At 53.7% G+C, this 57,671-nt stretch carries 54 protein-coding genes and 3 tRNA genes (2 of these 57 cut by a window edge); 3 read left to right on the top strand and 54 right to left on the bottom strand.

Annotation, left to right across the window (positions count from 1 at the left end):
- The 8 genes in view from ET418_RS12535 to prsT are tightly spaced (at most 47 nt apart) and all read right to left on the bottom strand, a layout consistent with a single transcriptional unit that may run on beyond the window.
- Positions 1-245: the 5' end (the start) of an XrtA system polysaccharide deacetylase gene (locus tag ET418_RS12535; RefSeq protein WP_275937957.1), read on the bottom strand. It extends 670 nt beyond the left edge of the window; 245 of the gene's 915 nt are visible here — the first part of the coding sequence; it begins with the start codon at positions 243-245; its stop codon lies beyond the left edge, outside the window.
- Positions 242-1,495, bottom strand: coding sequence for a TIGR03016 family PEP-CTERM system-associated outer membrane protein (locus ET418_RS12530; protein WP_149307981.1), 1,254 nt, complete (start codon positions 1,493-1,495; stop codon positions 242-244). Before ET418_RS12530 ends, ET418_RS12535 begins: the two co-directional genes overlap by 4 nt.
- On the bottom strand, positions 1,492-2,679 hold the full coding sequence (locus ET418_RS12525; RefSeq protein ID WP_149307979.1) for an XrtA/PEP-CTERM system-associated ATPase: 1,188 nt from the start codon (positions 2,677-2,679) through the stop codon (positions 1,492-1,494). The genes ET418_RS12530 and ET418_RS12525 overlap by 4 nt, the downstream gene beginning before the upstream one ends.
- 16 nt (positions 2,680-2,695) lie before the next feature.
- A complete protein-coding gene (locus ET418_RS12520) occupies positions 2,696-3,538 on the bottom strand; it encodes an XrtA-associated tyrosine autokinase (protein ID WP_149307977.1) in 843 nt (280 codons plus the stop codon).
- 47 nt (positions 3,539-3,585) lie between these two features.
- Complete coding sequence (locus tag ET418_RS12515) at positions 3,586-5,082, bottom strand: XrtA system polysaccharide chain length determinant (protein ID WP_149307975.1); 1,497 nt, start codon at positions 5,080-5,082, stop codon at positions 3,586-3,588.
- A gap of 41 nt (positions 5,083-5,123) precedes the next feature.
- The gene (locus ET418_RS12510; RefSeq protein WP_149307973.1) at positions 5,124-5,933 is read right to left on the bottom strand and encodes a polysaccharide biosynthesis/export family protein; all 810 of its coding nucleotides are present in this window, start codon (positions 5,931-5,933) and stop codon (positions 5,124-5,126) included.
- Between the two features lie 34 nt (positions 5,934-5,967).
- Entirely contained in the window at positions 5,968-7,365 is a 1,398-nt protein-coding gene (locus tag ET418_RS12505; RefSeq protein ID WP_149307971.1) for a TIGR03013 family XrtA/PEP-CTERM system glycosyltransferase, read from the bottom strand.
- A gap of 7 nt (positions 7,366-7,372) precedes the next feature.
- The gene (gene prsT / locus ET418_RS12500; RefSeq protein WP_149307969.1) at positions 7,373-10,018 is read right to left on the bottom strand and encodes an XrtA/PEP-CTERM system TPR-repeat protein PrsT; all 2,646 of its coding nucleotides are present in this window, start codon (positions 10,016-10,018) and stop codon (positions 7,373-7,375) included.
- 739 nt (positions 10,019-10,757) lie between these two features.
- On the opposite strand from prsT, the gene ET418_RS12495 reads away from it, so the two are divergent.
- Both ET418_RS12495 and ET418_RS12490 read left to right on the top strand, forming a co-directional pair.
- A complete protein-coding gene (locus tag ET418_RS12495; RefSeq protein WP_149307967.1) occupies positions 10,758-11,111 on the top strand; it encodes a PilZ domain-containing protein in 354 nt (117 codons plus the stop codon).
- Between the two features lie 95 nt (positions 11,112-11,206).
- Positions 11,207-12,076: an ATP-grasp domain-containing protein gene (locus ET418_RS12490; protein WP_149307965.1), complete on the top strand. Its 870-nt coding sequence runs from the start codon at positions 11,207-11,209 to the stop codon at positions 12,074-12,076.
- A gap of 165 nt (positions 12,077-12,241) precedes the next feature.
- Here the strand turns inward: ET418_RS12490 and ET418_RS12485 are convergent, their stop codons facing one another.
- The 21 genes from ET418_RS12485 to ET418_RS12385 form a co-directional block, all read right to left on the bottom strand.
- Entirely contained in the window at positions 12,242-13,243 is a 1,002-nt protein-coding gene (locus tag ET418_RS12485; protein WP_149307963.1) for a hypothetical protein, read from the bottom strand.
- Positions 13,244-13,325: 82 nt separating this feature from the next.
- Complete coding sequence (locus ET418_RS12480) at positions 13,326-14,258, bottom strand: glycosyltransferase family 2 protein (protein WP_188055517.1); 933 nt, start codon at positions 14,256-14,258, stop codon at positions 13,326-13,328.
- Positions 14,259-14,503: 245 nt separating this feature from the next.
- Positions 14,504-15,292: a glycosyltransferase gene (locus tag ET418_RS12475; RefSeq protein ID WP_188055515.1), complete on the bottom strand. Its 789-nt coding sequence runs from the start codon at positions 15,290-15,292 to the stop codon at positions 14,504-14,506.
- Entirely contained in the window at positions 15,274-16,011 is a 738-nt protein-coding gene (locus tag ET418_RS12470; RefSeq protein WP_149307957.1) for a class I SAM-dependent methyltransferase, read from the bottom strand. The genes ET418_RS12475 and ET418_RS12470 overlap by 19 nt, the downstream gene beginning before the upstream one ends.
- Before the next feature lie 67 nt (positions 16,012-16,078).
- Positions 16,079-16,456: a PilZ domain-containing protein gene (locus tag ET418_RS12465; RefSeq protein WP_149307955.1), complete on the bottom strand. Its 378-nt coding sequence runs from the start codon at positions 16,454-16,456 to the stop codon at positions 16,079-16,081.
- A 120-nt stretch (positions 16,457-16,576) separates the two neighbouring features.
- On the bottom strand, positions 16,577-18,388 hold the full coding sequence (locus tag ET418_RS12460; RefSeq protein ID WP_149307953.1) for a coiled-coil domain-containing protein: 1,812 nt from the start codon (positions 18,386-18,388) through the stop codon (positions 16,577-16,579).
- A 208-nt stretch (positions 18,389-18,596) separates the two neighbouring features.
- Positions 18,597-20,249 (bottom strand): hypothetical protein, encoded by a 1,653-nt coding sequence (locus ET418_RS12455; RefSeq protein WP_149307951.1) that lies wholly within the window; start codon positions 20,247-20,249, stop codon positions 18,597-18,599.
- Positions 20,246-21,793 (bottom strand): ArnT family glycosyltransferase, encoded by a 1,548-nt coding sequence (locus tag ET418_RS12450; protein WP_149307949.1) that lies wholly within the window; start codon positions 21,791-21,793, stop codon positions 20,246-20,248. Before ET418_RS12450 ends, ET418_RS12455 begins: the two co-directional genes overlap by 4 nt.
- Before the next feature lie 21 nt (positions 21,794-21,814).
- Positions 21,815-22,156: a DUF192 domain-containing protein gene (locus ET418_RS12445; RefSeq protein WP_149307947.1), complete on the bottom strand. Its 342-nt coding sequence runs from the start codon at positions 22,154-22,156 to the stop codon at positions 21,815-21,817.
- Positions 22,157-22,774: an outer membrane beta-barrel protein gene (locus tag ET418_RS12440; RefSeq protein WP_149307945.1), complete on the bottom strand. Its 618-nt coding sequence runs from the start codon at positions 22,772-22,774 to the stop codon at positions 22,157-22,159.
- Positions 22,775-22,794: 20 nt separating this feature from the next.
- On the bottom strand, positions 22,795-24,054 hold the full coding sequence (locus ET418_RS12435; RefSeq protein WP_149307943.1) for a hypothetical protein: 1,260 nt from the start codon (positions 24,052-24,054) through the stop codon (positions 22,795-22,797).
- A 253-nt stretch (positions 24,055-24,307) separates the two neighbouring features.
- Positions 24,308-25,222 (bottom strand): type II secretion system F family protein, encoded by a 915-nt coding sequence (locus ET418_RS12430; protein ID WP_149307941.1) that lies wholly within the window; start codon positions 25,220-25,222, stop codon positions 24,308-24,310.
- Positions 25,223-25,231: 9 nt separating this feature from the next.
- On the bottom strand, positions 25,232-26,194 hold the full coding sequence (locus tag ET418_RS12425; RefSeq protein ID WP_149307939.1) for a type II secretion system F family protein: 963 nt from the start codon (positions 26,192-26,194) through the stop codon (positions 25,232-25,234).
- A gap of 12 nt (positions 26,195-26,206) precedes the next feature.
- Entirely contained in the window at positions 26,207-27,520 is a 1,314-nt protein-coding gene (locus tag ET418_RS12420) for a TadA family conjugal transfer-associated ATPase (RefSeq protein WP_149307937.1), read from the bottom strand.
- Positions 27,521-27,539: 19 nt separating this feature from the next.
- A complete protein-coding gene (locus tag ET418_RS12415; RefSeq protein WP_149307935.1) occupies positions 27,540-28,670 on the bottom strand; it encodes a CpaE/TadZ family protein in 1,131 nt (376 codons plus the stop codon).
- A gap of 28 nt (positions 28,671-28,698) precedes the next feature.
- Entirely contained in the window at positions 28,699-29,886 is a 1,188-nt protein-coding gene (locus ET418_RS12410; RefSeq protein ID WP_149307933.1) for a pilus assembly protein TadG-related protein, read from the bottom strand.
- Positions 29,865-31,286, bottom strand: coding sequence for a type II and III secretion system protein family protein (locus tag ET418_RS12405; RefSeq protein WP_246153052.1), 1,422 nt, complete (start codon positions 31,284-31,286; stop codon positions 29,865-29,867). The genes ET418_RS12410 and ET418_RS12405 overlap by 22 nt, the downstream gene beginning before the upstream one ends.
- A 67-nt stretch (positions 31,287-31,353) precedes the next feature.
- Positions 31,354-32,274, bottom strand: coding sequence for a Flp pilus assembly protein CpaB (gene cpaB, locus ET418_RS12400; protein ID WP_149307930.1), 921 nt, complete (start codon positions 32,272-32,274; stop codon positions 31,354-31,356).
- 24 nt (positions 32,275-32,298) lie between these two features.
- Entirely contained in the window at positions 32,299-32,769 is a 471-nt protein-coding gene (locus ET418_RS12395) for a TadE/TadG family type IV pilus assembly protein (RefSeq protein WP_218043392.1), read from the bottom strand.
- A gap of 48 nt (positions 32,770-32,817) precedes the next feature.
- Positions 32,818-33,006: a Flp family type IVb pilin gene (locus tag ET418_RS12390; RefSeq protein ID WP_218043391.1), complete on the bottom strand. Its 189-nt coding sequence runs from the start codon at positions 33,004-33,006 to the stop codon at positions 32,818-32,820.
- A 147-nt stretch (positions 33,007-33,153) separates the two neighbouring features.
- Entirely contained in the window at positions 33,154-33,342 is a 189-nt protein-coding gene (locus ET418_RS12385) for a Flp family type IVb pilin (RefSeq protein WP_149307928.1), read from the bottom strand.
- 435 nt (positions 33,343-33,777) lie between these two features.
- Between ET418_RS12385 and ET418_RS12380 the strand changes: the two genes are divergently transcribed.
- Entirely contained in the window at positions 33,778-35,178 is a 1,401-nt protein-coding gene (locus tag ET418_RS12380; RefSeq protein WP_246153051.1) for an ATPase, read from the top strand.
- A gap of 91 nt (positions 35,179-35,269) precedes the next feature.
- Here the strand turns inward: ET418_RS12380 and ET418_RS12375 are convergent, their stop codons facing one another.
- The 25 genes from ET418_RS12375 to ET418_RS12255 all read right to left on the bottom strand — a co-directional run.
- Positions 35,270-36,169, bottom strand: coding sequence for an ABC transporter permease (locus ET418_RS12375; protein WP_149307926.1), 900 nt, complete (start codon positions 36,167-36,169; stop codon positions 35,270-35,272).
- Positions 36,170-36,207: 38 nt separating this feature from the next.
- Positions 36,208-36,987, bottom strand: coding sequence for an ABC transporter ATP-binding protein (locus ET418_RS12370; RefSeq protein WP_149307924.1), 780 nt, complete (start codon positions 36,985-36,987; stop codon positions 36,208-36,210).
- A gap of 2 nt (positions 36,988-36,989) precedes the next feature.
- Positions 36,990-38,003 carry an ABC transporter substrate-binding protein gene (locus ET418_RS12365; RefSeq protein ID WP_149307922.1) on the bottom strand — a complete coding sequence of 338 codons (1,014 nt, stop codon included), beginning with the start codon at positions 38,001-38,003 and terminating at the stop codon, positions 36,990-36,992.
- A gap of 73 nt (positions 38,004-38,076) precedes the next feature.
- The gene (locus tag ET418_RS12360; protein WP_149307921.1) at positions 38,077-38,559 is read right to left on the bottom strand and encodes a pyridoxamine 5'-phosphate oxidase family protein; all 483 of its coding nucleotides are present in this window, start codon (positions 38,557-38,559) and stop codon (positions 38,077-38,079) included.
- A 3-nt stretch (positions 38,560-38,562) separates the two neighbouring features.
- Entirely contained in the window at positions 38,563-39,831 is a 1,269-nt protein-coding gene (locus ET418_RS12355) for a radical SAM protein (protein ID WP_149307920.1), read from the bottom strand.
- Positions 39,832-40,262: 431 nt separating this feature from the next.
- Positions 40,263-40,339: transfer RNA gene (locus tag ET418_RS12350), tRNA-Pro, on the bottom strand.
- 5 nt (positions 40,340-40,344) lie between these two features.
- On the bottom strand, positions 40,345-40,698 hold the full coding sequence (locus tag ET418_RS12345; RefSeq protein WP_149307919.1) for a MerR family transcriptional regulator: 354 nt from the start codon (positions 40,696-40,698) through the stop codon (positions 40,345-40,347).
- Between the two features lie 12 nt (positions 40,699-40,710).
- Positions 40,711-41,004, bottom strand: a complete 294-nt coding sequence (locus ET418_RS12340; RefSeq protein ID WP_149307918.1) for an integration host factor subunit alpha — start codon at positions 41,002-41,004, stop codon at positions 40,711-40,713.
- An 84-nt stretch (positions 41,005-41,088) separates the two neighbouring features.
- Positions 41,089-43,494, bottom strand: a complete 2,406-nt coding sequence (pheT, locus tag ET418_RS12335) for a phenylalanine--tRNA ligase subunit beta (protein ID WP_149307917.1) — start codon at positions 43,492-43,494, stop codon at positions 41,089-41,091.
- A gap of 189 nt (positions 43,495-43,683) precedes the next feature.
- Entirely contained in the window at positions 43,684-44,700 is a 1,017-nt protein-coding gene (pheS, locus tag ET418_RS12330; RefSeq protein WP_149307916.1) for a phenylalanine--tRNA ligase subunit alpha, read from the bottom strand.
- Positions 44,701-44,914: 214 nt separating this feature from the next.
- A complete protein-coding gene (gene rplT, locus ET418_RS12325; RefSeq protein ID WP_149307915.1) occupies positions 44,915-45,268 on the bottom strand; it encodes a 50S ribosomal protein L20 in 354 nt (117 codons plus the stop codon).
- A gap of 196 nt (positions 45,269-45,464) precedes the next feature.
- The gene (rpmI, locus tag ET418_RS12320) at positions 45,465-45,662 is read right to left on the bottom strand and encodes a 50S ribosomal protein L35 (RefSeq protein WP_149307914.1); all 198 of its coding nucleotides are present in this window, start codon (positions 45,660-45,662) and stop codon (positions 45,465-45,467) included.
- A gap of 45 nt (positions 45,663-45,707) precedes the next feature.
- Positions 45,708-46,226 carry a translation initiation factor IF-3 gene (gene infC, locus ET418_RS12315; protein ID WP_149307913.1) on the bottom strand — a complete coding sequence of 173 codons (519 nt, stop codon included), beginning with the start codon at positions 46,224-46,226 and terminating at the stop codon, positions 45,708-45,710.
- Positions 46,227-46,242: 16 nt separating this feature from the next.
- Positions 46,243-48,153 (bottom strand): threonine--tRNA ligase, encoded by a 1,911-nt coding sequence (thrS, locus tag ET418_RS12310; RefSeq protein WP_149307912.1) that lies wholly within the window; start codon positions 48,151-48,153, stop codon positions 46,243-46,245.
- A gap of 106 nt (positions 48,154-48,259) precedes the next feature.
- A tRNA-Val gene (locus tag ET418_RS12305) sits at positions 48,260-48,334 on the bottom strand.
- Positions 48,335-48,486: 152 nt separating this feature from the next.
- Positions 48,487-49,830, bottom strand: a complete 1,344-nt coding sequence (locus tag ET418_RS12300; protein ID WP_149307911.1) for a choice-of-anchor D domain-containing protein — start codon at positions 49,828-49,830, stop codon at positions 48,487-48,489.
- Between the two features lie 723 nt (positions 49,831-50,553).
- A complete protein-coding gene (gene rlmD, locus ET418_RS12295; RefSeq protein ID WP_246153050.1) occupies positions 50,554-52,032 on the bottom strand; it encodes a 23S rRNA (uracil(1939)-C(5))-methyltransferase RlmD in 1,479 nt (492 codons plus the stop codon).
- Positions 52,029-52,631: an XTP/dITP diphosphatase gene (locus ET418_RS12290; protein WP_149307909.1), complete on the bottom strand. Its 603-nt coding sequence runs from the start codon at positions 52,629-52,631 to the stop codon at positions 52,029-52,031. The genes rlmD and ET418_RS12290 overlap by 4 nt, the downstream gene beginning before the upstream one ends.
- The gene (gene rph, locus ET418_RS12285; RefSeq protein WP_149307908.1) at positions 52,628-53,347 is read right to left on the bottom strand and encodes a ribonuclease PH; all 720 of its coding nucleotides are present in this window, start codon (positions 53,345-53,347) and stop codon (positions 52,628-52,630) included. The genes ET418_RS12290 and rph overlap by 4 nt, the downstream gene beginning before the upstream one ends.
- 124 nt (positions 53,348-53,471) lie before the next feature.
- Positions 53,472-53,627 carry a hypothetical protein gene (locus ET418_RS12280; RefSeq protein ID WP_149210655.1) on the bottom strand — a complete coding sequence of 52 codons (156 nt, stop codon included), beginning with the start codon at positions 53,625-53,627 and terminating at the stop codon, positions 53,472-53,474.
- Between the two features lie 129 nt (positions 53,628-53,756).
- Positions 53,757-54,302, bottom strand: coding sequence for a ComEA family DNA-binding protein (locus ET418_RS12275; RefSeq protein WP_149307907.1), 546 nt, complete (start codon positions 54,300-54,302; stop codon positions 53,757-53,759).
- 99 nt (positions 54,303-54,401) lie between these two features.
- Complete coding sequence (gene cimA, locus ET418_RS12270) at positions 54,402-55,976, bottom strand: citramalate synthase (protein WP_149307906.1); 1,575 nt, start codon at positions 55,974-55,976, stop codon at positions 54,402-54,404.
- A 184-nt stretch (positions 55,977-56,160) separates the two neighbouring features.
- Positions 56,161-56,247: transfer RNA gene (locus tag ET418_RS12265), tRNA-Leu, on the bottom strand.
- Positions 56,248-56,273: 26 nt separating this feature from the next.
- Complete coding sequence (locus ET418_RS12260) at positions 56,274-56,552, bottom strand: integration host factor subunit beta (protein ID WP_149210658.1); 279 nt, start codon at positions 56,550-56,552, stop codon at positions 56,274-56,276.
- A 33-nt stretch (positions 56,553-56,585) separates the two neighbouring features.
- On the bottom strand, positions 56,586-57,671 hold the 3' portion of the coding sequence (locus ET418_RS12255) for a 30S ribosomal protein S1 (RefSeq protein ID WP_149307905.1). It continues 648 nt past the right edge of the window; 1,086 of the gene's 1,734 nt are visible here — the last part of the coding sequence; its start codon lies beyond the right edge, outside the window — the gene reads right to left on this strand; its stop codon occupies positions 56,586-56,588.

The raw sequence follows: 57,671 nt of genomic DNA, 5'->3' as shown, positions 1-57,671 counted from the left end.
TGACAGGCGATCTCATGTCTTCTTGCCTGAATTTCCTTAATTAATTGAGGTGTGCGTTCCGCAATCCACCCCAGCACAAAAAATGTGGCGGTAACGCCGAATTCGTCGAGCATATCCAGTATGCGGCGAGTATTATCTTCAACCCGCAATGGGTAGGCGGCCCACTCATTGCGTTTCACACAGCGCTCAAATGCCGACACTTGAAAATAATCTTCCACATCGATGGTCAGGGCATTAAGAATCAAAAAGTCTTCCTCACTTCGACAATTCCACGGTTAATCTCTTTGGCGTCGGCCGCTCTGTCCACAGCATTACGATAGGTTTCAAAGGAATACGTAACACCAAGGCTGATGTCATAATTGAAAGCATAGGTCAAGCCGCTTGTGGCAATGAAATGGTAGGGGAAATCGCCGGAATTGATCTGATAGAAATGTTCCGCTGTTGCGTTAAGGCTGACCGTTAGGCTCGGTATGATTTCGTGACGTCCATAGCCGGAGAAGGAAAGTTTGCGCTGACTACGAATATCCGTTTGCGTATTGACATACTCGGAATAGGTGCTTGACAACCCAAAAGCCCCGCGGGTCAATACTTTGTCGATCTTCCCGATGTAGTCGGTTTCTTTGGTCGAAACAGACTGCGGATCTTCGGTAGTTTGAGCCTTTGTTTCCACTGTTACCGTGGCGACTTCGAAGTCATGCGTAATGCCGGCATCCCAAAAATAATACGCAACATCATTGGCCTTGTCGAAGATCTGCCAGCTTCTGCCCAGTTTGCCGAAAACAAAAGACTTGTCGGCATATTGATATTTGAAGCCACCATAAACGTCATGCCTGTCGAAACGGCTGAGTGACGTTTTACTGCGCGTAAATGCATACCCGGAAGTAAGACTCAGTTTGGGCGTCAATTCATAACTAAAATCGGCAAGGGCGCCATGTTCGAACTTGTCGATGCTGGTTGCATCCCAATAACGGGTATCGGAATAGCGATAACCGGTCCTGAGCGTACTTTTTTCTCCCATTTTCCAAAGCAGATACGGCGAAACGACAGCGATATTCTGGTCGGTCTGATTGAGAAAGAGGCTGCTTTGGGTGGTCACGTCACGGGTAACGTTAACGGATACCCGGCGGTAGGTTTCATTGAGATCGAGATAGAAAAAATTATCTACAAGCGCGATGTTCCCCTTCACCATGGCGTCGTGATTAAACTCGGCATCACGGCTGTGCCGCGCATAGTTGCGGTAATCGAGCGTATAGGCCGTATCCCAATTCCAGAAGGGGGTCAGGTAATGAAGCGACGCTCCCGGCTGGACACGGGTAATATAGTCGGTTCTCTTGCTGGCCGCGACCTCGTAGATGTTATCGTTGATCTCTTCACTTACCGCAAGCGATGGCTTAAACACCGTCTCAGCGGCGCAGGCCTGCCGGGCACCCCCCGTTACAAGGCCTGCTACGATCAGTGAGCATATCATCCAAGCCTGCCGGAAACAGTTCATCATTTTCTCCTGCCGAAGGTATCGCCGCCAAAAACCCTGCGGACAAACCCCACATTCGTGGGTTCATGAGACATTTCCAGGGCACTATCGTCTTTATGGGGCGGGACGATTTCATCCAGTTTTCTGATAAGGCTGAATATCTGCGAATCGGCCTTTGCCATATGTGAGGAGACGCTATTCTGAAGTTGCGTGAAGCGATCCTGAAACTCAGTGATGACTGTTTGCACCGGGCTGCCGTTTGTCCCCTCAAGCGCATCGATCCGCCGGGCAATATCGTTCAACAGGGCGCGCATATCATTGTTCTCCAACAGGTGCGATGCAGCGCCGGCATCAGCCGACAATCCTTCCGGGGGGGTAACGGCCCCGCTTGACCAAAAATGGTTGTCGAAATCAAGATCCCCGATAACTTCGCGCACCATCTCGACGGGAATCACCTTCATTTCTTCGGCAAATGCCGAAAGCATCAGAAAATCGCAGATAATGTTTATTAAGCGGGGAATTCCCCTGCTATAGCGGAAGATAATGTCCAACGACTCAAAAGGGAACTCCACAGCGAGGGCATTGCCTGCAACTTCCAGGCGATGCATTATGTACCGCTCGGTTTCCTGACGGTTTAGCGATTGTAAATGGCAATTTATGCTGATCCGCTGCCGCAATTGGCGTAGCTCGGGGGTAGATAGGATAGTCCTCAGCTCGGGTTGTCCAACTAAAATAATCTGCAGGAGCTTGCTGTCGGATGTCTCCAGATTGGAGAGCATCCTGACCTCTTCCAGAAGCTCCGGAGCGAGATTTTGGGCTTCATCTATGATCAGGATCGGCTGATTGCCGCGCGCATACTGGTCAACCAGGAAATCATTCAGATCCCGGATCAGGGTAACCTTATCCTTCCCCTGGGTCTGAAGGCCGAAATCGTCATTGATCATTGCCAACAGTTGTTCAGAGGTGACGCGGGTATTAAAAACCTTGGCCAGGACCAACTGCTCATAGCGCTTATTGAGCAGATTTCTAATTATTGTGGTTTTGCCTGAACCGACCTCTCCGGTAAGAAGAATGAAACCTGCTCGCTCTCTGATTCCGTAGTCCAGAAACGTCAACGCCTTTTTGTGCGACTTGCTCAGGTAGATAAAACTTGGGTCGGGAACCAAGTCAAATGGTTTCATGCGTAAATTGAAAAATGTTTCGTACATACGTGCTCCGCTTTTGTTATGTAGCTTTGTGGGAATAGTCGCGATAATATGAGTAGCGTTCGTCATGCCGGTCAAGTATGGCGTCGTTATATACCATTCCCAGTAGTTCGCACCCCTTGAGAGCTTCAACAGCTTCTTTGATGTTTTCGTGGGAAGCAAGCCGCTCTTTTACGACAAACAGTACCCCGTCCATCTGGTGGGCTAAGGAGCGTGTTTCCGCAAAGAGGAGAATGGGCGGCGTGTCAAATATGAGATACCGGTCGGGATAGCGGTATTTCATCTCTTCGATCAACTCTTTCATTTTCTGTGACGTGAACAACTCAACCGGATTGCTGACAGCATGGCCAGCCGGTATTATGGAGAGCTTGCCAATACCTGTGGCGATGATCGTATCTCCGATGTCCGCTCCATTGAGGAGGACGTCCGAGAGTCCTTGTCCGCTATCAATATTGAGGTAACGCTGGACAGAAGGACTGCGCAGATCCGCATCCACCAACAGGACGGTGTGATCGAACTCCTGGGCCAGACTGATAGCAAGGTTGAGAGCGGTGAGCGTCTTCCCTTCGTGTGGTACCGCGCTTGTCACCATAATAGTGTTCTTGAAAAAATCCTCGCCTTTGGTCATTTTTACCAGTACGGATTTCAGTTTTCGGTACTCTTCCGCCGTAGGTGAATGCGGATCGTTCAGATTGACGAGATACGGGTTGTCAGGTCGTATTTTGTGGGCTACGGGCGGGATTGGAGGAGGCTGAGCCGGAATGGCCCTGAAAACGCGCTTTTGTGGATGTCCCTCGGAAGGCGGGGCAACACCATCCCGAAGCTGTGCCGCCTTTTCCATGGCCTTTTCAATTCTGCTCATATGTTAACCCTTTCGTGATACATCAGGTGTATCGACAGATGTCCTTCTTACCGCAAATGCCCCTTGACGTCCTGAACAAGATTAGCCGGAGAAACGTAGGTGATCATTTTATCGACGTAGTTTAGTCCCAGCAGCTCCATTGCCGGAAAACAGAGCAGAAAAAGAAAATATACGCCGGCAACGGTAAACAGCCGCGTCGCGCGCCTGTGCTGTATGGCCGCCTCGCGCGGATTCAGTATATGAGGAATAACCGCCAAAATTGGCACACCGAATTCCTTGACAAAATTGGCATCTTTTACTGATGCGTCCATTTGTTCAAGAAGCAGCAGAACGCCAAAACTGCCGGCCAAACCACCGACGATTCCGAACAACATAATGGAAAGGCGATTCGGGCTTATGGGCGTCGCGGGGAGGACGGCAGGGTCGACAATACGAAACGTTGTTGATTTGTCCTGCACCTCCATCTGCTTTGAGACCTCGGACTGCCCGTGACGCGCGAACAGCTGGTCGTAGATATTTTTCTGGTTATTCCTTTCCAGTTCCAACTTATCGAGTTCAGCCTTTGCCGAAGGAATGTTCCTGAGCAGTGCCTGATTCGAAGCGATATTGCGACGCAGCCCATCTTCCGATATCTTGATGGCCGCGATCTCCGAATCGACTTTTGCCAGCTCGTTGGAGTCAAACGCTTGCCCGCCACCCGAAGCCTTCATCTGCTCCTTGATTGACTCGATTTCCGCTTTTACCGTGAGTACCCCGGGATAGCTATCGGTATATTGAGCCTGCAGTTCATGCAACTGTTTCTGCAGCGCAGACAGCTTCGAGCGCAACGGGTCGCTGGTCGTTTTCGTTACCTGGCGCATTCCCTCCAACTGCCGACGCCTCATTTCCAGATCAATGAGTTTCTGCTGCGAAGCATTAATATCCTGAAAAAGTTTTCCCTCATCAATCGAGATGGCCGTTCCCTTCGCCCGCTTATAAGCGTTTACTTCATCCTGCGCCTTGTCCAATTTTGTTTTGAAAGCGGATATTTGTTCAGAAAGAAACTTGGTAGCGTCATACGATTCACCGCGTTTTGATGAAGTATTCTCTTCGATATAAAGGCGGACCAATGTATTGACGACATCCTGGGCCAATCGTGGGTTACGGTCTTTATATGAAATTATGAACAAATCCTTGTCTTTTACTTGTACTACGATATTTTTCTGGAGTTTTTTTACGAGTTCTTCCGTTTCGGTATTACTATTTGGTGCCAGGTTCATATCAACACTATCAGCGGTCTTGGCAAGCAGCGTGCGGCTGGTGATTGCATAGGTAAGAACTTTTATCGTGTCTTCCATGGATGGTGAAACAGTAAGACCTTTGACAAGCTCACTGATCACATTTTTTTCTATAAAAACAGTGCTTTTTGCTTCATATATTTTGGGGAGCGCAAAACTTACGATAGTGACTACCGTCATAATCAGCAAAGCCAGCGTCACAAATAATTCTTTACGTCTGATCAAAAGCTGCCGATACTTTTTGAAATCAAGTTCAGAAGACTGCATATGCACCTCACAAGCAAAATTTTACGTGAACCGGCCGCTACTTAAAAAAGGCTTTCCTTGACAAGGACGTAATCACCCGCCTCCAACACCAGATTCTGGGACAGGTCGCCTTGTTTAAAAAGTTTTTTAGCCTTAACTTCCAGGGATTGTTCCTTTTGCCCGACCTTTCTCCTGATTACGATATCATCCTGGTCCGCGAACTTGGTGAAACCTCCCGCTTCGAGTATCGCCTCCATGACCCTCATGCCCTCCCGGTACTCAACGGCCTTTGGGGTGAGGACGGCGCCGAGGATATAGACATTCTTATCCAGCAGGAGCGGAATGAACAATGAATCGCCAGACTCAAGCAGTATATCATTCTCCGACTCTCCCTTGATAAACAGCTTATAGAAATCCTCTTTCACTCTTTTCCCGTTCCTCAACAAATATGCTCTCCGGAGATCGGCTGTCTTGACCTCGCCAAGCGTGCATAACAATTGCAGGAGCGTTGTCCGCCGTTGGAGATCATAGACCCCCGACTTGATCCCACCGCCATAAATATACACTTTGCTGTTGGTAATATCTCTAACGGTAACCGTAACAATAGGATTCTTCACCAGTTCCCTGAGTCGTGTTCCCAAGGACACCTGCAACTCCTTGGGGGTCGCGCCGCTGGCAGCCACATCCCCCAGGCCCGGAACGGTAATCTTGCCGTCCGGGCGTACTTTCACGGAGAACGTCAGTTCTTTTACCCCCCATACGGAAATATCCAGGCCATCACCTTCGCCGATCACATAGTCCGCCGCACCGGATGCCAAGGGGGTCATCAAGAAAAGCATACCTATACATGCCGCCATCAGATTTATTCTCATAAAGTCCTCACGAAACAGGGATATTGGCAGGGCGTTATTGCCCGCCACGGCCAAAAAGCACAACCTTGATGGTTTCGAAAAAGATCAACGTGTCCAGGAACGGGCTAATATTTTTGATATAGAACAGGTCATAGCGTAATTTTTCAATGGCATCTTCTATTGTCGAACCGTAAGGATATCGCACCTGTGCCCATCCCGTCAGTCCGGGCTTTATGAAGTGACGCTTAGAATAGTACGGGATCACCTGTTTCAATTTTTCAACAAATTCAGGTCGTTCCGGACGCGGCCCCACAAAACTCATATCCCCTTTCAAAACGTTGTACAGTTGGGGAATTTCATCAATCCGCGATTTCCTGAACAAGCTCCCGAGCTTGGTCACACGCGGGTCATTCTTGGTAGCCCATATGGCACCGGACTTGTCCTCCGCATCCTGGCGCATGGTTCTGAACTTGAACAAATTAAACATTTTTTCCTTATTACCGACACGCATCTGCCTGAAAAACACCGGGCCCGGGGAATCAAGCCTAATGGCAAGTGCGATAATGGGGAAAAAAGGGAGCGTCAGAAACAAACCCGTTAAGGACAGGACGACATCGATATAACGTTTGCAGATACTGAAATAGATTGGCCTGCGGAAGCCACTGGAAAAAATGATCCAACTGGGAGTGATTTGTTCCAGCATGAGTTTGCCATGAATAAGCTCATAGAACGAGGGAGCATCCATGACTTCAATGCCGTTCAATTTGCAACGCAAAACATCCCTGAGTGGAAAAACGCCCCTTCTCTCGGACAGTGCAACAACAATTATATCGGCCTGTGCAACAAGCGTAGCCGCCATCAGGTCGTCGGCGTTTCCAACAATCAGGTCATGGGGAACGACAACGCTCTCGCCTTGTTTCTCATTGTTGCTGGCACCATTACAATTGCATAATGCGTATCCCGCCAGGGTATAATTACGGTTGTGGGCCGAACAGAACTCCCCGACCTGGCTTGCCAGCGAACCGGTACCCAATACCAAAACCCGCCGGGAAAATCGTGGGTTGTGGCGGCCAACCAGGTAAAAAATCACATGCCAGACATATTGCAGGAGAGAAAAAATAGCAATCGAGATTACCAGTATGCCACGCCCGAGCATAATGTTCGGGTCAACGTAATAGGTGATGGAAAGCAGGAAAAATGAAGTTGCCGCACCGAGCAGGGTATTAATGATGATCTCACGTTTTCTGGTGTTTCTGTCGAAATCATAGGTGTCCATCAGGTGCGAGGCGAACAGGATCGCCAGGACAAAAATGAATGCAGTATAAAATGTCGAAGTTTCGGACAACTTGCTGGTGACTTCCGGGTAGCCGAGGCGTATCACGGCTGCAGAGTAGAGGGACAGCAGAACCAGCAGGACATCGACTATTATGAGGATAAACCAGCGCAAACTCATTTGGGTCTCATTTTCTCAGTTCAGAGAGCATCGATTTAGCGGCATTTGCATCGGCAAAGTCACCGAGCGTAAGGGCCTTTTGTAAGGTTCGCACTGCATTTATCTTATCACCGGACTTCCTGTATGCAAGTGCCAGGTGGTAAGCGATCGTTGGATTATTCTGGAGGAGATTGGCGGCCTTTTCCAGAACCTTCTTCGCATCGTCTATTCGGCGGTTTTTCAGCAAGGCATATCCCAGTGTGTCCATGACTCCGGCATTCCCTGGTTCCAGCTTAAAGGCAACGATTGCCAGCCGCAGGGCTTCTTCCTTTTTGCCGTAACCTTCCGCGCAGAGATAGGCCAGATTGTTCAGAGCCGGTACATAGGTATGTGATTTTTCAAGACAGAGCCGATATTTCTCGACTGCTTCCCTCTGTTTCCCTTTCAGGTCAAATATTGCCCCCTGGGCGTAAATGGCCGGCACGTAATCAGGTTTTTTACGCTCGGCATTGACATACGCAACCATAGCCTGGTCATAATCCTTTTGGGTTTCAAAGAGCTTTCCCAAAAAGAGCAGTGCATTCACGTTATCGGGGTCTACGCGCAAACCATTCTTCACTTCCCTGATCGCGCCTGCATAGTTTTTTTGGTTTTCGTAAACGGAACCGAGCAACACATATCCACGTGCCGAGCCCGGATATTTGGTGATGACCTTGCGCGCCTGTTCTACCGCCTTGGCAGTGTTCTTCATGGCTACATAGGTATTTACTTTCAGGACAATGCCCGCTTCCGGGTTGAGGGCTTCCACGTCGTCAAAAATCTTAACAGCTTCTTTATACTTCTTATCGGCAACCAGGATACGCCCTTTCATCTCAAGGGCTGAAACATCGCGCGGGTTAACCTTTATTGCTTCATCCAGCACCTTTATCGCCTTGGCGGTTTCCTTCTTTTTCAGATGATGGCTTGCCTGCGCCAAAAATGCCGCGGGGATATTGGCATCTTTTGCCTTCTGGTAATAGACAAGGGCTGACCGGTCGTCGCCCTTTATTTCATATAAAGCCGCCAGCCCAAGCATTGCCTGGGCATTATGCGGATCATTGCGATAAAGGGTGCCGTACTCGTCAATGGCTTTGTCATAATTACCCGCAACGGCATAATATGTAGCCAGACTCTGGTAGGACGCGGGCAGCAGCGGGTCAATCTCTTTCGCTTTTTGCAGGTTTTTGATACCTTCAGCCTGCTTACTTTCGGAGAAGTTGAGGGCCGCCAAGGCATTATATAGCGGGGCATCGCTCTTTTTTCCCGTCAAACCGGACTTGAGGACAAACAGCGCCTTGGAGTTATTTCCCTTCCGCATATAGTAAGAGGCGAGTAGCAGGCGACTATTCAGGGAATCGGGAGCCATCTTGACAGCCGCTGCAAGCTCCATTTCTCCCTCGGTATTTTTCCCACGGCTCAAATAGTAATAACCCTTTTTCTGATAGGCATCGACCATCTTGGGATCAGCTTTTGTCGCTCGATTCAGCTCCTGCATGCCCTCATCGAACATCCCCTTTGCCATATAGGCATTGCCAAGCATGTTGTGAGCAACCGCATCCCTGTCATCCTGCCGCAGTACCTTATTGATCTCGGCAATCGCATCATCAGTCCGCCTTTGTGTCAGGAGAATTGCGCCCGTCATGAGCCGGGCCTGCCGTGAAGTGGGCACAACGTCAAGGATCTTGCGAAATTGACTCAAGGCGGTTTCAAGTTCACCCAGATTATAGTAACAGAGCCCGAGAAAGTAATATCCTTCCGAGGTGGGCATAATCTTTATGGAATTCTGAAGTTGAGTGGCGGCCTCCGCATATTTTTTTCGCTGGTAACTGACCAATCCTTTCAGACGATAGCCATCGGATCTTTTGGGAAACGTTTTGATCATCTCGTCAGAGGTTTTCTCAGCCTGATCCAGTTCCCCCCTTTCAATACGAATCAACCCGGACTTGTAACTGGCAAGTGCCTCCGAGCGGTTGATTGCGAGAATTTTCTGATAAATCTCCAATGCCTTGTCAGTATTTCCCGCACTTTTTTCCATGGCGGCGAGCATATAATATGCGCGGGGGTTTTTCGGGTCCTCGGCCACGATTTCATCCAGAAGACCTTTTGCCTTTGGCTCTTTTCCTGCGGCCACGTAGAGTGCTGCCAGTTCGAGCTTTGTCCTCGAACGCCGGGGGTCTGCTTTGAGGGCCTGCAACAGATAACTCGCCGCTTCGTCATACCTCTTACTCGCAGCACACGCTATCCCCAGAGTCTCCAAGCACTCGGCGCTGCCGGGATGTTTGGCGAGGTACCGCCCCGCCAACTTGAAAGCCTCGTCAGTTTTCTTTGCAGAAACCATAAGTTTTGCCAATTCCAGCAAAACTTCATCACGGGAAGGATTTTGCTTCAGAACCTTGGTAAACTCTCTTTCCGCCTGTTCCCGCTTTCCCAAGGCGGCGTATGCCTTTGCCAACTGGAAACGCGCATCGCTGTAATTTTCATCTTTCTCCAAAGCACTTCTGAAAAGGACCACGGCAGCGTTCGAATTGGAACCATTCAGTTGCTTAAGCCCCTCGCTGAACAACTCCTCCTTCGACTTGCCGCCACAAGCAGAACAAACAAACAAGACCAAGGCAACCCAAAAAATTCTAAGCACTTTAACTCCCTCCTGGCTGAGACGAAGACCTTTTTCAAGACATGCTTCATGCACGGTTTCAGAGAAAGCGGTCGCTCTCTATCCTGTTAACCTTGCCGCAAGCTCAAATCCAGACGCTTCGTCCCCCATTCCGGCGGTAAGCTTTGCAGCTCTCCCCCATTTCACATCAGCTCGCATTAACACGCTATTGCCCCGTGAATTTACGAACAAGGACGCCCTCCAGGGCCCCCAATCTGCTTTCTTCATAATCCAAACACTGCTGTCGAAAAAATTAACAACAAAGCAGCCACAAAAGAGAGCCCCATAAATACATAAATTAAAACAGCTATTTATATCTACGGCATATAAATTGCTTTAAAAACTACCAAACATACATGGCTTTTCAGGGGCTATTTTGTGCTGCAAAAAAAAGAGGCGGCATGCACGTTTTAATGGCCGACCTTTGCAGCGTCAGCCATGCAAAAGCCTAACGCCGACATCAAATGCAAACGTCGGGCCAAAGTATTTCAACACAAGCAAAACACAATATAACACTGTTTAACATTACAGGGATAAGTAACACAGACTAGCACTACACATTGTTAGACAAATATAATTAATATTGCAATTATGCATTAATGCATATATTATTTTGATATTCCTTATTTAGAAATTTCATAAACAGTATTATAAATTTAAATTGTAATCAACACATTTTAATGCTGCTTTCTCGTAATATGAGTAGCGGGGAGACATCAAAATGGAGAAGAGAAATTTTACTCGGGTTACTTTTTCCGGCGGAGCCTCAATTAAGTATAAAGAGCAAATTTTTTGGGGAAATATAGGAAATGTAAGCTTGCAAGGCTTCTTTATCAAAACAAAGCATGACCTGCCGCTCGACAATCCCCTGGAAGTAACCATCTATCAATCGCCCAACTCTTCAATCTATTTGAATGCCTGCGTAGTTCGTAGCGAAGAGGACGGAGTGGGCATGAAAATCAGCGGGCTGGATGTGAACTCTTTTGTTCGCCTCAGGGAGGTGATCTCACAACAATGCAACGATCAAACGCTTATAATGCATGAAACCTATAAAATGGCGAACTGCATTCACTGACTATTGCCATTGCTTAACCACTCAAATCTATTGCCCGAGCGACCAGCACGTACCGCTGCCCCTCCTTTCTCCCACAGATGATACATGGAACCCCCATGAACCTCACTAAGAAGCGAATCGTCGTTCTGTTCCACAGCGGTAATTGCGTTACCGGGGTCACAAAATACAGCGTTGATCACCTCGCCAGATACTGGCGCGAGGACGGGCACGAAGTCGTTTATCTGTTTGGGACAAAAACCTATGTGCCGGCAGACATCGTACTCTTGCACGTGGACCTGTCGGTCGTCCCCGATCAATACCTCGCCTTCGCCTCGCGCTATCCGATTGTCCTCAATGGGCAAATCCGGGACATTCGCAAGTCTGTTGTCAGCACCCAGCTCGTCGATCCGCACCAATCGTGGATCGGGCCCGTCATAGTGAAGTCTAATTTCAACTACGGAGGTGCGCCTGAGCAATCGTTGACGCCGGGGTGGCTCACCAAACACTCCAGCGCTTGGCGCACGGCATGCCAAGTCATGGACCGGCTCACCGGTCGGGAGGCGATTACAGACTGGACGGAGTACCGGGTTTACGACAGCGTCAAAGAAGTTCCATCGTCTTTTTTCAAACGGAGCGACGTTGTGGTCGAACGATTTCTCCCGGAGCGTGAGAACGGCTTGTATCATCTGCGCATGTTCCAGGTGCTCGGCGACCGCTGGACCTGTATGAGGATCGCGTCCCCCCACCCTGTGTTCAAGGCCTCGATGAGCGTCTCGTCGGAAGAGATCGAACCGCACTCCGAAGTCTACACATGGCGCAAGCAATTTAACCTCGATTACGGAAAGTTGGATTATCTCGTCCACGAGGGGCGTCCCGTGCTAATTGATGTCAACAAGACGACAGGGGCGTCGAGCCAGGTGGCCGGGGCCCCTTTGCAGGCGATGCGCCGTCGGATCGCCGAGGGGCTGTACAGCTATTTCACCTAGAGTCCCGTGCGGTTTGCGGTTAGTCGCGAGAAGTAATTCCGAGTTGTTTTTTGCTGGTGCCAAGGCGCGGCGGTGCGAGTGCTGGAGGGGCTACATCAAGGGGCCGCAACGACGGCAGCGTACAAAAGAGCCGGGGGCACGGGTACGAACTAACCGCACGGGACACTACCTGGGCGCGCTGTTTGGCGGGCAAGACGAAGCGAACGTGACATGTGCCATTGGTGCCGGCAGCACGTCGGAGAATTCCAACCGCACACAGTCGTAGTGGTCGACATTTCTACTCGTGAGGAGCAGCGGACAAAGCCGTCCCTTGTCGTTGCGACAGAGCACCAACTCACCGGCCTGCGTGCGCTGATCACCGCCCGGGAATGGGCGGAATCCGAGCGTCGCACCGGTTGCCCGCTGGGTCATGTGGACGTCTTTGATCAGCCTGTCGAAGAGGTAGTTGGTGACGCAACCGGTCAGGCGGTACCGATGCATGCGTTCGGCGGCCTCGGCCGCGGTGACGGGGCGCCCGAGGAAACGCGCCACATTGTCGACAGCCTGTGGCGACGGGTCGGAATCGGGAGGCTCAACCGTGGCATCTCTCAGGAGCCGGTCATACTCCTCGAGGTCAAATTCCTCTGACTCGACAATCAGGCCAACACGGTGCGAAATGCGCATCTCGTCGATCAGTTGACGAAACTTTCGCACGTATCCCTCCGTGAGATCGAGAGGAATGTCGTTCGTGCGCAAGCCACAGAGGTTATCGACGACAAGAAAGAAGTGTGCACCGGGCGGATACAACTCGACTATGCGGCGACAGAGCGCGTTAATCTGCGAAAGGATAAGAAGCTCGGAGAGACCGACATCGTAGGTTAGCGGCAAAATTCCTGGGCGGGTCGTGGCGTGGTAGCCCGGTCCGATATCGTAGAAAAACTTCAGGGCTCCGCCTGTCGACATCCGTCTGCGTAGCATGGTCACGACATCATTGCGATAGCACTCGGTTTTGTTCCGCCCCAGATAGCAGAACGCGCGGCTTGTGAGCACCGTAAAGAGTTCATTGGCAAGCAGCGCATCGTCGATTGAGCCCGCGTCCGGGGGGCTTGGCAAGGGCACGATACCCGCAAGCACATCGCTGAGGTAGGCGCCTACCTCGTGATTAATCGCTTGGCTGACTACCATCACATTTCAGCCTCACTCTCATGTTTATCGTTGATCGTGCAACGCGTTTGTACCTATTCATCGTTTTTTACGCCTCAAACTCTATTCATTTGCCGACATCCAGACATTCTTGTTTAGCTCTTTTCCTGTATTGGTATATATTTCCTCTTAAAATCCAATAATTAATTCCCAAGTCAATCCTTTTATCATAATCATAACAATATATGATTCTCCTCATAGCCGTTTCAAAGAGCTTTCTAAAAAGATATCGAGGCGCGTTGAACCAATAAGTGGCATTCGGCAGTTCGTATAGCTGCGCCATAGAACGCCCATATCTGAATGCCCTTCCATATAACCAAGCAACTTCTAACTGCTCACGTCGAATTTGGTGATAAACTAAAGCGTTAGGCAAAAATACCGCGTTCATCCCGGACTCTTCCAGTTTCATGAGCAGTTCGGTCTCGCTGCCCATTATGTAATTATCCCCATTGGGACCTATATCTGGATTAAATTGCCACCCTTCAAGAAAAATATTGGAACGGATGGCCATATTGGGTCCCCAAATCTTATGCGGTGGACAGTGCCCTTCTCCAGTGTCCCAGTTTACAACGACATAGGCTCCTTTGAAAAATTTGTGAGCTTCTGATATCGGACTTTTCGTCTCAGGAGGATACTGGGGCAATATCCTTCCTCCAAATACGGAAACGTCAGGCCATCTCATTGAACCGTCCCGCATCTCCATCAACCAATTATGATCTGCTATAACATCATCGTCAGTAAATACAAAAAGATCTCCTGTTGCCAGTTTAACCGCTTTATTCAGCGCATTATTCTTTCCACGTTTTTTTTCTACAAGATACCTAATGGGTAATTTATTGTTAAAGCCAAGAACTATTTGCTCGGTCTTTGGATCACCATAATTATCAACTACAAAAATTTCCCAACTCAATCCATCAGTTATGATGTTGCAAAAACTGTCGAGAGTTCGGGACAATATTTCATTACGTTTATATGTTGCAAGCATCACCGTTATGTTCATGCAACGGTCCTCATAACGCATGTGGATATTCCGGAGCAATTGTCCCCTTCCCCTAAGACGGGCAGGGGCCTTATCGTGTTGTTGTATTATACCGTAATTTTCCCTCTTAGCTGGTCGTCAAATTTCAACCCTATTTTTTTCAAATTTGATCTGCAACCCCAACCTTCAAATAAAACCCTTCGCGGTTTTAGTCATAAATACCCGATTACAACTTCCGTCGTACCCCCCCTGACATAATTACTCACTCAGGCTCTTTCAGGGGTGCCGAGATACCTTTCATAAGTCTTGCAGGCAGGGGTACGCAGATAATAAAAGAGGGTGCAGAACTCAAAGGCACCCGTGAAGAAGTCTCTCCATTTAAGCTTTGAGCCCTTTACATCCACCCATTGCAAAAGAGGAAACTCAACCCATCTGGAACTTGCCTCCGGTGGGGATACGTTCATGACAATGGGAAACCGGGCGAGCATTTCAACATCAAACGTCCAAGCGACCTTGAAGGGCTTACCGAAGACGTGTCGTAAGGCCTCGCTGTTCCTGAATATCTTGGCCCCGCACTGGGTGTCGTAAATGCTGATATTGAGCAAGATCGATGCGCATGTCGCGAAGGCCCTGCCAAAGTAGTGCCGCAAGACATTACGCTCGATCCTTCGGCCAAGCAGGCGTACACGTGAGCCAATAACTATTTCTGCGCCTGAAGATTCGAGCAACCGGCTAAAATCTCCTATGACGTCAAGGGGAGTCGCCAGATCGGCGTCCCAGTACCCTATATAATCGTAGGCGCCCAGAAGTGACGTGAGCATGCCCTGGCGCACTGCCTCGGCCTTGCCTGAGTTTTTCTCCAGATTTACAATTTCTACCTGGGCAGGATTTTTATCTTTCAGAGAGGTAAGAATCTGCCGTGTGCTATCCGTACTCCCATCGTTGACAAAGAGAAACGACAGGTCGCTGTTGTTATCCAGGGCGTCCAGAAAAGCCTTCGGGTTCAGCCGCGTTGCTTCGTTATAGCATGGAACGATTATCCTCGTTTTTCGCATAAAACCCATCCCGTAAGTCCAGGTATCTTTATGCCCAAACGGCTGGCTGAAATCAAAAGGCTATTATCACTATCAAAAACCATCTCGATGACCCTGGTGATGACCTCGCCCCGATCCCAGTTCCCAACGCCATCCGACTCCTTGCCGATATTCAGGAGTTTATAGAGGACAAGTTTCGGCAACAGAAGGGTGGAAAAAAGATAGCCGGAGGAAAGGACTTTGAGTCCGCACCTTGTTGTCAATGCAACAAGTTCTTTCAGATTGTAACGCCGGTAATGCCCGAGGAAGACATCGTGCCTGCCGAAGAGGGATTGGAAAGCGGGAACTGTTATCATGACCTTGCCATCTCTGGGGGCATACCTGTCAACGATATCCGTCAGGAATTTCCGGTCAGCTTCCACATGCTCTATCACGTCAAGGAGGAGTATGAGATCATACGCCCCTTTTTCAGGCATTTCCCGGCAGTACTTCATGCCGCTGGAACGGTTGTTAAGCTCGCATATCAATTCATCGGTCAGGTTTATATCTACAGCCGTTACCTCTTTGCTTGTCAGGCTATTGAAAATATTTCCGGAGATGAAACCGTCGCCACACCCCACATCAAGAGCTGTGATCCCCTCAAACATGACAGGAGCCAGAATTTTGTGCAGAGCCTTGAGTCGTGCAACCTCCCACGGGTGTTTTTTCGCATGGGTTATGGTAAATTCCTTTAAATCCATTCGCTCCTGCTCAACCGAGTGATCCGGGGATTAAACCGTGCAACAGCAGATACCATCAGGATGGCGCTCAGTCATTTACGATCTTGACATAGTTGGCCATTTTATACGTCTCGCTCATTATCATGGCAGGGGCATTACTTTTTAAGGAAACGGCGTCAATCAGCCTGACAAAGGAATCCGCATCGAGTTCATCAATCTTCATGCCCATGCCCACTTCTTCACAGTGGATCGTACTCGCACGCACATTGATGGAAGAATGGGGCGGGTGATAGATGGTAACGTCTAACGGCAAATCCAATGGCATGTCTGGTTTTACAGTGCTTGATGTTCTGATATAGAATCCCTGTAAGCTCAAATTTTCAACGGTGCCCCATACGAGGTGATTGTTGTAAGAAATTGACGCACCATCAGAGAAATCAACCCTGGTAAAGTTTCTGTTTTCCATTTTGCATTACCCCGAGGATTACTCAAAGATAGTTGTTCCCCGCCAGACAGTACCCGGTGAAAAGGTTCTAAAACATATACAGGTAAATAGTAATCGCATAATGCCTTCTTGTCAAAAGACCTATTCAGAATACTCCTTCCAGACAAGACCGGATGCCGATTCGAATTTTGTTATACTGTCGCCATCTTCGATGCTGCCCGTAAATGCGGCATCGTCATCCCAGAGTATCCCTTCCGGCATGAGTATTCTGGCCACAACTTCCTTTCCGCCAACGGTACGCGGACGCACGGTCTTTTTAACCCGCTTTGCCGTTGCTTCATAGAGAATCAGTGAAAAGGAAGCGTCGCAATTGCCGCAATGTTTTTGCGAAAACGTATAGACCCCTTCTTTGGTCTTCTCGATTACAGCCTCCCGGATGTCCGCGCTGGCTGTCACTATGACCGGAAAGACCGGTATCCCGTTACGGGACTCGGTACGGGTGAAGGGTCTGTCCCGCCTCGATTTCTCGAATTTTTTGAAGGTGACCGTCAAAGGTGGGTATTTTTTGCCGGAGATGACCAGCTTAAGATCTCCCGTAACAATCGGGACAGGAATGCCTTTTGCCTCGCGACTGGTCTGCATCTTGGCCAGTTGGCCCAACAAACTCTTCTCTGCCGCCAATCTGTTATTTTCCTGAAATATCCGGTCCTTTTTCTGCTGTTCGATCTTGCGAAGCGCATCTTCGCGGCTTTTGCTGTCATGCACCGCCTGTTCGCGGGCAAGTTGCTCCTGACGGGCCTTCTCGCGGGCAAGCCGTTCGTTCTCTGCCCTGAGGAGTTCCGCCTCGCGTGCTTTTTGCTCCTGCTCTGCCGCCAGCCGAGCCCGCCGTTCCTGGGAGGCCCGTTTATGCTCGGCAAGTTCACGTGCCTTGCGCTCCTGTTCTGCTTTGCGGAGTGCTTCTTCACGGCTCGTGCGGTCGCGTTCCGCCTGCTCGCGGGCTAGTTGTTCCTGACGGGCCTTCTCCTGGGCAAGCCGCTTCTGCTCGACGCGTTCACGGGCCTTACGTTCCAGCTCTGCTGTACGGAGTGCCTCTTCACGGCTCGTGCGGTCGCGTTCCGCCTGATTGCGGACTAGCTGTTCCTGACGGGCCTTCTCTTGGGCAAGCCGCTTCTGCTCGACGCGTTCACGGGCCTTACGTTCCAGCTCTGCTGTGCGGAGCGCCTCTTCGCGGCTCGTGCGGTCGCGTTCCGCCTGCTCGCGGGCTAGTTGTTGCTGGCGTGCCTTCTCCTGGGCAAGCCGCTTTTGCTCTGCCGCCAGTCGGGTTCTCTGTTCCTGGGCACTTTTCTCCCGCTCCAGGCGTTCCTGCTCTTGGCGCTCCAATGCCAAGCGCACTGACTCAGCTTGCCGAGCAGCTTCCTCCTCTGCCCTGCGCAACTCCTCTTCGTGCAGAACGGCGAGGCGGTCCTTTTCCCGCTCGGCGGCGGGGGATTCACCGACAGCGGCCGCGACCGGTTCTTGCTTCGGGGGTGCATTATCGGTGACCGGTGTTTTGCGTGGCGAAGCCTGGGGCGATGTCGGGAGGGCTGCTGCCATGCTTGTTGCCGCAGGAAGCGGGCTTTTGACGACGAGATGTCCGACAGAAGGTGGAATGACCATCTCGGGGGGGGCACTATCGTCGGCGGACGGGGAGAGGACGGCATCATCTTCTGCCGTCGTTTGTTCCAGGGGTGAGGCTGCCTCTTCAGGGGCGTCTGGGGCAGACGCCATGGTATCGGTGCCAAGCGGTGGATTCGAGGCGCTCTGTTGCAATGGCGGTGAATCATCAGAGGGCACATCTCCGCCGCCAGGGAAGAAAAACGAGGAGAGCCGGAAAAAATCGACCTTTTCCGTGGTTGCAACTACCGGCAGTTGCATTACCGGCGCGATCATGGCAGCAAACATCAGGCTGTGCACGAACAAGGAGCCTAGAGCAGACCAGAACAGGAGCCTGCCGCATGCCTTTCTGCGCGCGAGTATTAAAGCTCTATTTTCGTATGGAGCGTGCAAAGACCACCCTCCAGCACACATCGGGATGACAGCGAAAACGACAATGACGCAACGCAGCCGCCAGGCCTATTGAGCCTGGCCAGCCCCCCAGGTTCGAGTACGAAACGTTTTGAACTCAATTGGCGGGCAAGTCCATCCGCTTCAAGTCTACAACAAAGCATTCACTCTTGGAGAACCTCCACCAGGGAAAATCATTTTTCACTTCATCGATTACCGCAAGCTGCACGTGGGGGTACTTTTCAATCAGGTACTGATATTCCGGGCTGTTTCTTACAAAGATGCTGGCGACCTTGTCGGAATAAATCAGCTTCCACCCGGGCATTGCCTGGAGAAAGCGGGCGAGAACGGAATTGGTATCGAAGAAGAACCACCCGACGGCATATTTATTGAGGACGGTCTCCCAACCGGGTTGTAACGTCGTGACCTTGAAGTATTCCTTCAAAATGCCGGCGGAGTGGTACATGTCAAGCCGTCCGTCGATGAAAACCTTGTACCGGTCGGCAAGCATATAGATCGTCACATCGCCGAACTCATCATTGTTGAAGACGTTGCCAGTGACGTGCTCTCTCTTCAAAAACTCCAGGGCGGCAACCGGCTTGATCGTGGGGTCGAAACTGTAGGATATTTTGCCGGAAACGATAAAGAAAGTTACCACCAGCGTTACCAGAACCGGCCACAGCCCCCCTCGCGCCACGGCATCAACCGAGGCAACGGTAGCCTCACGCCTGCGGAGAAAACGGGTAATCCGGGGGAAATAGCTCTCCATATCATCAGTATCGAGATGGCGGGTAATAATTGGCAGAAAAACCATCGCAAAAATTGGGGTATATCGTACGGAATAAAGGGCCATATTCAGAAAAAACAAGATCAGAATCAGGTGTACCGGCGGCATTCGACGCCGACTGGCAACAAGAGCGGCCACCATGATAAAGAGGAGGTATTTGAGCATCTGCGGTTCGTGAAAGTTTGGCGACAGAAACTCCTGGACACTGTCCATGAGCGTCTTGTCCATGGCCAATTGAAAGGGGAACAGGAAGATTTTGTAACCGAGGGGGTTGAGCAGTGCAGCGACGAGCGACCAGCCCAGAATCTTCAATAATATGACGACCCGTTGCCTGGCCATGGCATCCCATTCCGAATGATCGATGAAATAGAGGGGCAGGTTCCCGGCAAGATAGAGCAATATCAAAAAAATGCCGACAATATACCCGCCATGCAGATTGACCCAGAGGACCATACTCGCGGGGAGCAGCCATGCCCGTATCTCCTCTCCATCCTGCAGTTTCTCCAGGGCGATATACCAGGAGATCATGAACAGCAGAGAAAAAATATGCGGCCGGGCGAGCCAGTGCACCTTGGCAGCAGTAATGAACAGGAGAAGGACGGCTGACGAGAGGAGTATGCCCGCACCACGGTCGCGGAGCATTCGAAAAAAAAACAGGTTGGTGACGGCAATCACCAGCGAGAAGAGAAGCACGACCCCGGGCAATCCCGCCACGTGATGGCATAGGGCCATAGTGATCTCGGCAAGCCATTCGTGGGCGGTCCACGGGAGTTGCGGCCGAATATACGAGAACGGGTCGGAGTGCAGGATGGTGCCGCTCTTCAACATCAGTTCGCCTGCCCTGACATGGTAGCCGGTATCCCCGTCACCGAGCATCCGCATGCCGGCAAAGACCGCGGTATACAGCAGTACGGCGCCGAACAGGACATCGGATATGCGGGGGATCAGGTAATGGCGCAGCTTGAGGACAGATTTCATCGTCATGGCGCGCTCCCCCCGAAGGTCAAGGGAAGTTTCGGATACAGGCGGTTCACGAGGTGAATGTCGCCGGAAGCGACATAACTTTCCGGGAGCAAGACATCCACCCGGAGGCCAGCTGGATTGAATGTGTGTTTACGGTAGTCCGTATTGGCCAGGAAAGCGAACCGGCTGATTTCACGGGGCAGCTCGATCATCTTCATACGGAAGGTTTGTCGATTCTTCCCTCCAAAGAATTCGCGAACCTGCCCATCCGCCGCCACCGCGTACTCGGCCTGATAGGCGGTATATTCCGGGAGGTAGTACATGACATGTCTGAACCCGTAAAATATGTACGGTTCGACGAACAACGCCGTGGTAGCTGGGTCGAACGTATTGAGATGTTTGAGCATGAGGGCAAGATCCCGGTCATGCCTGCGAATAATATATGCAGAAATCGGGTAGGCGGAAAGAAGAAACAGGTAGAGGTTGACGGTGACGAGAAGCGCAGCAATGATGAGATTCCAGTTCCACGACAGCAAGGGCGATAACTCCTGATGGAGAAATTCTACCGTCTTAGCAAGCAGGATACACAGAGGTGGCGTAATGATCAAGACATAGCCGGGGTTTGCGGGGTGGATAAAGATCAACAGGTAAAAAAGAAAGGCCGGCATGATCCAAAAAATGAAAAAGAACCGCTTCTCTTTGTCGATCCGCTCGAACTGGCGCCGTCGAACCACTATATAGCCACACAAAGCGGCGACCACAACCCCAGCGCCAATACTACAAGTAATAAAACCGAGCAGAGTGCGGGCATTAACCAACAGCACCTCAAGGCCTCGTTCGAAAACACTGTTGTGCCCCGTGTTGAAATGCCAGAGTTCCCGGAATGCGGAACCGAATGCCTCCCAGCCGCCGGTGGCATGGATCATCGGTAGAAACCAAGCAAGGGCGACGCAACTGAACGCAATCCCCCCAAGCAGCAGCGAGAGTAGCGGCAATCGTCGGCAGGCATAGATCACTAGCGGGAGAAGAAAAACCGGGGTATTCTGTCTAATACCTCCCGAGAGCGCCAGAATGATGGCAAGCGGCAGCCAGGCCGCGTGCTTCTTTTCGGCAGCTATTTTCCAGCAGAGGTAGGCAATCGTTACACTGAAAAAGCTTTCCAGGCCGTAATTCAGGGCAACTGCACCATGAAACCAGAGATTGGGGCTGGTCATAGCCAGGATAGCCGCAAGGAGCGCACAGCGCATACCGAACATATCACGGGCCAAGAGATAGACCACGACTACACACCCGGCGGTAAATAGCACGCTAAGGGTTATGAAGGCCCGATTTGGATCGTCAACGACCAAACGGACCAGGCGACCCAGCAGGATGTACAGGAAATAGCCGGGGGGATGGGGCTGATGGAGACGGATGTCGTAGTGATCAAGCGCCAGGGCATACTGTACCGAATCCATATGATACAGGAAGCTGCCGGCAAAGGGGATACGGGTCAGAACCGCCACGGAGAACAACAGTAAAGGGACCATCGGCTCCAGTTTGTTGGTGGTGCTAAACAGCTTCATGCAGGCTCCGCAGACAGGGCATCACAGGATTTCAATCGTTTCACCGATGGCAAGGCTGATACCGGCCAGCGTACCGGCCGGCAGTTCGATGACCGATGCTGCACGGCGATAGATCGGGGAGATCCGGTTCGGCGGCAGAGAGGGGATCAGGGCAACCACCCGGTTGGCCCCATCCAGGAAAACGGCATCGATAGCGAACCTCATGCCGATGGTGTGGATGCCTTTGCACGGTTTTATCCAGAGCGCCTCCCCGGAATCGAGCGATTTCCTCCCCAAGAGCCCCTTCATCCGCGCAAAAAGCGAATGGGCCACATGAACGGTTTCGGCCAGCTCCCGTGCCGGCCCTGCGATGATTGCACGCATCTAACGCCAGAAGGTTTCGGGCAGGAACATGCGGAGGCCAAAAGTCCCCTGTACCCAGTACGGATCGTATTCACCAACCTTGGTCGATCCGCTCAAAATGTCGCCGGAGATCGTCCGCACCGCGCGGGCTTCGGCGGTCAGGGCGATCCCCTTGGTCAGAAACCAGTCAACCCCGGCGCTGACATGCCCCCCGTAGGTCCAGTCCAGGTCATAATCGTTGCCGCTCACATGCTTCAAGCTTCCCTTGATAAAATCAGCACCGGCGCCGATGTAGGGCACCACCTTGCCATTGGGGATGAACCGGCATTGAAGACCGAGGCCGATGTCGGTGAGCGTCGCTTCATATGCCTTGCTACCGCCATTTTTCACATCCAGTTTGGGCAAATGGGTGACATCCAGCTCGGCCGCCACATAGTCGCCGAAACCGTAGAGAAGGCCACCACCACCGGCAAACCCAGTCTTTGTCTCGGATGTGCCGTTGATGAAATCGTCCTTCACAGGGGTGGCGAATCCGACCTTGCCGGTAAATCCCAGCCGGTTGGCGATGGTGTCGGCCATGGCGGTGGAGGCGAAAAGTACAAGCACGGAAACGGCAATTGCATTGAAAACCTTATGCATAGTGATCCTCCAGAGAGATATTACTGCCGCAAAATCGTTGCCGACGCCGTTTGCCCCGCACTATCCAACACTGATATCGTCACAGTTTCAGTCCATGGAGATGCGTCAACAAGTGTTGCTGTTACGGTTGTACCGAAACGGCTCACTGTAATGCGTGCCGTATTACTGGAATTAACGGTGTATGGGCCAACGCCCCCGGATATGGCAAACGTTCTCATTGCCCCCGCACCATCGCCAGCGGCAAAGGAGACGTTTGAGGGGGCCAGCGCCAAGGGCGGGACTGTTGTAGTGAGAGAAACTACAAAACCACCATAGGCAGTTAATGGTGTAGTATCATTTGTCACTGCTTGATAAACTATCGAGTCTGTGTGGGTTATATTTATCGGTGGCCCGGTCATGCTTACTCCGACATTAAAAATAGCTGTGCCAGCCGAATCTGTAGTAATTGTTTGTGGTACCGGAGATGTTGATGCAAAATTGGTCAGTTGACTGTATACCGAGAGAGTGACAGGAATACCGACTCGTGGATTTCCGTTTGAATCTGTCACTTTAAATGGAAGCTGCTGCATAAATTCAAAAGGGACACCGACAAAACTTGCATCCAATGTCTTGGTTAGTGAAATAAGAGTCCCGTCAGGATCACTTGGTGCTTTGCCTGTTATGAATGTTATCACCCCTGTCCCTCGGACAATCTGGAAGGTAGTGTAGGCGCGATAGGTATTTGTTCCGATTGTTGTAGAAGCTTCTATAATAACATTCGTGGTGCTAAGCACATTGCCGGCGGTATACACTGCCTCTGCCTTGCCGTTGTTGTCTGTAATCGCATGGTCGATAGAAGGAGAGTTGGGGTATTGCGGATATGTTATGCTCCCAGGGCCCGCAAGAATTTTATAAAAAATATTACTGTTCGGAACTGGTGCGCCAGGGGCTATCTTTATATCTCCACCGGGTGCATTGGGATCAATCAGCACGCCGCCTTGGACACTGAGGCATTGTGCGGTCAGTAACACCGTGCCATTATTGGCATCAATTTGAGGAAGCTTCGTCAAATCAGTCGGTTTTACCAAGTCTGTCGTGAGCGCCAGATTGAAGGTCGGATCCTGGGTTGTAACAGGTGTTGTGCCGGTCCCTGCTCCGCTTCCCGAACCCGACCCGGTGGTACCTGTCGAAAACTGATCGCTCGCCGAACTGTTCGTACCCGCATTCGAGCCGCCGCAGCCCGCCAACGCCAGTGAAGACACCAGCAGAATGAATGGGAGTAGCCGTTTCAGGTATCTCATATGAAATCCCCTCCTGAGGTTCGAGTATAGATTCAAAAGCAATCGCTTTATGAACAGCGCAACGGACAACGGTCCGGTAATAATCCATAGCAACCCCTGGACGGTTCGTCGGATACCGGTAGCGACGAACCGGCCAGGGGTAAATAGCTATTTCTTGCCCATCTTTACGTACAGCAGCGCCAGTTCCACAGCAATAACCAACAGTAGAATGCTATTGATATCCGGTCTCATGTGCATGCCCCCTTTCTGCGGATTATTTGAAAATCTGGCCGATCTTGATGATAGCCGGCCCCAACATCACAATAAGCAGTGCGGGGAAGATGAAAAAAACGAGCGGGAAGAGCATTTTGACGGCGGTTTTTGCCGCAGCCTCCTCCGCGATCTGACGCCGCCTGACCCGGAGTGAGTCGGAATGAATCCGCAACGCCTGGCTGAGGCTGGTGCCGAATCGTTCCGTCTGGATCAACATGGTCACGAATGCCCTCAGATCATCCTCGTTCGTTCGTTCAGCCATGTCGCGCAGGGATTCCGGCCGGGACTTACCGGCCCTGGTTTCCATGGCGGATATATTCATTTCCTCGGCCAGCGGGTTTCCCTTGAACTGCGGGTTCTCGCAGGCGCGCAGCATTGCTGCGTCAATGCTCATACCCGCTTCGACACAGATGGTCAGGAGATCGAGGATATCCGGCAGCGTCTGAAAAATGAGCAGTTTGCGTATCCGAGCCCTTCTCTGCACATAGAAACTCGGCAGGAGAAAGCCGATTATGGCCAGGGCCACCGTGACCAGCAGCATCTCCGGGTCGGCGACCTTGCCGGTCGGCGCCGTCACGAGTGTCATGAACAGGATGGGGAAAAGCAGAGTGAGGAGAACCTTGCAGCCAAAAAAGACAACCAGGCTCGATTTGCGATAACCTGCCGACACGAGCAACTTTTCGTATTTGGAACGATCCCTCCCATCTTGGGGGAGAACCGCCCCGAGGCGGGAGAGAAACCGGCCCAAAGGCGTTGGTTTAGCAATGAGTGTGGGGGCTTCAAACGACAGGGGCGTGACGACCAGTTTCGAAAGCCGCTCCTTGACGATCATGCGCCGAGAGACGTACCAATACAGAACGGTAGCGGTAATGAGGGCTATGGAGACAAAAACTGATCCGATGATCAACGTTATCATGGCGCCATCCTAGACCTTGATCGAGATAATTTTCTTGATCCATAGGAACCCGGAAAGTTGGGCGCAGATGGCGCCGATCAACAACTGGCTCCCGAGTTTTTCTTTGAACAGCACATCTTCATAACCGGGCATCATGATATTGAACATGAAAAAGGTAGCGATGGGGAGAGCGGCCAGGATGTATCCCGATAGCCTACCCTGGGCGGTGATGACCTGCACCTGCCTCTTGATCTTCAGGCGTTCCCGGATCGTCCCGGCCAGTTTGTCGAGAATCTCCGACAGATTCCCGCCTATATCGTTGTTGAGTTCAATGGAGGCCACAAAAAATCGCAAATCGATACTTTCCATGCGATCAGTCATGCCGGCCAGGGAATCGGTAATCCTGAGGCCGAGTTTTTGCTGTTCATAGGCGGTCTTGAAGAGATCGCGCAGCGGTTCATCCGACTCCTGGGCAACCAGTTCTATGGCACTGGTCAGGGAATGGCCGGCCCGCAGGGAACGGGAGATCATGCTCAGGGCATCGGGCAGTTGTTCGGTGAATTTGTCCTGCCGCCGCGCTTTTTTGAAATAGAGGAACATGAATGGGACCACAGCGGCCACGAGTGCCGCGCATACGGCAAAGATCAACCGGTGGGTAAACAGAAAGATTCCACAGAAAGAAACAGCCGGGAGAAGAATCACCAGCAGTATGAACATGGTCAGATCGATGGACACTCCGGCATGGTCCAGGAGCCGTCCGATGGCGCGACCGAAACGGAACATGGTCACCAACCGCTCGAATTGGGGTGTTTCTTTAATAATTTCCGAGCGCAGGTCCTCCGACATGGCATCGTCTACGCCCGTTTTGGCCATCCTGCGGAGCCGCCGTTTCAAGACCGCTTTCGGGGATTCCTGCGCCCGCAGGTAAGCGAGCACGAGCGCCGATACCAGCAGGAAAACCGCTACAAATGTGAAAAAAACGGCTAAGAGCATAGATTCTCCGTCTTATTCGAATATTTCGTTCGGCAGGTTTATTCCCGAAAGCTTGAACCGCTGCATGAAGTGCGGTCGGATTCCCGTCGCTTTGAAGGTGCCGATAACCTTGCCGTCAGCATCGACACCCTGCTGGTCAAAGACGAAGATATCCTGCATAACGACCGTGTTACCTTCCATACCCGTAATCTCGGCGATCTTGATGACCTTGCGCGACCCGTCCGGAAAACGCACCAACTGAATGAGGAGATTTATTGCCGACGATATTTGTTCACGAATCGCCTTGTCGGGGAGATCCATCCCGGCCATCATGACCATGGTCCCTAACCGGGACAGGGCGTCCCGGGGCGAGTTGGCGTGAATGGTGGAGATGGAGCCGTCATGGCCGGTATTCATGGCCTGCAACATATCCAGAGCCTCGCTGCTGCGCACCTCGCCGAGAACGATCCGGTCCGGCCTCATCCGCAATGCGTTCCGTACCAGGTCGCGCTGCGTGACCTCACCTTTCCCCTCGATGTTGGGGGGGCGAGTCTCCAGCCTGACCACGTGATCCTGTTTCATCTGCAATTCCGCGGAATCCTCTATGGTGACGATCCGCTCGATTTCCGGAATGTATTCGGAAAGCACGTTCAACATCGTGGTCTTGCCGGTGCCGGTACCTCCAGAGATGAGGATGTTCAAACGTGTCTTGACGCAATTTTGCAGGATAACGGCCATCCGCTCATCGACCGTGCCAAGGGCCATGAGATCGTTCATCTTCAGAGGATCGACTCCGAAGCGACGGATGGAAAGAACCGGCCCGTCGATTGCCAGGGGCGGGATAATGGCGTTGACCCGGGAACCGTCGGAAAGACGGGCGTCCACATAGGGCGAAGACTCGTCGATGCGCCTGCCGACGCGGGAAACGATGCGCTCGATTATTTGCATCAAATGGTTGTTATCGCGAAAAATAATATCTGTTTTCTGCAGCTTGCCCTTGCGTTCGATGTACACATTGCTGCAGTTGTTGACCAGGATGTCGGAGATTGAGGGGTCGGAGAGCAGCGGCTCCAGGGGGCCGAGCCCGAATGTCTCGTGTTGAATATCGACGAGCAGTTTCTCTTTTTCCGTTTGATTGAGCGGCACCCCTTCATTGGCAATCAGCCCCTCGATGATCGAACCTATTTCCCGCGTCAGGTCGCCGCTTCCCAGGTAATCGAGCTTGCTGATGTCGATGCGCTCGATGAGGCGGTGGTGGATCCGCTGCTTCAATTCCTGGAAAAAGACCAAATTCTTTTCAACAGGAAGTTTCTGATTTTTGGGTCCGAAATGGTCGTTGAAAATCATGAACAGGTCTCCTGCGGCATCAGCTGTTCAGCTGGGTGATAAGTTTGGCGATAGCAGCAGTGATCGGCGAACGCGGGTAAAGATTCACAACCGGCACCCCTTTGTTGATCGAGTCGATGACCGCCCCATATTCGTTGGGAATGGTTGCGAACACCTTGGTCCCAAGAACGTTTTCAGCGTCGCCGATCTTGATGTCTGCCTTGGGCAGATAGCGGTTTACCACTATCTTTACCGCGCTCCGCGCGATGCCTTTGTTTTCCAGCGCAGCAAGATAGCGGCGGACGTTTTTGAGCGCCGGCAGGGTCAGGACCGTATTGAAGAGCAGGTGGTCGGAATCCCTGAAGGTAATGAGGTTCGCTCCGAAAAGCGGCCCTCCGGTATCGATGACCACGTAGGAAAAAGCGCTTTTGAGGAAGGTGAGCACCTGGGTGATCTGCTCGGCGGTGATACTCAGGGTTTCTTCCACTTCAAGCGGCTCACTCAGCAGATAGATTCCTGACGCATGGCGCGTCATGCTGGCGCGGAGAAAGTCCGCGTCAAGGCGGTTCACGTTGTTGGTGACGCTGCTCAGGGTATACTTCGGGTCGATATCCAGAAAGGAGGCCACATCGCCGCAGAAGAGGTTGAAATCCACCAAAGCCACATTATCGTTGCCGGCGGCAAGAGTCGCGGCAAGGTTCACGGCAATGGTCGTCGTCCCCACCCCCCCCACCGGGTTGTATACCGATATGATCTTCCCCTGCCGCTGCGTAACCTGGCCGTTTGTCAATGGCGACAGGTTTTTCGCTACCTTCCGGAGCGCTTCGAACAATTCTGTTTTTGCGACCGGCTTCAGGAAATATTCGGAAGCGCCAGACCGCATGAGCCTGAGTATCCAGTCCGGGTTTTTCTCGGTGGTGGCGACAAAGATGGCGGTGGCGGGAAAGTGCGCTAAGATGTGCTGAACCTGTTCAGCCCCCACCTCCAGTTGTGCAACCCCCAGAATGACAACCGACGGATTGTTCGTCTGGACCAGCCGATACCCCTCGCTGAAGTCCCCGGTCGCCCCAACAAGTTTGACCTTGTCGCCATAGGGCAGGATCAGGCTTTCAATGGTTTCCCGCGTTTCACGGTCGGAATCGATAATGGCTATGGAGAGGTTTTGGGGCATGGATGAGCTTTCCGTATTGAGTTTATATTTATTTTACTAGATTCACTTTGGTGCCATACAGCAAGCTGGCATCGGCACAGCCGACACACATGATCCGGTCATACACAATATTGCCGTCCCAGGCATGAGTGCATTCACCAGCCCCATCCTTATAACCGGTGTAGCCGGCACTGCCATTGACGCAGATGGCCTGTATCCTGATCTTGGCATATCGGGTAACAAGTTTCGGGTCATTATTTGCTCCTGCAGCGCCGGGAGGACAACTCTCCGTAACCGGAACAATAACCCACCATTCGGTGACTTTGCCTGACACTATCGTCTTGTTGGTATTGTCGATATAGGGGTCGTACATGTTGGAAGCCATATCACGCATAACATTTGTGTCCTGCCCCATGGTGGTATAGATATCCTTGCCGCAAACATCCTGATTGGGCGCGCCGGTTCGTACCAGGTCAGAGAGCGCACTGGAAGAAGAGGGATTGCCCAGCAGCGTTGTCCAGGCGAACTTGTCGGCAGAGTTCAAACCACCGGGATCGGGGCTCGGCTGCGAGATTACGGTCTGTTGACATGCAGCCGGCCAGGTTGATGCATCGTTTAGGTCGAAGGTTGAAGTGCTCGGATCATAGTTACAAGCTCCGCATGCCTGGGAGCAAAACGACGTGTAATTTCCGGCCCTGGCAGGGATGGTGGCAATCGCCTGGGAAGCAGCCTCCATAGAATGCAATTCCGGCTGGATTTTCGCAAGGAAGGTGTTGACCGGTCCGGCAGGCGAATTGGCGGTGCGGCGGGTCCGCACCTGTATTGCATTGAAAATATTGGTGCCCGCCGCCCCTGGGGTATAGGTGCGAGTCAGACTGTCCCAATGACCGACTGTAATGTCATTGCCGTTGCTCAAGGTGTTGGAACCGTCAGAAGCAAGCTGAACGCTCGCGTTGGCGGCATTGTTTTTCTGGGCAAACGTCTGCACCTCTGTCCTGGAAAGAGCCTGGCTTGCATCGTGTGGGAGGCCCACCTGTTTCATTTTTTGAGCTCCGGCGAGTGCCCCGGCATCGGCGGCATTCTGCAACTGCGCCTTGGTAAGGTACATATAGCCGAGGTCGATGGCCAAGCCGGCGATCAGGATTAAAACCACGAGAGCAACGGCAATGTAGACGACCGCAACCCCACGCTCGTTGTGCAATGGGCTAAATTGTCCTATTCTCCGAGCGGCATCCATTTGAGCTCCCTCTCTTGTTCAGGGGTCAGTTTCCGGTCCGTGGGGAGTTCCGGCCGTACCCCCGGAGCCAGTGGTTTGACGATCTTCGGCGTGATGAAGAACACCAGTTCTTTTTCCGTGGTGCTGTCCTGGGTGGAACGAAAGAGCGCCCCCAGGATCGGGATATCACCCAAGAGTGGAATCTTGGACATGGTCTTGATCGCCTCTTCCTGAAGCAGGCCGGCCAGGACCAGACTCTCGCCGTCCTTCAACTCCACGCTCGTCTGCAAGGTTCTGGTATCAATGATGGGGTAGCCGTTCACCGCCAGGGTGCCGGAAAGGCTGCTCACCTCCGCCGGGTCCAACTTCAGGCTTATCAGGCCGTTCTCCAGGACCTCCGGCTTGAACTTCAGCTTGACCCCCACATCCTGAAAGACAATGGTTGTGGTTGTGGTCCCCCCGGAGGAGAGAAGGACGCTGTAGGGGATTTTGCTTCCTGCCAGGAAGTTCCCCTCCTGCCCGCTCTTTACCAGCATGTTGGGCTCGGCCAGGACCTTGGCATACCCCTTGGTCGCCAGTGCCTGCAACACCGCGCCGACACCACCGGGGAAATAGGCCGCACCGATCTGGAAGGCGTCAAGAGGGGAGTAACTTCCCAGGCCGGACGCACTTCCCGAAATACCGCCGGAACCGGAAGAAGATGAACCCGACGAGGAACCGCCAGAAGAGGGGACGCCGACCAGATTGGAGAACCCCTCGCCTTTGCTCCCCTTGATCATGAAACTGACCCCCATATTTTTCAGAGCGGTCTTGTCCATCTGGGCAACCTTCACCTGGAGCAGCACCTGCTGGGGATTGTCGATGACAATATGGTTGAGCACCTTGGGGGCGAACGCCTTGGCGGTGTTTTCGGCCTTGAGGCGGGTCTGGTCGTTGGCCACGCTGCCGGTCAGAATAACGGTATCGTTGGCAAACTGGACATTGATCGCATCATTGGGCGCCATTTCCTTCAATTGGGCCTCGATGGCCGAACGGTCGCCCGTAACCTTCACGTCATAGAATGTGGCTACAGGCTTTTCGTCCTTGTCGTCCTTTGTCCAGACAATCATGCTGGTGGTGCCGATCATGATGCCGTCCAGTTTCAGGTCATAGGGGGAGAGAACATCCAGGGTGACGAATTTGTTCGTGTTCGACGGCCCCGAATCCTGGGAGCGCCGCCGCTCCAGGTCGATCTTGTCCGACTTGGCCATGATATCGGCATCCTTCTCCTGATCGGACTTCCTCGTGTTGGCCAAGGTGACCAGCACCATCTTTTTGTTCAATTTCAACAGAGTGCTTTTGAAAAGCCCCACCTCCAGGGGGATGCCGGCCATGGCTGGGGAAACCAGCGCCACTGCCAGAAGAAGGCTCAAAACGGGCAAGAAACATCTCTGTTTGCGGAGTTTGATCATTGAAGCACCTCGTCCAGGAGTTGTCCACCATGGCGGATTATTGCAGCACGAATTCCTTGGTCGTACGGGCCCCCCCGTCGATCACCGTCACCTTGTGGCCCTGGGGTGCGGCGGGCAGTGGGCGAATTGCGGCTCTGGCCCCCTCCGGCGCTGCGCGCCGCACCGGACGACGGACCTGGGCAAGCTTGGCCTGAGCAGGCTTTGCTTGGGCAACCGCAATCACGGGTCGTTCAACGCCGCCGAGTACCGTACTTATGGTCGCCCCACCCTTGACATCCACCTGAGCCGTATCGATGATGTTTCTCAGGAGTAGCTGGAGAGACCCCTTGCGGGAGGCGTGCACCAGCTTTTCCGAATCTTCCGGGGTAAGGTCCATGGTTACGGTGGGGACGAGAACCGGCTTGCCGTCTTTTTGGTCGGTGATCTGGCCGGTTGCCAGAACCGGTACATTCTGCAGAATAATCTTCGTAACCATCTCGTTGGAATTGTTGGGAATCTGGGTGGTCAACACCACGTCGACCCGGTTATTAGGGGCAATGAAGCCCGCCACGCCGGCGACTTCGTTCACGCCGACCGTAACAGCTCGATGCCCCTGAGGAATAATGTACGTCATGACGCCGGTGGCGGCCGCACTCCCCTCCTTCGGCATCAGCTTCTGTTCGGTAATCGCATCGCCGGCACTCAGGTTGCGAATCGCAACCCTGTTGACGAGAGACTTGGCGTCGGTAAAGCTCCCGGCCGGGACATTATCCTTTGGCCAACCTGCCGGTTTGAGATGGGTTTCGTTCAGTTTCGTGCCGATCGGTATATCACCTGCCGCGACCATGATGACAAAGCTGGATGCCTGTTTGGTCTTCAGGCTCTCCTGCTTCAAATAGGAGTAAACGCCCCAGGAAGCTACCCCTGCAAACACCAGGGCAATGAGCGTTACCATGGTTACTGCTTGTGATCTGTTCATGGTTCCTCCGGGGAGTGCGGAAATTTATTGTTCATAACGCATCGTCGCCTGAGCCACGATCGTCGTATAATTTTTAAAGGGAAAATAGAAATGTGGAACTATGGTATTGAATTTCAGGTTCGCCTGAACTTTAATCGTTTTATCAATTCCGCTTAATGGCGGCGAAATGGGTGTTACTTGGACAGCGGTAATCAAGGTAGTATTTTGCCACGAAGAGGGGACTGCGCTATAGGTCCAGAAACGAATTGTGTCCTGATTCCAACTGGTGTTGACGGCGGCTTTTCGTGCAGCGTGCCGCACCGCATTGGTCAGCGTGTTTTTCATGTAGAAAGCCCTGCCGAATTCGATGACCCCAAGGATCAACAGCAACAGAATGGGGAGGATCAGAGCGAGTTCAACGAGGGCCTGTCCTTTGGAACCACGGATTCGATGCAGGCATGGGGGGAGACAGATCATTGCAGCCCTCTCGGCAACATGGGTTACAGGGGGGGGCATGCCCCCCCCTTCATCGCAAAAGCTCACATGAATGCAACCATCAGGGGGTTACGGTTTTGCAAGCTGGCTGGTAGCGTTGCTGTAAGTATTGCTAACGGCGGTGCCCAGGTATTTCATGGCAACGAGCGCCGCCAGGGCGATCAGTACAATAATCAACGCGTATTCCACCAAGGTCTGGCCTTTTTCAGTCTTGATACGCGTCAACAGGCTGATAATAAACAATTTGATCGTGTCCATAGAAGCATCCTCCTTTTTTATGTGGTGCTGCAGTCAAGACGTATAAATCTTTTGTAATCATAACGGCCCCGCATGACTGAGTCATGTTGGCATTTTTGCGTACAAAAGGGGGCCATTTCGCTGAATGCCAGGTGAGAATGCGGCTTATTACGGATTAGCCAAGCTGCTTGCGGCATTGCTGTAGGAATTGCTTACGGCGGTGCCCAGATATCTCATGGCAACAAGTGCCGCCAGGGCGATCAATACGATTATTAGGGCGTATTCCACCAAGGTCTGGCCTTTTTCGTTCTTTGCACGGGTCAACAGATTAAAGATGAGCAATTTGATCGTATCCATAGCGACTCCCTCCTGTTTTGTTTACAAAGCAAATTATAATTAGTTTCTGTTTACCACCGTTTCAAGGTGTGTCAACCACATTCAAATAATTTTATAAAAATATTGAAATGAAAATTTAATTACATATAATTGTATTTAATGAATTCAATTGTTTTTCTCTGCAATATTAAAAATTATCTATTTTGCAAAACAAGTGCCACTTTATAACATGCTAATTTAATTGAAACATAATTAAATTACGTTAAAAACAGATGTGGTTTTGTAAATTTTTCCGACAATAGTGTCGGCATCGTATACATCTTGAAGTAACCTGTAAGAGACTGAGGGAGGATGGTAAAGCTGGGACGGCGCGCAGTGCATCGACGTAGCAACAAGAGGGGTTATGGCGATTGTAATGGGACGTTATAGTCAGTACTCAGGGAAAGGAGCACCGGTATGCCTGAACGGGATATGAAGCGATGGATTGAATCCTTGGAGATTCCCGCCGCTGAGATGAAAAAGGCTCATATGCGCCAACTCCTGCATGGCGGCAAGCTGACCGAAAGCCTGTTGACGCTCGGCCTTATTTCCAGCAAGCAGTTGATCGAATTCGAGCTGCAGATTCCCAAGCCACCAACGACTATTGAGAGGACTGGCTTGCAGCTCACCTTTATTACCGATTTGGCAACGAAGCACATCCTGTTCATGGGAGAATTCGACCAGCAAGAGTTGGCGGAACGGGTCTGCCTGCCGGTCAATCTTGTCGATAAGGTGATGGAACAACTGCGCCGGGCAAAGCTTGTGGAGGTTCTTGGCGCTGGTGGATACTCTTCGGGGACCTACAGATACCTGATTACCGATGCCGGGAAAAAACGTGCCCAGGAGTTGCTGGATATCTGCCGCTATGTCGGTCCGACTCCCGTTTCCCTTAGTGACTACGTCACGATGGTGGATGGCCAGACCATCCGTCTGGTCGCGATTGATCAGCAGCAGATTAATGAGGCGTTTGCCCACCTGGTTGTCAGCCCGCAACTCCTTACAACCATCGGGCCGGCAATCAGTTCCGGCAGGTCGATATTTCTCTATGGCCCGTCAGGAAACGGCAAGACGGCCATTGCCGAAGCGATCGGCAGGGTCTTTCAGGACCCCATTTTTGTCCCGCACGCGCTCTATGTGGCCGGACAGATAATTACGGTCTACGATCCGGTCACCCACTTCCCGGTCAGCGACGAAGACCAAGAACCGCGTGCCGACCGGCGCTGGATACGGGTAAAACGCCCTGTCGTCATGGCTGGCGGTGAGTTGACGTTGAGTATGCTCGACCTCACCTTCAATCAGGTGACAAAGTATTATGAAGCGCCGCTACAGATGAAAGCCAATAACGGTATTTTCCTCATTGATGACTTCGGCAGGCAGCAGGTCGAGCCCAGAATCCTCCTCAACCGCTGGATAGTCCCCCTTGAAAGGCGAGTTGACTTCATGGGCCTGCACACAGGGATGAAATTCACTATCCCCTTCGATCTGCTGGTCCTATTCGCCACTAATATCGAGCCGGGAGAGTTAGTCGATGAGGCATTCTTGCGGCGCATACGTTACAAGGTCCGCATCGACCATCCTACCATCGCTGAATATGAGGATATTTTCAAAAGGGTCTGTGAGGTCAACGGGATTGAATTCCAGCCGCCTGTCTTCAGCTATCTGACCAATGAATTGTACGGAAAATCGCCGAACCCGATGGCGGCCTGCCATCCGCGCGATATTATTGATCACCTCGTCGATCAGGCCCGATTCCACAAAACCAAGCCCGTATTGACAAAAGAGGCCCTCGATCAGGCATGGAAAACCTATTTTGTATAACTTTCATTATTAAGGATTTTTATCGTTTCCACCACTCGTTGCCAACGGGTGAAGCTTGGAAGGGGTTCGCGATTTCCTGTAGAAGAGAGATTCATGCCGCGCTGCGAATTTTTACGTTCCTGCCGCCGCTGCTCTTCATCCCCCATTTGACGACCGTGGCCCGCTCAAGCCGGTCGAAGATCAGATTCTCGACCGCTATGCCGATCAGGATAACGGTTATCAAACCGGCAAAAACCGAGGGAATATCCAACTGCTGTTTGTTCTCGTAGATAAACCAGCCGATGCCGCCGCTCCCGGAACTAACGCCGAAGACCAGTTCCGCCGCAATAAGCGTCCGCCAGGCAAAGGCCCAGCCGTTGCGCAGCCCGGTCAGAAGCGAGGGGAACGCCGCCGGTATCAGGATGACGGCGGCATAGCGGATGCCGCTGAGGCCGTAGTTGCGCCCTACCATGCGGATCGTCCCGTTGACCGCCGAGAATCCCCCGTGGGCGCTCAGGGCCACCGGCCAGAGAACCGCATGAATCAGAACAAAGATGATGCTCCCGTTGCCCAGGCCGAACCAGAGCAGGGCCAGCGGCAGGAGTGCGATGGCGGGCAACGGGTTGAACATGGAGGTGCAGAGTTCCAGGAGATCGGAGCCGAGTCGCGTCATTGTGGCGACCATGGCGAGAATCAACGCCAGGAGTACCCCGATGCCGTATCCGGTCAAGAGTATTTTGAATGAGGTGACGATGCGGGCCGGCAGTCCGCCGCTTCCGACGGCATCTACCAGCGCCTGTAGTGTGGCGCTGAAGGTCGGCACCATGAGCGGGTTCGCCAGCCGCGCCGCGTACCACTCCCAGAGCGCGCAGAGCAGGATCAGAAGCCCCGCCCTCCGAACCCACCCCCTGTCCCACAGTTGAGCCAGTATGCCGGGGCCGGTGGAGGGACTCCCCTCGTGCATCGCTGTTCCCCGCACGGTCATTTCTACCGCGGTACTATCTGTTTTCATGGTGCGCTCCTCGTGATGTGCTGCGGCAACCAGGGAGATTAGATCACGTAATCCGGAGCGTCCCGAAACAAGACCTGCCTGATCCGCTCCGCAATTTCCGGGTGAGCCCCGGCGGCCGCCTGCAACTGCTCCGCCTCGATGATCTCCTCCACCCGCCCGGGGTGAGGGGACATCACGACGATCCTGCTGCCGAGCAGCAGCGCCTCTTCGATGGAGTGGGTCACGAACAGCATGGTGAACTGGTATTCGCTCCAGAGTTCCAACAGCTCATCCTGCATCCGTCTGCGCGACAGGGCGTCCAGGGCGGCAAAGGGCTCGTCCATCAGGATGATCTCCGGTTTCATGGCCAGGCAGCGGGCGATGGCCACCCGTTGTTTCATCCCCCCCGACAGGGTATGGGGGTAGGCATCGGCGAATTGCTCCAGATGGACCGTCCGGATCGCCTCCAGGGCGCGTTCATGCGCCTCCCCCTTGGGCAGGGTGCGGCTGGCGAGCAGCCCGAAGGCCACGTTCTCCCGCACCGTTTTCCAGGGAAGCAGCTGATCGAATTCCTGGAACACCATCACCCGGTCCGGTCCGGGGCCCGCCACCTGTCTGCCGTTCAGGGTGATATCCCCCTCGCTGGGGGCAAGAAACCCGCCCACGGCCTTGAGAAGCGTCGATTTTCCGCACCCGGAGGGTCCCAGAAGCACGACCCGGTCGCCCCGGCTCACCTGGAATTCCACCTTATCGGTGGCGGTGACGATGCCGTTCTGGTCGCGGTAGCGTAGCGTGACCCCCTTGACGGACAGTAAAGGCGTATCCGCAACGGCAGCCATGGTCAGCTCCCCTTGGTGGCGTGGACGTTGGGGAAGAACAGATCCTTCCAGTCCCTTGGCCTGCTCTTGATCGTCCCGGTATGGTACATGAAATCGGAAAACCTGGTGATATTGTGCGGTGTGACCGTATAGCTCACGGTCGGCTGGTTGATCTCCTTGAGCAGGTCATCCAGGCTCTCCTTGGTCTTGCTGGCCTCGCGGTAGATCTCCGCCGCGGCCCGCCTGTTCTTGTTGATGTAGGCGGTCGCCTCTTCCTGCGCCGCAAAGACCGCGGCATAGATCTTCGGGTTTTTGTCGTGGAAGGCTTTGGTGGTGGCAAAGACATTGAAGGTGTGCGGCCCGCCGAGGACCGTGTAGGAGTTGAGCACCGTCCTGACCCGCTTGTCGTCCAGCTCCTGGAACATGAACGGCGGGCTGGTGAGATGGCCGGTGACCTCCGACTTGCCGGACAGGAGCGCCGCCATGGCGTCAGGATGCTTCATGGTCACCGTCAGCTTGTCCAGCTTGGAAAAATTATTCTGGCCGAATTCCTTTGCCGCCGCCATCTGCAGGATGATGGCCTGGATCGAGACCTTCACCGCCGGCAGGGCGATACGGTCCTTGGCGGTGAAGTCCCGGATCGTCTTTACCGCCGGGTTGTTCGTATTCAGGTAGTTCGGCGAGGAGATCAGGGCCGAGACCCCCTTGACGGCGCCCTTGGACTTGTCCCACAACAGGATCATCGGCGCCACTCCCGAAGAGATGTAATCGACGCTCCCGGAGAGGAGCGCGTCATTGGTCGCGCTACCGCCCCCCAGGGTTGCCCAGGTGACTTTGATATCGCCGAGACCGGCCGCCTTGGCATGCTTTTCTATCAGACGCTGCTTTTCCATGATGATCAGCGGCAGGTAGCCGAGGCCGTACTGCTTGGCCAGCCGTACCTCCTTGACCTCGGCCGCGGCATTGAACGGCACGGCAGCGAGGCCGACGAGCGCCAGCGCCGTGATGGCGACGAATGTGTACATGCTCTTTCCCATGTGTGCAGCTCCTTATGGTTGGAATGGTTCAGAATACAACAGGAGATGGCCGATAGCGGGGTAGCCGCGTTCGTTACGGCGTATCGACATGGCGTACCGCCAGGCGGTCCAGATGCAGATGAAACGGATGCAGCGCCTCTTCCCGCTCCTTGCGCACGGCATAGGTTTCATCGCGGATCTGCTCCGGCTCGATCAACCAGACCGCCGCCAGGTCGGCATCGCCCAACCGGGCGCGGACCTCGCGGTAATACTCGCTGAACAGCGGGCCCGAAACGAGCGCCTTGTACGTTCGCCCCGTCGTGACCAGCACCCGGTTATCGCTCCCGGCTAAGGTGACGGACACCGGACGTTCGAACCAGATGCTGCGCAGCAGGTTGCGGTGGGTTGCGGATGTTTCCAGAAGTTCGAGATGCACCAGGCGCCCATCAGCGTCGAGCCTGAGAAAAGGGCTCGGCACGCTGTGGGGTGCGCCGTTTTCATCCAGGGTGGCGATGCTGGCGACGGTGGCGGGTTCTTTCAGCAGCGATCCGATTGCGTTCCGTAAATCTTCAGACATGGTTTATTCCTCCCACAGCGGCAACAGCCGGGACAGATCGGTGTCGGGATGATTGCCGCAGTTGCGGTAGCTGTCATGCTCGATGGGGAGCCGGTATTTCACCCGCAGGGCGTGCAGGCCGCGGGCCAGGCGGATGTAATAGTCCAGCGAGGCGTTTTTGTAGGCGCCCAGCGCCGTATCCGGCCGGGGCGACCAGACGATGAGCACCGTGCTCACCCCCTGCCGGGCCAGATCCTCTGCCTCGGACAGGGTCCGCTCCAGGGCCTCGTCCTCACTGCGAAATCCGTGGGGACCAGCCAGTTCGATGCCAGCCACCAGGCCGGTGTTCACCCTGCCCGGCCCGAATATCTCCACCGCATCCACCAGCCGCTTTTTCCACTCGCGATACCCGATCCATTCCGCTTTGCCGGGGCAATGTTGGTTGAACAGCTCCTCGTTCAGCACCTCGATGTCGGAGGTGTAGCTGGTCAGGCCGGTTTCGGCATAGAGCCTCTTCAACTGCTCCTTCTCGAACGCCGTGCCGATCAACTGGCTGGGAAACTTGTGGGTGCGGAAATTTTTGCCGACCTCTTTCAGGATGGCGATATAGTAATCGATCTCGTCATCAAAGGGGCGCGACCCACCGACGATGGAGCCGGAGGTCAGAAAGACCGTCGAAAACCGTCCCTCCTCCTTCAGCGCCTCGCCGATCACCGCCCCCACCTCGACCGGATCGAGCCGCGCCGGGATCTTGAGCTCCCTGCTCCCTTTTTTCAGTTGGGTGACGATATCGCAGAAGGCGCACCCCTTGCCGTTATTCCAAAAGGTGCAATAACGGTACGGAAAGATGTTCAGCCGCTGGGGACGGGCGCTGACGATATTCTTCATCGGCACGCCGGAACTGCTGTCTTTGGCATAAAATGCCGGGGCGGGCCAGTAATCCACCTCTTCCAGCGCCACTCCCGCATCGAACAGCCAGGGCCGGCCGTCGTGCAGATCGACAACATACGGGTTCTCTTCCGGCGGCGTCGGTGTCGTGATGATCGAGGTGCCGTCCCGCAGGAGCAGCGACTCGGGCCTGAGGGCGATCACCCCGTCGCGGGTGCCGAAGATATGGGTCCCGGTGGTCTGGTGCTTTTCCGGATCGAGATAGGAGACCGCCTCTTCGGTGTAGTGCACACCCCGACGCTGTACATCGGTCTTGAGGATAATCAGGCGCGGTACGTCCGGGTAGCGGCGAACGGCATCCTCCAGGGGCGTCCCGGGAATTTTTCTTGCCAGGGCAAGAGTCATGACATCACTCCTTTCTCGTCAAACGGTCACCAGTGGATACAACAAAAAAAGAGGTCAAGGAGAGAGCGCGCTTCGCTCGTTCCTTGACCTCCAGTTTTTCTGGTCAGTCGTTGGAATACTGCGGTGTGATCCTGGGGACATTCCCCGGTATCATCACATGTAATGGGGAAAATCTAGCAAATCGGATACGGGGTGTCAATCAAATAATATAATTTCTATAAATTTTATATACCACCAGGGACGACACCCATCATAACCCGAAGGTCATAAATAGCAGAGAAGCCTGGTTATAGAAAACTTTCGCACTACCACGTCAGAACCTTCGTCCCTGTCTCTAATCCGTCCAGAACATAGATTGGGCAACACAAAAAGAAAAAGCCCCGGAAATTCCGAGGCTTTTTGACTTATCCGGATGGTACCGGACTTTTAAATGGTCGGTGCGACTGGATTCGAACCAGCGACCACTAGACCCCCAGTCTAGTGCGCTACCAGGCTGCGCTACGCACCGCTATGCTACATCTGATTCCGCAAGAGCAAAAGCTCATCTCTGATATTCCGCAACAGCAGGAGGTACTTTTCCTGGGGGGCTGTCGGGAGCTGTTCATCAGCAGCGATGATCCTGCCCTTTGGGGTTATTCTTCTCTTTACACCTTCAATGGTAAACTTCTCGTCGTACAGCAACCGGCGGACCAGGAGAATGATGTCTACTTCCCGTTTGGAATACAGCCGTTGTCCGGTGGTGCTCTTCTCAGGTGACAAAAACTCGAACTCAGTCTCCCAGAAACGGAGTACCGAAGTCTTTACGCCCGCCATCTGGGCAACCTCGCCGATCTTGTAGTACAGTTTGTCGGGGAAGGTGGTGCCCATAACAGTGTATGCTTATTTGGCCTCTTTCGCGACAGTATTGATCGCGTTTTTTAGAACCTGACTCGGTTTGAAAGTAAGGATGCGCCGAGCATCAATGGTAATGGTTTCCCCGGTTTGCGGATTGCGCCCTCTCCGGTCAGCCTTCCGCTTGACAACGAAATTGCCAAACCCTGCTATCTTAATCTTTTCACCATCCTCCAAGGTGCTCTTCAGGATGCTGAAAACGGTTTCAACCATTTCAGCGGACTCCTTTTTCGAGAACCCGATTTTCTGGTGAATTTTTTCTACGATGTCGGCTTTGGTCATAACAACCTCAATCTGCTAAGTTCTACGGCTTCTTTACAAAGGGCAATTTTTATAACATAGGGAACGGCATTACGCAACAGGTTTTTATCTTATTGATACTTTTACCTTATTCAAAAGGCTGTCAACAATCTTCCCATGCACTCTTCCGGTCTCGTCATCGGTGAGCGTGCGCTCATATGAGCGGTAGCGGATGCGGACAGCGATGCTCTTGAACCCGTCCGGGATGCCCTTCCCCTGATACACGTCAAAGATGTCAACTTGTTCAACCTCTTTGGCCTTGACGCTGTGGATGCACTCAACGATCTTTTCCACCGGCAGTTCCACGGGGGCCAGCATGGCAATATCACGTGTGCTGTCCGGAAAACGGGAGGGGGCCGAAATAGTCCGTTTCTGCCGTGCCAGGGTCAGCATCTTTTCAAAATCAAGCTCAAAACAATAGACCGGCTTATCCAGGCCAAAATTATCCTGAACCGTGGGATGCAGTTCACCGACCGATCCGATCCTCTCCCTGCCGGCTACGATGCTGCATGATTTACCGGGATGATAAAACGGCTCCGGCGCATCGGCCACCCACTTCACACCGCCGATGCTCAACTGGTTGAGCAGGTTTTCTATGATACCCTTGGCATCGTAGAAATCGACCGCCTCATTGGCGCGACTCCACCCCAGCCCGTCGCGTGAGCCGGTCAGGGCTCCCACCACATAAAGCGGCTCGTGCGGCATCTCCTCACCCGGAACGGGCAGATACACCCGGCGCATCTCAAAGAGCTTCAGGTCAAGCGAGCGAAAGCTGATGTTGCGGGCAACCGTTTCGAGAACACCGGGCAAAAGGGTGGTACGCATGACCGACTGTTCATCCACCAGGGGGTTGGCCAGACGGATCGTGCTCCGCCGCGAATCATCCACGGGGAGCAGCAGTTTATCTGCGGCACCCGGTGCAGTAAAGCTGAAATTGATGATCTCGTTCATGCCGTGCTTGACAAGGATATCCCTGACGCTCTTCTCAAGCTGCTGGTGCCGCGTCGGGCGGTCCGAGACGACGCGCGCCAGCGGCAGGGTCGCGGGAATATGGTCGAAGCCGTTCAAGCGGGCAATCTCTTCTACCAGATCAATCTCGCGCTCCAGGTCGATCCGGTAGCTGGGCGGCACCACCGCCAACGCCCCTTCGGGTAGTTCCTTTACAGCGCATTCGAGCCGCTTGAGGATGCCAATGGCCTCCTCCCGCGGCAGATCGATCCCGATCATGGCGTTGGCGCGTTCCGGGCGGAATATGATCGTTTCCGGCTCGCGCCTGCCGAGATAGACATCGAGGCTTCCCTTGGCCACCTGGCCACCGGCAAGTTCCATAATCAACGACGCAGCCCGGTCAAGGGCATGGATCACACCGCCGATATCGACTCCGCGCTCGAAACGATGGGAGGACTCCGTATGCAGGCCAAGCCGCTTACTGGTTTTACGGATCGCTGACGGCAGAAACCAGGCGCTCTCGAGCAGAATGTTCGTGGTGGTATCGGCAATTTCGGAGTTTTCGCCCCCCATGACGCCAGCCAGGGCGACCGGCCGCTCGGCGTCGCAGATGACCAGATCGTCGCCGGTGAGGGTACGCTGCTGGCTGTCCAGTGTTGTAAAACGCTCTCCTTCGCCGGCGCGACGCACCACAATCCGCTGCCCGGCCAGACGATCGCAGTCAAAGGCGTGCAGTGGCTGCCCCAGCTCCATCATCACCAGGTTGGTGACGTCCACAACGTTGTTGATGGACCGCACACCAATGGCGTTGAGCCGTTTCACCAGCCACTCGGGAGAGGGAGCTATGCGGCAGCCGCTCAGATAGCGCGCGGCATAGCGCGGACAATATTCGGCGTCTTCGACCGTTACGCTGATGTTTTTGTCGACCGGCTCATCAGACTCCTTGATCGCGTTTTCAGGACAGCGGATCTTTTGTCCCAGTTTGGCGGCAATCTCGCGGGCAATGCCCACGGCACTGAGACAGTCGGCACGATTGGGGGTCAGGCCGATCTCAAGAAGGGTGTCCTTCAGACCCAGGGCGGCAAAGATCGGAGTGCCGAGCTTCAGGCCGGCAGGCAGGACCATGATGCCGGCGCTTTCCGCGGACAGCCCCAATTCCTTTTCCGAGCAGAGCATGCCGCAGGATTCTTCGCCGCGGATCTTGGAACGTTTGATTTTGAAATCGCCCGGAAGTGTTGCGCCGATCTTGGCCAAGGCAACCGTGTCGCCCTGTTTGAAGTTCTGGGCGCCGCAGACCACGTCCAGCACCTCGGTGCCGCTATTCACCCGGCAGAGGGAGAGTTTGTCGGCGTTGGGGTGTTGTCGCTTTTCCTCGACCACCGCCACCACGACATCGTCCATCCCCTCGCCAAGCTTCTCCATCCCCTCCACCTCGAGGCCGAGCATGGTAAGCAGATCGGCCAACTGATCGGGGGTGAGATCAAAATCGACGAATTCCTTGAGCCAGTTATAGGTAACATTCATATCAGGACACCTAAATCGGTTGGATTCAATAGCTACTCAGTTCGGTGGCACAATGCAAAACTTTAACAGGTTGTTCAAAAATAGTCAGATCGTCGCACCCGCAGAAAGCCCTGCGGAGGCGTAGCAGCGCTACGCCGCACAAAAGGGCTTTCGAGGACGGCGGCGAGATGGCTGTTTTTCAACAACCGTCTAGAATTGCCGCAGAAACCGCACGTCGTTCTCGAATAACAGGCGCATATCGCTGATGCCGTACTTCAACATGGCGATGCGTTCGATCCCCATCCCGAAGGCAAAACCGGATACCTCTTCGGCATCGTAGTTGACGTGACGGTAGACCTCGGGGTCAACCATGCCGGCTCCCAGTATCTCGAGCCAGCCGGTGTTTTTGCAGACCCGGCACCCCTTGCCGCCACAGATGACGCAGGCGATGTCCACCTCGGCCGAGGGCTCGGTAAACGGGAAAAAGCTGGGACGCAAACGAACGCCGGTCTTTTGGCCGAACAACTGATTGGTGAATATGGTCAGTATGCCCTTCAAGTCGCCGAAGGTGATGCCCTGGTCCACCATCAGCCCTTCGACCTGATGAAACATGGGGGAATGGGTGGCATCGGAATCGCAGCGGTAGACCGTACCAGGGGCAATGATGCGCACCGGCGGCTTTTGCTTCAGCATCGTCCGGATCTGGACCGGTGACGTGTGGGTGCGCAGCAGCAGGTTGTTTTCGACGAAGAAGGTGTCCTGCATGTCCCGGGCAGGGTGCTCCGGGGGAAAGTTGAGCGCCTCGAAGTTGTACCAATCATGCTCGATCTCAGGGCCTTCCGCGACGGAAAATCCTAGGCCGGCGAAGATATCGCAGACCTCTTCGACCACTAGGGAGATGGGATGCTTGGTGCCGTTGACCGGGCGACGACCGGGCAAGGTGACATCGATCCGTTCGGATTGCAGCCGCTGGCTCCTGGCCGCTTCACGCGTTGTTTCCAGTGCTGCATCAAGGCTGGCCTCGACCTCTTCCTTGACGGTATTGACCAACTGTCCGACAATCGGTCGTTCCTCGGGGCTGAGCGCACCGAGCCCCTTCATGAGAGCGGTCAACTCTCCTTTGCGGCCGAGGAATCTGACCCGTATTTCCTGAAGGGCTTCCTCGCTGGAAACGGCGGCTATGGCCTTTACGGCCTCGTCTCTCAATCTTTCAAGTTGTTCCCGCATGTAGTAACCCCGTAATCAAATGAATCTGCAAAATCACTCGGCTGCCCGATACGAATCCCGGAGAGAAGGAAAAACTCACGGTTGTCTGCCAAAACGGCAAGCAAGGGGACTGAACGGGGCAATGAAGGGATCAGGCCGATTCGTGAACCTTACAAAAAAAGGAATGGGACTGTTACATCCCATTCCCTCAGTTTTGAAACCGAAACCGGTCTGCTTAGATGCCAGCCTTGGCAAGGGTAGCGATCTGGCTGAACCCGGTCGGATCGGATACGGCGATGTCGGCCAGAACCTTACGGTCGATCTGCACATTGGCCTTTTTGAGGCCGAAGATGAATTTGCTGTACGACAGCCCGTTGAGACGGGAAGCCGCGTTGATGCGGGTGATCCACAGACTGCGGAAATCACGCTTTTTGACACGACGGTCGCGGAAAGCGTAATTAAGGGCCCGATCAACCGCTTCGGTCGCACTGCGGAACAATTTGCTCCGTGCGCCCCGGAAACCCTTGGCAAGTTTTAATACCTTGTTGCGTCTGCGTCTCGCTTTGAATCCTCTTTTTACGCGTGGCATGTTCTACTCCTTCATGATGAATTTCGCCCGATCCATAAGGGGAGACAGGTCCTCATGGTTCTTGGCATTATGCCGTTTCACCTGTGTGCACAGGAGTGGGGCCCTCATGGCGGCGAAGCGGTACTGTCCGCATCCGTCACCACATTCCGCACCCAACCGAGCAGTGCAAACGGTGAAAGCAGGTTATGAAATCGCCCTATTTGTAGGGAATCAACTTGGCAATATTTTTCTGGTCCACATCGGCAACCATGGCGCTCTGACGCAGATTCCGCTTATTCTTGCGGGTCTTGGGGGTCAGAATATGGCTGGTAAAGGCTTTGCTGCGTTTGATGCGGCCGGTCCCCGTCTTTTTGAAGCGCTTGGCGGCACCGCGGTTTGTTTTGATCTTCGGCATTGGTTCTTCTCCTTATGTGCAATGGTAAACGGTAACTGGAATCCGCTATTTTTTAACCTTCGGAGCAACAATCATATACATATTGCGGCCATCGACACGCGGCTGGGACTCGATCACGGCGACGTCCTGCAGTTCGGTGGCAAAGCGTTCAATCACGGCGCGCCCGATATCCATGTGGGTGATTTCCCTCCCCCGGAACACCAGTGTCACCTTTGCCTTGTTCCCCTCTTCGAGGAAACGCCTGACGTGCTTGATCTTGAACATGAGGTCATGTTCATCGGTTTTAGGCCGCAGCTTGATCTCTTTGACCTCGACATGAACCTGTTTTTTCTTGGCTTCCTGCAGCTTTTTGCTCTGCTGGTATTTGAACTTTCCGTAGTCCATGATCCGGCACACAGGCGGAACCGCTGTCGGAGAGACTTCCACCAGGTCGAGCTGCTGTTGTTCGGCGAGTTCAAGCGCCTTGGAAGTAGGAATGACGCCGAGCGCCTCGCCATCGGCGCCGATGACACGGATTTCTGTGGCGCGGATGGTATTGTTGATGTTCACGGTCGGTTTTGCTATGACTGCACCTCCTGAATTACTTGAAGTTCCTGCATTCTAAGGCAATGAAATCAACGAAATCGGCAGGCGTCATGGGGTGCAGGTTTTTGCCGTCGCGATATCGCGGCGTCACGGTCCCCTGCTCCACCTCTTTGTCACCGATCACCAACATATAAGGAACCTTCTGCAACTGAGCCTCGCGAATCTTGAAACTCAGCTTTTCATTACGGAAATCCGACTGCACCCTGACGCCGGCTGCCCTGAGATGCGCCTGCACTTCCTGAGCGAACGCAATCTGGTTGTCGGTAACGGTCAGCACGGTGGCCTGAACCGGCGAGAGCCAGAGCGGGAAGCTGCCGGCAAAGTGTTCTATCAGAACCCCGATAAAACGCTCGATGGAACCGAGGATCACCCGGTGGACCATGACAGGCCGTTTTTTCTCCCCATCCGGCCCGATATAATTGAGATCAAAGCGCTCCGGAAGGGTAAAATCACACTGGATAGTAGCACACTGCCACCGTCTGTCAAGACAATCACGCAATTTGATGTCTATCTTGGGTCCGTAGAAAGCGCCATCGCCCTCGTTGATCTCGTAGGGACGGCCGGAATCTTTGAGCGCCGACAGGAGTGCGTTGGTGGCCAGGTCCCAGGACGCATCGTCACCGATGGACTTCTCCGGGCGGGTGGACAGTTCCATCTCGTACTCGAACCCGAAGATCGCCATGACGTCGCTGACAAAGGCAAGAACGCCCTTGATCTCGGCATCCAGCTGTTCGGGAGTGCAGAGTATATGGGCATCGTCCTGGGTGAAGCAGCGAACCCGCAAAAGACCGTGCAGTACGCCGGCCCGCTCGTGGCGATGCACCGTGCCCAGTTCGAAATAGCGCAACGGCAGGTCGCGGTAGCTGCGAAGCTGGGACTTGTAGATCATCATGTGGGCAAGACAGTTCATCGGCTTGATGCCGAAGCTCTGCTCGTCCACCTCGGTAAAGTACATATTCTCGCGGTAGTTCTCGTAGTGCCCGGAGCGCTGCCACAATTCGGTCTTGAGAATCTGGGGGCCCACCACGATGTCGTAACCGCGCTTGAGGTGTTCCTTGCGTTCGAAGTCTTCCAGAACCGTACGCAACATGGCCCCCTTGGGGTGCCAGATGGCAAAGCCTGCGCCGACCTCGTCGGAAAAGGAGAAGAGATCCAGTTCACGCCCCAGCTTGCGGTGATCGCGGCGTTTGGCCTCTTCCAGGCGATTCAGATAGGCTTCAAGCTCCTTCTTGTCCACAAAGGCCGTGCCGTAAATCCGTTGCAGCATACGGTTCTTCTCATCGCCGCGCCAATAGGCGCCGGCAATGGAGAGCAGCTTGAAAGCCTTGATGCGGGAGGTGCTGGGCACGTGGGGACCGCGACAGAGGTCGGCAAATCCACCTTGGCTATAGACCGACACCGTTTCAACGCCTAAGTCGTTGATCAGTTCGGTCTTGTAGGGCTCACCCATTCCCTCAAACATGCGGATAGCGTCAGCACTGGCCAGCACCCGACGCTCGAGTTTCAGATCGGCCGCGGCAAACTCGGACATCTTGGCCTCGATACGCTCCAAATCTTCCGGGGTAAAGGGGCGATCCATATCGAAATCATAGTAAAAGCCGGTCTCAATGGCCGGGCCGATGGTCACTTTGGCCTGGGGAAACAGTTCTTTCACCGCCTGGGCCATCAGATGAGAGGCAGAATGACGAATAATTTCCAAGGCTTCGGGGCTTTTTTCGGTGATGATCTCCACATGCGCGCCATCGCTCACGGGTGCTGTGAGGTCAACCAGTTCGCCATTGATCTTGCCGGCCAAGGCGGCTTTCGCAAGACCGGCTCCAATGGATGCTGCCAGATCGAAAACGTTCGCGCCTGCGGGAAGTTCCCTTACGGAACCGTCAGGAAGCGTGATATTGATACTTGCCATACCAATCTCCTGTGTACTACCGACCTTATGACATCCAAACAGAAAAGGCATCGAAACATCGATGCCCACGCTTGCAGCTTTGCTTAAGCACTGCTTCTTCTTTAAATGGTAGGCGCGGGCGGTCTCGAACCGCCGACCTCTACCGTGTCAAGGTAGCGCTCTCCCCCTGAGCTACGCGCCTACAAAAAGCTGGAAAGTAATAGCAACATACCGCGAGCTTGTCAAGCAGATATTTTCGAAAATCACCGTAAGGGGACATGCGATCGGCAGTGGCATCAGCCGCTAACAGCTGATGCCACTGCCGATGGTGGAACAAGGGGTCTCTAATGGACACTACTTGCAACCGATGGCCGTTGTCGTAAATTCTCCATAACTACCATTGTCATCAATTTTGACATCCAAGGCAACCGGAGCGCCACCGGTTGAGGTGGTGTTGTATACTATTTTGAATTGCGAGGTCAATATGTTTGAGATTTTACTGTATATCCCCTGAAGATCGGCAGCGTCAGAAGTCGAAGTCGAAAAGCTCTGCCCGCCGGTCTGAAGTGCTAATTGCTGCATCAGCGCCGGGTAGGAATGGTTTGGATGGAGAATCGTGACCGTGAAAATCGGTATCTTTTGGGCGATGGCGTGGTTGATGAGATCGGTCAGGGTATGCGTTCTCGGTATATCCTCCCCATCGGAAAGCAGGATCACAATTCGCTGATCGTTGGTTCGTGCGGCGGTGTTATCAACCGCGGTATAGGTTGAATCCCAGATCGAAGACGTTGATGGATCATAGGTATAAGGTGCATCGATAGCGTTTTTCAAAGCCTGCACCGAGGAAGCCAATGGATAAAAAGACGTTGCATGCGAATCTGTCGCAAATTTCATGATCGACACTTCGTCGGTTGTTTGCACTGTTGCAGCCAGCGAATCAATGAAGCCTTTCGTGTTATCCTGCATCCATTGTTGTTCAGCAAGACTCAGGCTGCCGCTATAATCCATCGCCAAGGTAACGGAGAGTGGGGCCCTTGTCACAACCGATGTTACGACCGGGGCAGGGTTCGTAATGGGAATCCCATTTTCCGTTACCGTAAAGACAGGCGATGTCACGGTCGCAGGTTGACCGGTGCTGTCGGCCACGGTCACAAGGAACCCAAGGGTCTTTGGAGTGGCACTGCAGCCATCCCTTATGATCTCGCTGGCTTTCAGATCCAGGGCAGTCCCCTTCCCGCTTAACCCTACCGTTACCGTCTTATTTGCGGGGTCATTCGAAGTGATCGTCAGGTTGTCGGTGTAAACCTGCTGGTTTTGGGGAACAAGTTGAATGGACGACATGCAGGTGGCTGATGGTGCTATGCTTTTCCCGGAACAGGCATCCGTGGCAATCTTGAATGGCGAACTCCCCCCTTTTTCCAGAGCAAGCGCCACAATAGTCAGGTTTGCCGAACCGGTGTTCGTTATCGTTAGGAGTTGAGTGGAAGAGCCATTAACAACAACCGCCCCAAGGTCCACAGATTTTTGGGTCGAAATTACAGGGGATGTCGTGGATGGCGAAGGTGTCGAACCGCCTCCACCTCCGCTCGTGCCAGCGCTCCCCCCTCCTCCGCCGCAACCATAGAGAGCTAGAATAAACAGGCCGATGATATAGGGAGAACGCAGACGTCGAACGGCTTTCTTGATTCGCTTGAACATGGCAGCCTCTTTCTGACCGGAAAACTTCCGAACCACCGGTTCTCAATATGTTTATGATCTGGACGTGAGCACCTACCCCATACTACAGGCCTTCTGGTATCAGGCATATTTTACAACCACATCTCCTGAGATATCAGACAGCACACTTAATGCCAATATGCTTTCAGGCGGGCATAAATTCTGGCAACGGCTGCCAGACCCCAGGAAAACCCTTGAATTTTGGCCCTATCCTCTCGTTGTACTATTCCTTCAGCCAGTCGGGAAGGATGATGTTGTTTATTGTTCTTTGATTCTCTATATCATTATATTTTTGTGTGTTACGGATTAGAGGCGAGTCCTCTCCCCGGGCAACGAGGCGCATTAACGTAACAATATTAAGCGTTTTATGGCAGGGTACCGCAGAATCGCCTTTTTGCAAGCCTACCTACCTAATGTGTCGGAATTATTAACACCCATCGTACAAATATTCCGACAACACACCATCAGCAGATAAGCGGTGAATGCAAGGCTGGCAAATCAGCGAAAGGAAATACCTGATTCCGTAGCAACCGAGGGATGTATGTATTGGGAGGGTAATTTGGGTAAACGAAGTGTTCCGTGGTGACACGCACCAACGTTTCTATTCAGGACCGGCATAACCAATCCACATCATCACGCCGTAGAACGCGGGTTTCAACTTCACACGAGAAAGGTCGCTGCAAGCCCATCAGGGATCAGCACTATTTATGGAGTTACCTGCCTTTCCAGCAGGGCCACGTTTTCCACATGAACCGTCTGGGGAAACATGTCTACCGGCTGGATTTCCCGGCAACAATAGCCACGGCTTTTCAGGGCCACCAAGTCGCGTGCCAGGCTCTGGGGATAGCAGGACACATAGATAATCCTGGAAGGAGCCAGGCCTGCAACCGTGTCCAGCACATCCGGCGCACACCCCTTGCGGGGAGGATTGAGCACCGCAACGTCGATCCGCTGCCCTTCCTCCGCCAGATCTTCGAGTAGCTCCGCTGCATCACCGGCTTCGAAGCGGCAGTTTTTGCGGCCATTGAGCTTGGCATTCCGACGGGCATCCGCCACCGCCTCTTCCACAACCTCGATACCGATCACCTGCGCCGCCTGATCGGCCAGAAACAACGCTATCCCACCGATGCCGCAATAGAGGTCGAGCACGTTCTCCCCGCCCCCCAGACCGGCCCAGCGCTTCACCTGTTCGTAGATCAGGCGCGCACCCGAGTTATTGACCTGAAAAAACGACCGGGGGGAGACCTGAAACGCAACATCGCCGATCCTCTCCGTCAGGTAGTGCTGGGGCGTCAGGAAGTAATCTTTCTGCCCCAAAATGACATTCCCCTCGGAGGCATTCACATTCTGGGCCATGACCTCGATTTCGGGTATCATTCCCTGGACAAAGCGCCCCAGGTGATGAATCTCATTATAGGAACGCTGGGCCGTCACAAAGACCACCATGGCTTTGCGCTCATGCACGGAAACCCGCACCACAAGATAGCGCAGCAGCCCCATCTTGCTATGGGGGTTATAGACCGGCACCTTCAGCTTGACGATCCCCTGCCTCACCGCTTCCACAACCTTATTGATCAGCGGGTGATGGAGCGGACATTGATCCAGATCGTAGACATCGTGGCTGGCGCGGCGGTAGATGCCGATAAACGGATCGGACCACTTGCCGGCGATGGTCAGTTTAGCCGTTGTGCGATAGTGGATCAGATTTTCCGGAGAGAGCAGTGGGTGAACGGTAATACCGGCCAAATCACTATGTTTGGCCAATTCCGCCAGGATCATCCCACGTTTCCAGGCGGTCTGCTCACGGTACTTCATGGCGATCAAAGGACAACCGAGGCAATCGGCGCTTTCCGTACAGGGAGGGCGTTTACTGCGCAGCGGCGAAGGGTGCAGCAGTTTGAGCATGTGGCCATAGGCCGTGCCGCGGGAAATTTGATCAATTCTGACCAGGACGACATCGCTCGGCAGGGCTCCGCCGACCCGGAGCGTCATACCGTCGTCGGTACGCGCCGTACCGTAGCCATCCTCATCCAGGGCGGTTATGGCAAACTCCATCACCGCATTGCGTTTGATTTGGGGGGTCCAGCGGGCGTCCTTGGATACAACAGCAGCAGTACCGCGCGGGGAAGCGGACTGTTTTACGGGGCGTTTTCCCCCACGTTTTATTTCACGTTCATCTTTCACGATTTATCGCACCCTTCCTGTAGATACCCATGAAACAGACGGAAGGCCTGTCCCCGGTGACTGATACGATTCTTTTCATCGACGCCGAGTTCCGCCATGGTCCGGTCACAACCATCGACCAGAAAAAGCGGATCATAGCCAAAGCCGCCTTCGCCGCGCGCGGCGTCGAGAATGCGCCCCCCCACCCTGCCGGTGAAGAGATGCGTATCGCCGGCGGGTGTCACAAAAGCCAGCGTACAGACAAAGGCCGCCGTTCTCGATTCAGGCGGCACTCCCGCCAGTTCTGTAAGCAGCTTGGCATTGTTGGCGGCATCCCCGGCTCCTTCGCCGGCAAAACGGGCAGAATAGACACCGGGGCGGCCTTCAAGCGCATCCACCACCAGGCCGGAATCGTCTGCCAGGGCCGGCAGTCCACTGAAGCTGGCGGCTTCACGAGCCTTTTTCAGGGCATTTTCCGCAAAGGTAGCACCATCCTCCACAGTATCCGGGAATCCCGCAAAGTCTCCGGCGCACCGAACCGATGCGACCAAGCCGGACAGCAGGGCCTGAATTTCCACCAGCTTTCCCCGGTTACGCGTGGCAACGACGAGCTCTTTCATCCCCGCAGAGCCTCCTGCTGGAACGCAAAGAGCTGCTGTATGCCGGCCATGGCCTGGTCGCGCATGGCATCCATCTGGTCAATGGTGAACGGTTCGGCCTCCGCAGTCCCCTGAACCTCCACAAAGCGGCCACTGGATGTCATGACAAAATTCATGTCGACCTCAGCGCTGGAATCTTCCAGGTAATTCAGGTCCAGCATCGGTTCGCCGGCAATAATGCCGACGCTGACCGCAGCCACGGCTTCCTTGAGCGGAATATCGACAAAAACACCCTTGTCGCGGAGCCCGGCCAACGCATCGGCCAGGGCGACATAGGCCCCGGTGATGGAGGCGGTTCGCGTGCCGCCGTCAGCCTGGATAACGTCGCAATCGATATAAATGGACCGCTCACCCAACCGGGCCAGGTCGGTAACGGCACGCAACGAGCGCCCGATCAGGCGCTGAATCTCCAGTGTCCGGCCGGTTTGCTTTCCTTTCGCCGCCTCACGCGGTGACCGAGTGTGGGTAGCCCGGGGCAGCATTGCGTACTCGGCAGTTACCCACCCGGTTCCCCTGCCCTTCAAAAACGGCGGGACGGATTCCTCCACCGATGCCGTACAGATGACCCGCGTGTCGCCGAATGCGATCAGCACGGAACCCTCGGCGTGCTTGGTGAAGTTGCGCATGATGGTGATAGGGCGCAAATCGCAGCATCCCCTGCCGTCATTCCTTGTCATTGCCTCACTCCTTCCGGTAAAAATCTGGAAGGTGTTCAATATCCTTTCGTTGCCCGCGTGTCAAACAAAAAGGGAACCTGAAACAGGTTCCCTGGTTTGTTAAAGCCTCATGTACAGTGTTCTATCAGCCGAGGTGGGTGTCGTTGCAACGCGTCCGGTTGGCAAGAATGGTGGAGTCAAGCATTTCACCACAGCACGTGCATTTCCATGCATCGAACGAGCGGACAAAATCGTAGAATTTCTCGGCGAACATACGGCCCTTGCAGCGTGGACATTGCATAGCACTCCTCCTCATAGCGAAATTTCAGTAAAATCAGTACCTATGAGTGTTTACACCATGCGTGCCAATTCCAGCTACGCAATCCAACATAAATTGTCGTATTATAATATCACCATTTTATTCAGCCAGTTAGAAATACCTTTTTATTGTTTCATACCGTTTTTCCCCTATTCCTTCCACCTTGAGCAACTCTTCCAGCGCCATTGAACCGCCATTATTTTGACGATAGGTGACAATGCGCCCGGCGATTAAGGGGCCGATGCCGGGGAGCCGGTCAAAATCAGCCGCACCCATCGTATTGATATCCAAGGGAATGCCCATGAGCATTCTTTCAGAAGCTGGCAGCGGGATGAAGATCACGTCCCCCTGCCCGTCCTCCCGGATCGTGAGGCGAATACCTTCGCCGTTTTTGAGACGCCGCCCAGCAGCGCCTGCCGGTGCTAGTCTTTTGAGAGGCCGCAATGGCTCCGCCATTTTTATGGCGCTAAGCGTCACCAAATTGGCGGACAAGGGATACATGCCGGGATGCGCCACGTCCCCTTCCACACGCACGAATCCTTTGACGGAAAAACCCGCCAAAGCGGCATTTTGTGCGCTTTGACGGGTTTTTATACCAGCAGGGATCAAAAGAGCCGCTGCGACAAGAAGAAGGATTATGCGCTCATAACGAACCATGTCCTGCCTCCCATGCTCCCGGGCGGAGCCGTTATCCGGACCAGCGCGGCGCTGGTCCGTGGCTTTTGCCCGCTCACGGTGACGCTGTTCACAAACCGGCTATTCCTGTTCCTCCGACTTGTGCAGCTTGAAATCAATACTGTCGATCAAAGCCTGGTAGGAGGCATCGATGATATTATCGGATACGCCGACGGTCCCCCAGCGCGTATGCCTGTCACCCGACTCGATCAGAACGCGGGTCGATGAAGCCGTACCCTGCCCTGCCGGCAGAACGCGGACCTTGTAGTCCAGGAGTTTGACCTCTTTGAGCTTGGGATAGAATTTTTCCAACGCCTTGCGGATGGCGTTGTCCAAGGCGTTGACCGGACCGCTGCCTTCGGCGGCGGTATGCTCGACCTTGCCGCCGACCCTGACCATGATGGTCGCCTCGGCCAAGGGCTTCTGGTCTTCGCCCCGTTTTTCGTCAATGACCCGGAAGCCAAGTACGGTGAAAAACTTGCGATGGGTTCCCAACGCCTTCTTCATCAGCAACTCAAAGGATGCCTCGGCACCTTCGAATTGATACCCACGGTTCTCCATCTCCTTGATATTGTCGAGGATCTCCAGGGTGACCGGGTCCTTGCTGTCGAGGTTTATGTTGAACTCTTCAGCCTTGGCCAGGATATTCGAGCGACCGGAGAGGTCCGAAACAAGAACCCGGGTGCAATTGCCAACCCGTTCGGGCCGCATATGCTCGTAGGTTTCCGGGTGCCGCTGGATGGCGCTGACATGAACGCCACCCTTATGGGCAAAGGCGGAATTCCCCACATAGGCTTGGTGCTTGTCGGGGGAGATATTGGCCAACTCGTAGACAAAGCGGGATAACTCCCTGAGGTGGCGCATCTGTTCGTCGCTGATGCACTCCTTAGCCATCTTGATCTTGAGGGCGGGGATGATGGAACAGAGGTTGGCGTTGCCGCATCGCTCGCCAAAGCCGTTGATGGTCCCCTGAACCTGTACGATCCCCAGGTCCACGGCGTGCAGGGAGTTGGCTACGGCACACTCGGAGTCGTTATGGGCATGAATGCCGAGCGGCGTCTTGATCTGTTCCTTTACCGCCTTGATGATCTCGGCCACCTCGAACGGCATGGTCCCGCCATTGGTGTCGCACAGGATGATGCAATCGACGTTGGCCTCTTCCGCCGCCTTGAGGGTCTTAATGGCATAGTCGGGGTTGGCCTTATAACCGTCGAAGAAATGCTCCGCATCGTAAAAGACTTCCGGCGCATGCTTTTTCAGGTATTCCAGAGAATCATAAATCAACTCCAGATTTTCCTCCAGGGAGATGCGCAACGCCTCACGGACATGGAAGTCCCACGTCTTGCCGAAGATCGTGATGGCATCTGCCTCAGCCTTGATCAGGGTGACAATATTGTTGTCCTTGTCCGGCGTCACCTTGGCCCGGCGGGTGGAACCGAAGGCGGCAATCTTGGCCTGCCGTAGTTTTTCCTTCTTGATATCCTTGAAAAAAGCGACATCCTTTGGATTACTTCCCGGCCACCCTCCTTCGATATACTGAATCCCAAGTTCGTCCAGTTTACGGGCTATGCGGACCTTATCCTCCACCAGTAACGAAATGTCTTCTGCCTGGGTACCATCCCGCAGGGTTGTGTCATACAATTTTACAAGGCTCATCGCTACCTCCCCAAGCATTAACAATATGAAGATTCTAGACCGTTTTACATGAGTCAGAAACTATGTTTGTATACTTTTTCTGAAAAATTTTCAACATGCCCGTGGCGTAGACATCACCCCCGCACCCAGAATGCACAAAAGGGCTTACAGGTACAACCTGCAAAGCCCTTTTGTCGTTTCATGCTGGTGCCCGGAGCCGGGGTCGAACCGGCACGACCCGAGAGTCGAGAGATTTTAAGTCTCTTGCGTCTACCAGTTCCGCCATCCGGGCGGCGGTTCAACCATTGAGGGAACTGCTTAGCAGTTTACCCGTTCCTTCAATTCCTTGCCGGTCTTGAAAAACGGCGTCTTTTTCGCCGGGATGCGGACAACCTCGCCACTCTTGGGATTGCGGGCCTCACGTCCCGAACGTTCACGTATCGTAAAGCTGCCGAACCCGCGGATTTCCACCTTGTCGCCGGTTTTCAGGGCATCTTCGATGGAATCGAAAACCGTGTTCACAAGGGCTTCAGAAACCTTCATATTCAACATTCCGTGTGTCTGAACGACTTTTTCGATCAGTTCACTTTTGGTCATCGCATCGTCTCCTGCTTCGTAGTAAAACGTGAATTATTGATTGTTTTTGTTGTTAAGTTCCTGCTGCAAAAGCTCACCTAAGTTGGAGGTCGCCTCGCCTTGGGAGCTCAGGTATTGGGCAAACTCAGCCTTCTCCGCCGCAGCCTGCATTGCCTTGATGGAGAGCGAAATGCGGCGTTCACGCGAATCGCAACTCAACACCACCGCCTCAAGGCTGTCGCCGATGGCAGCGAATTCCTTGGCAGACGGCACTTTTTCGCGGGACAGCTCGGATACGTGGATCAAACCTTCAATCCCCTCTTCAAGCTCGACAAAGACGCCGAAATCGGTCAGGGAGGTCACCTTGCCGGTCACTTTGGCACCGGCCCGGTACTTGTCGGGAGCGAGGCTCCAGGGGTCCGGCTCAAGCTGTTTGATGCCGAGAGAGAGACGCTCGTTGTCCACATCCACCTTGAGTACCACGGCCTGGACGAGTTGTGCTTTTTCGTAGACATCGCCGGGGTGTTTGACCCGCTTGGTCCACGAGATATCGGAGACATGGACCAGACCGTCGATGCCGTCTTCTATGCCGATGAACATGCCGAAATCGGTCATGTTCTTGATCTGGCCTTCGATCTTGGTGCCAACGGGGTACTTTTCGGCAATCGTTTTCCAGGGGTTTTCCGACACCTGCTTCAGCCCCAGGGATATCTTGCGGTTGTCCATGTCAATCCCCAGCACGACCGCCTCAACCTCGTCGCCGACAGTGAGTACATCGGCGGCGCGGCGGACCCGCTTGGTCCAGGACATCTCGGAGACATGGATCAAACCTTCGACACCCGGTTCCAATTCCACAAAGGCACCGTATTCCATCAGGCTGACAACGCGGCCCCTGATGCGTGTCTCCAGGGGATAGCGGGAGGGGACTTCCAGCCAGGGATCGGAAAGGGTCTGCTTGATGCCGAGGGATATTTTCCCCTTGGCGCGATCAAACTTGAGCACCTTGGCGGTCACCTCCTGACCCGGCTTGAGGATATCGGACGGTTTGCCCACCCGGCCCCAGGAGAGGTCGGAGACATGCAGCAACCCATCCACGCCCCCCAGATCCACAAATGCCCCGTAATCGGTGACGTTTTTGAC

The organism is Oryzomonas rubra, from assembly GCF_008369015.1.
Taxonomy (GTDB): domain Bacteria; phylum Desulfobacterota; class Desulfuromonadia; order Geobacterales; family Pseudopelobacteraceae; genus Oryzomonas; species Oryzomonas japonica.
This window is presented reverse-complemented; position numbering and strand designations above follow the sequence as displayed.

Bases quoted from the DNA above. Each gene is read 5' to 3' on its own strand.
- ET418_RS12530 (WP_149307981.1), bottom strand. From the start codon at position 1,495: ATGATGAACTGTTTCCGGCAGGCTTGGATGATATGCTCACTGATCGTA.
- ET418_RS12525 (WP_149307979.1), bottom strand. From the start codon at position 2,679: ATGTACGAAACATTTTTCAATTTACGCATGAAACCATTTGACTTGGTT.
- ET418_RS12520 (WP_149307977.1), bottom strand. From the start codon at position 3,538: ATGAGCAGAATTGAAAAGGCCATGGAAAAGGCGGCACAGCTTCGGGAT.
- ET418_RS12515 (WP_149307975.1), bottom strand. From the start codon at position 5,082: ATGCAGTCTTCTGAACTTGATTTCAAAAAGTATCGGCAGCTTTTGATC.
- ET418_RS12510 (WP_149307973.1), bottom strand. From the start codon at position 5,933: ATGAGAATAAATCTGATGGCGGCATGTATAGGTATGCTTTTCTTGATG.
- ET418_RS12505 (WP_149307971.1), bottom strand. From the start codon at position 7,365: ATGAGTTTGCGCTGGTTTATCCTCATAATAGTCGATGTCCTGCTGGTT.
- ET418_RS12495 (WP_149307967.1), top strand. From the start codon at position 10,758: ATGGAGAAGAGAAATTTTACTCGGGTTACTTTTTCCGGCGGAGCCTCA.
- ET418_RS12490 (WP_149307965.1), top strand. From the start codon at position 11,207: ATGAACCTCACTAAGAAGCGAATCGTCGTTCTGTTCCACAGCGGTAAT.
- ET418_RS12480 (WP_188055517.1), bottom strand. From the start codon at position 14,258: ATGAACATAACGGTGATGCTTGCAACATATAAACGTAATGAAATATTG.
- ET418_RS12475 (WP_188055515.1), bottom strand. From the start codon at position 15,292: ATGCGAAAAACGAGGATAATCGTTCCATGCTATAACGAAGCAACGCGG.
- ET418_RS12470 (WP_149307957.1), bottom strand. From the start codon at position 16,011: ATGGATTTAAAGGAATTTACCATAACCCATGCGAAAAAACACCCGTGG.
- ET418_RS12465 (WP_149307955.1), bottom strand. From the start codon at position 16,456: ATGGAAAACAGAAACTTTACCAGGGTTGATTTCTCTGATGGTGCGTCA.
- ET418_RS12455 (WP_149307951.1), bottom strand. From the start codon at position 20,249: ATGACGATGAAATCTGTCCTCAAGCTGCGCCATTACCTGATCCCCCGC.
- ET418_RS12450 (WP_149307949.1), bottom strand. From the start codon at position 21,793: ATGAAGCTGTTTAGCACCACCAACAAACTGGAGCCGATGGTCCCTTTA.
- ET418_RS12445 (WP_149307947.1), bottom strand. From the start codon at position 22,156: ATGCGTGCAATCATCGCAGGGCCGGCACGGGAGCTGGCCGAAACCGTT.
- ET418_RS12440 (WP_149307945.1), bottom strand. From the start codon at position 22,774: ATGCATAAGGTTTTCAATGCAATTGCCGTTTCCGTGCTTGTACTTTTC.
- ET418_RS12435 (WP_149307943.1), bottom strand. From the start codon at position 24,054: ATGAGATACCTGAAACGGCTACTCCCATTCATTCTGCTGGTGTCTTCA.
- ET418_RS12430 (WP_149307941.1), bottom strand. From the start codon at position 25,222: ATGATAACGTTGATCATCGGATCAGTTTTTGTCTCCATAGCCCTCATT.
- ET418_RS12425 (WP_149307939.1), bottom strand. From the start codon at position 26,194: ATGCTCTTAGCCGTTTTTTTCACATTTGTAGCGGTTTTCCTGCTGGTA.
- ET418_RS12420 (WP_149307937.1), bottom strand. From the start codon at position 27,520: ATGATTTTCAACGACCATTTCGGACCCAAAAATCAGAAACTTCCTGTT.
- ET418_RS12415 (WP_149307935.1), bottom strand. From the start codon at position 28,670: ATGCCCCAAAACCTCTCCATAGCCATTATCGATTCCGACCGTGAAACG.
- ET418_RS12410 (WP_149307933.1), bottom strand. From the start codon at position 29,886: ATGGATGCCGCTCGGAGAATAGGACAATTTAGCCCATTGCACAACGAG.
- cpaB (WP_149307930.1), bottom strand. From the start codon at position 32,274: ATGAACAGATCACAAGCAGTAACCATGGTAACGCTCATTGCCCTGGTG.
- ET418_RS12395 (WP_218043392.1), bottom strand. From the start codon at position 32,769: ATGCCCCCCCCTGTAACCCATGTTGCCGAGAGGGCTGCAATGATCTGT.
- ET418_RS12390 (WP_218043391.1), bottom strand. From the start codon at position 33,006: ATGGACACGATCAAATTGTTTATTATCAGCCTGTTGACGCGTATCAAG.
- ET418_RS12385 (WP_149307928.1), bottom strand. From the start codon at position 33,342: ATGGATACGATCAAATTGCTCATCTTTAATCTGTTGACCCGTGCAAAG.
- ET418_RS12380 (WP_246153051.1), top strand. From the start codon at position 33,778: ATGCCTGAACGGGATATGAAGCGATGGATTGAATCCTTGGAGATTCCC.
- ET418_RS12375 (WP_149307926.1), bottom strand. From the start codon at position 36,169: ATGAAAACAGATAGTACCGCGGTAGAAATGACCGTGCGGGGAACAGCG.
- ET418_RS12370 (WP_149307924.1), bottom strand. From the start codon at position 36,987: ATGGCTGCCGTTGCGGATACGCCTTTACTGTCCGTCAAGGGGGTCACG.
- ET418_RS12365 (WP_149307922.1), bottom strand. From the start codon at position 38,003: ATGGGAAAGAGCATGTACACATTCGTCGCCATCACGGCGCTGGCGCTC.
- ET418_RS12360 (WP_149307921.1), bottom strand. From the start codon at position 38,559: ATGTCTGAAGATTTACGGAACGCAATCGGATCGCTGCTGAAAGAACCC.
- ET418_RS12355 (WP_149307920.1), bottom strand. From the start codon at position 39,831: ATGACTCTTGCCCTGGCAAGAAAAATTCCCGGGACGCCCCTGGAGGAT.
- ET418_RS12345 (WP_149307919.1), bottom strand. From the start codon at position 40,698: ATGGGCACCACCTTCCCCGACAAACTGTACTACAAGATCGGCGAGGTT.
- ET418_RS12340 (WP_149307918.1), bottom strand. From the start codon at position 41,004: ATGACCAAAGCCGACATCGTAGAAAAAATTCACCAGAAAATCGGGTTC.
- pheT (WP_149307917.1), bottom strand. From the start codon at position 43,494: ATGAATGTTACCTATAACTGGCTCAAGGAATTCGTCGATTTTGATCTC.
- pheS (WP_149307916.1), bottom strand. From the start codon at position 44,700: ATGCGGGAACAACTTGAAAGATTGAGAGACGAGGCCGTAAAGGCCATA.
- rplT (WP_149307915.1), bottom strand. From the start codon at position 45,268: ATGCCACGCGTAAAAAGAGGATTCAAAGCGAGACGCAGACGCAACAAG.
- rpmI (WP_149307914.1), bottom strand. From the start codon at position 45,662: ATGCCGAAGATCAAAACAAACCGCGGTGCCGCCAAGCGCTTCAAAAAG.
- thrS (WP_149307912.1), bottom strand. From the start codon at position 48,153: ATGGCAAGTATCAATATCACGCTTCCTGACGGTTCCGTAAGGGAACTT.
- ET418_RS12300 (WP_149307911.1), bottom strand. From the start codon at position 49,830: ATGTTCAAGCGAATCAAGAAAGCCGTTCGACGTCTGCGTTCTCCCTAT.
- ET418_RS12290 (WP_149307909.1), bottom strand. From the start codon at position 52,631: ATGAAAGAGCTCGTCGTTGCCACGCGTAACCGGGGAAAGCTGGTGGAA.
- rph (WP_149307908.1), bottom strand. From the start codon at position 53,347: ATGACAAGGAATGACGGCAGGGGATGCTGCGATTTGCGCCCTATCACC.
- ET418_RS12280 (WP_149210655.1), bottom strand. From the start codon at position 53,627: ATGCAATGTCCACGCTGCAAGGGCCGTATGTTCGCCGAGAAATTCTAC.
- ET418_RS12275 (WP_149307907.1), bottom strand. From the start codon at position 54,302: ATGGTTCGTTATGAGCGCATAATCCTTCTTCTTGTCGCAGCGGCTCTT.
- cimA (WP_149307906.1), bottom strand. From the start codon at position 55,976: ATGAGCCTTGTAAAATTGTATGACACAACCCTGCGGGATGGTACCCAG.
- ET418_RS12260 (WP_149210658.1), bottom strand. From the start codon at position 56,552: ATGACCAAAAGTGAACTGATCGAAAAAGTCGTTCAGACACACGGAATG.